The following is a 53,377-nucleotide window of genomic DNA, read 5'->3' as shown; positions in this document are numbered from 1 at the left end:
GACCGCACGCCAGCGCCGCCTTTTTCGCGGCCCGCCAGCGGCACCGCATCCCTATTCGGAGCAGGCCCGCACCGGCGCCTGAACGCTTTGCACAACGATCACGACCACCACCATCATCACGACCACCATGGCGATTGCGGCCATGACCATGGTCCCAAGCACATCTACATCTATTCGCCGTCGAGCGCGGTGCGCGACAAGGCGGCCTTCAAGCGCGGCATTGCCCGCCTGAAGGCCCTGGGCCACGAGGTCGAGGTGGATGTGGATGCCCTGGCCAGCCACACCCGCTTTGCCGGCGACGATGCCACGCGCCTGGCCGCCATCCACCGCGCGGCGGCCAGCGGCGCCGATGTGGCGCTGATCTCGCGCGGTGGCTATGGGCTGTCGCGCATCCTGCCGGGCATCCGCTACAAGGCGGTGGCCAAGGCCATCGGCCAGGGCATGAAGTTCGTCGGCCTGAGCGATTTCACGGCCTTCCAGAACGCGCTGCTGGCGCAGACCGGTGCGATCAGTTGGTCCGGCCCGGCCCTGGGCGCCGACTTTGGCGTGGCGGGCGAGCCCGACGACATCATGGAGGCCTGCTTCGATGACCTGCTCACCGGCCACGGCGAAGGCACGGGCTGGCGCATGCACCGTGAAAAGCCCGACGCCACCACGGGCAAGCCGGCCGTGCCCGACATCTACGTGAAGAGCGCCCAGCTCTGGGGCGGCAACCTGGCCGTGCTGGCGTCACTGGTGGGTACGCCCTACCTGCCCAGCGTGAAGGGTGGCATCCTGTTCCTCGAAGACGTGAACGAGCACCCCTACCGCATCGAGCGCCTGCTGACCCAGTTGCTGCACGCCGGCGTGCTGGCGCAGCAAAAGGCCGTGGTGCTGGGCCAGTTCAACCAGTACAAGCTGGTGCCGCACGACAAGGGCTACAAGCTGCAGTCGGTGGTGGACTGGCTGCGTACGCAGATCAAGGCCCCGGTGCTCACCAACCTGCCGTTCGGCCACGTGGAGACCAAGGTGCTGCTGCCCGTGGGGGCGACGGTGTCCTTGTCGGTGGAGGAGCGCGATGCCTTGATCTATTGGGGGCATCTGTAGGCCTCGCAGGGCGAGGCGCTGCGGCAGCTGCCGCACTCAGCGTCAGGAGAGTGGTGCGCGCGCGGGCGCGCCCACGGCGCGCGGCAGCAGGCCCTGGAACAGGAGTGTCACTTCGTCGATGACGTTTTTGGCAACGGGCTCACCCTGCAGCGGGGCCAGGGTGCTCTGCAGGTCGCTGCGCAGGTACCACAGGGCCTCGATGTCGCCGGCATAGCGCAGGCGGATGTTCATGCGTGCCACCTCGCAGCCGGAAAAGCCCGAGAGGCTGCGGATCATGGCGCGGCGCACCTCTTCCAGCTGCTGGTCGCGCACCCAGGCCGTCGATGCCGGCGCGTCACGGCCAATGAGGCCGTGCAGGCTGCTGCCGCGGACAGTGGGTTTGTTCCAGCGCATGGAATGGGTTGGCACCATAAAGAGGTAACAGGGCTCAAGTTAAGTGGCCGCCTTCGCAAATGCAAGGGGGCCACTCCCTTTTTTTGCAGAAAGCCAACAGGCCCTCATAGCTTTTTGCAAACAATTGCAAGTTTTCGATGCTTTTTTGAATCTAGTAGAAAAGGACTAAGCACAAGTCATGCCCGGTGCGCCAGGCTCTCCGTGCCCTGCGCCGACGAGGGCTGGAAAGGCGCTGCCGGCCTTGCGAATGGGGGAAGAGAGGGCATGCAAGGGGCTCGCATGGGACCGCCGGGGCGCACGCGCTCCAAGGGGATTTGCTCCATGCTCCAGCCCGGCCCTGAGGGTGACACGGGCGCCATGCACACTGCAGGCGCTTGAACTAAACTGGGTCACATGATGTTACCTGCGGTCCCGTGCCCATGACAGTTCTCTCGACGGTGGTCTTTGCCGATATCTCGGGCAGCACCTCTCTGTACGAGACGCTGGGAAACGAGCGCGCCACCGAAGCCGTGACGCAGCTCACCCAATGGATTGCCGACACCATCGAAGGCAATGCGGGCCGCGTCGTCAAGAAGCTGGGCGATGGCGTGCTGGGCATCTTCGGCGATGCCGCGGGCGCGGTCTCGGCCGTGGCCGAGATGCAGCGCAAGCACCTCACGCGGCTGGACCGCTGGCCCCATCCGCTGCGCATGGACATCCGCGTGGGCGTGGCCAGCGGCGAGGTGGTGGAGGTCGATGGCGACTGCTACGGCGACGCCGTGAACGTGGCCTCGCGCCTGTGCGAACGGGCCGGTCCGTCCGAGATCTGGGCCACGGAGACGGCGGTGCTGCTGGCCGGCGCTGCGGCTTCGGTCTGGTACCGCAAGCTCGGGGTGATGGAGATCCGTGGCAAGGCCGAGACCCTGATGCTCTACCAGGTGGAATGGCGCCTGGACGAGGAGCCCGAGTCGCTGACCATGCAGTCGGCGCTGGTCAGCAATTTCTCGCCGGTGGATTCCATCCTGGGGCAGATCCAGTTCTCCTGGCATGGGGTGGACCTGTCGTTCAGCTCGGCCGATGCCCCGGTGCATGTGGGCCGGGCCACCGAGATGCAGTTGCGCATCAACGACCCCCGGGTGTCGCGCCTGCATGCGCGCATCGACTGGCGCAACAGCGGCTTCGTGCTCACCGACATGAGCAGCTTCGGCACCTGGGTGCGCTTCGAGGGCAGCGACTCGCCCGTGCGCCTGCGGCGCGATGCCTGCATCCTGCACGGCACGGGGGAGATCGCTCTCGGCGTGTCGTTCAGCGAGCCCACGGCGCCCAAGATGCACTTCCAGGTCGTCGGCGCCAGCGTGCATCTGGGCTGACCCCCTGAGTCGCTTCGCGCCTTCCCCCTGAAGGGGGACGCCCCCAGCGCGGCGGGGCGGCCCTTGCGCGGGGGCACTGGCTTGGGGTGCGCCAGTTGCTGAGGGCTGGGCTGGCGCGTAGCGTTGTCGAAAACCGGTATGAGGCCAATCTGAATTGGTGCAGCGCTGACACGTTCTGACACAATGCCCGGCGACTAGACCGAGACCAAACAGGACAGAACGATATGGCGTGGATCAAGAAGACGGCTGTGGCCCTGGTGGCCGGGGCCTTGCTGGTGGGGGCGGGGGCCGCCATCTATGTGCAGCGCACCTTTGCGGTGGTCGATGGCAAGCTCCAGGTGCCGGGCCTGGGCCAGGCCGTCAAGGTGCAGCGCGATGCCGCGGATGTCACCCATGTCAGTGCGCAGAGCCCGCAGGACGCCTGGTTCGCCATGGGCTATGTGCATGCACAGGAGCGCACCTGGCAGCTGGAGTTCAACCGCCGCGTGATGCATGGCCAGCTCTCCGAGGTGTTTGGCGAGGCCACGCTGGAGACCGACAAGCTCATGCGCTCGCTCGACGTCGTGGGCACGGCGCGCAAGCAGTACGCCGGGCTGCCCCTGTACGCGCGCGAGGCGCTGCAGGCCTACAGCCGGGGCATCCACGCCTTCCACAAGAACCGGCCGCAGGCCCTGCCACCCGAGTTCCTGGTGCTGGGCGCCAAGCCCGGCGGCGACACAGGCGCGGTGTGGGAACCCGAGGACAGCGTGGGCTGGGCGCTGATGATGGCGCTGGACCTGGGCGGCAACTGGGGCAATGAGTTCGCGCGCTTGTCGGTGGCGCGCTCGCTCGATACCGAGCGCCTGTGGCAGTTGATGCCGCCGTACCCTGGCGAGCCGCCGGCTGCCACGGCCGACCTGGCGGCCCTGTACCGGCAATGGGGGGTGTACCGCAGCGATGCCGCGGCGGCAGCGCCCAGCGCCGGTCTGGCCCGTGGCGCCGCACTGCAGGCCAGAAAGCCCGAAGCCGCAGCAGAGCGGGGCGGCAGCGCCTTCTCGCGCCAGATCGGCGCCGGCATGCTGGCCTGGGCCGAGGAGTTCGCGCGCAACGCCGGCACCAACGAGGGCAAGGGCAGCAACAACTGGGTGGTCGCCGGATCGCGCACCGAAAGCGGCAAGCCGCTCTTGGCCAATGACCCGCACCTGTCGCTGAGCGCGCCCGCCATCTGGTACTTTGCCGGCTTGAAGGCGCCGGCGGGCAAGGCATCCGATGGCTCGCCCATCGCTGCCATCGACGCGGTGGGCGCCACCTTGCCGGGCCTGCCCTTCGTGGTGCTGGGCCGCACGGCCCAGGTGGCCTGGGCCTTCACCAACACCAACCCGGATGTGCAGGACCTGTTCCTGGAGCAGATCAACCCGGCAGACCCCACGCAGTACCGCACGCCCGGGGGCTGGGCGCCCTTCGAGGTGCGCAAGGAGGTGTTCCGCGTCAAGGGCAAGCCCGACGTGGAGCTGGCGCTGCGCAGCACGCGCCATGGCCCCGTGCTCAGCGATGCGCAGAAGTCGCATGCCGAGGTGCTGGACCTGCAGAAGTACGTGCTGGCCCTGCGCTGGACCGCGCTGGACGCCGACAACCAGACCGTGCTGGCCGGCCTCATGGCCAACCAGGCGACGTCGGTGGAGAGCCTGTTCGCGGGTTTTGCGAGCTACCACTCGCCCATGCAGAGCGTGCTGGCGGCCGATGTGAACGGGCGCATCCGCTTCCAGGCCATGGGCCGCGTGCCCGTGCGTGCGCCAGACAACGACATCCGCGGCGTGGCGCCTTCGCCCGGCTGGGATGCGCGCTACGACTGGAAGGGCTGGCTGCCGCTGGACCAGACCCCGCAGGATGAGGGGGCCAAGGGCTGGATCGCCACCGCCAACCAGCGCGTGACGGCACCCGGCTACCCGCACTACCTGACGCAGGACTGGGCGCTGCCCTACCGCTACGAGCGCATCGCCGGGCTGATCGAGGCCCGCCCCAAGCACACGGCGGCAAGCCTGCAGGCCATCCAGCTCGACACGGCGTCGCTGGCCGCACGCCACCTGCTGCCCTACCTGCAGCAGGCACAGTCCAGCCACCCGCTGGCGGCCAAGGCCCAGGCCCTGCTCAAGGACTTCGATGGCGTGATGGACGCGCGCCGTGCCGCGCCGCTGATCATGGCCGCCTGGACCGACGAACTGGTGCGCGGCCTGGTCGTGCCGCGCATCGGCGAGGCGCGCTTTGCCGCCACCTACGGCAAGCGCGACTACCGCGCCGGGCTGGAGGGCATGCTGGCACGCAACGATACCTGGTGGTGCCAGCCCTCCACCTGTGCCGAGCAGTCGGCTGCGGCCCTGGGCCGTGCGCTCGACCGGCTGCAGGCCGCCTACGGGGCCGAGCCCGCCGCCTGGCGCTGGGGCGATGCCCACCCTGCCGTCAGCGGCCACCGGCCCTTTGGCAGTGTGGCGGCGCTGGCGCGTTACTTCGACGTGAGCGTGCCATCCAACGGCGATTCGTACACGGTCAACGTGGGCCAGTACAACGCGGGCGACGCCAAGGCGCCTTTTGCCAACCGCCATGCGGCATCGCTGCGCGCTATCTACGACCTGGCGGACCTGGAGCAGTCGACCTTCATCTACCAGACGGGGCAGAGCGGCCTGGTGTTCTCGCCACGCTACCGCGACATGGCCACGGCCTGGGCCGGTGCGGGCAACCGTCTGCTGCAGCGCGAGCCGGCGCGCTTCGTCCACTCCCTGACGCTCGCGCCTGCGCCTTGAGACAAAGGATTCCCATGGGTTTCGTACCGTTGATCGAATCCACCCGGGGTGGCCTGGTCGAGTGCCAGCACTGGGGTGCGGTGGCCGTGGCCAACCGCGATGGCAAGCTGCTCGCCCAGGTGGGCGACCCGGGGGCGGTGGTGTTCACGCGTTCCACCATCAAGGCCTTCCAGGCGCTGCCCTTCATGCTCTCGGGCGGCGCCAAGGCCCTGGGCTGGGGCGCGGCCGACCTGGCGCTGCTGTGCGCCAGCCACAACGGTGAGCCGATGCACGTGGAGCAGGTCGAGCGCATGCTCGCCAGCGTGGGCAAGGACTACCACGCGCTGCGCTGCGGCTGCCACCGGCCGCTGTTTGCCGAGTTGGGTCTCGGTTCGCTGCCGGCGGACTTCGTGCCCGACGAGCGCCACAACAACTGCAGTGGCAAGCATGCGGGCTTCGTGGCCTTCTGCGTGCAGCAGGGGCTGCCGCTCGATGACCACCTGGACCCCGGCCATCCGCTGCAGGTGGCGATACGGGAGCGCGTGGCCCAGGCCGTGGGCCTGCAGCCGGGCGACCTGGCCGCCGGAACCGATGGCTGCTCGGCCCCCAACTACGCGCTGCCGCTGGCCAACCTGGCGCGCGGCTATGCGCGCCTGGCCGGAGGCGCGCCGGACACCGAATTCGACGAGAGCTTCACGGCGCTGGCCGATGCCATGGTGGCGCGGCCCGAGCTGGGCTCGGGCACGGGCCGCCACGACCTCGATTTCATGCGCGTGGGCGAAGGCGACTGGGTCTCCAAGACCGGTGCCGACGGCGTGCAGGTGGTGGGCAGCCGCAGCCGGGGCGAGGCCTTTGCCCTCAAGGTCATGGATGGCAACATGCTGGCGCAGGTGGCGGCATCGGTCGAGGTGATGGACCAACTGGGCTGGCTCAGCGACACGCAGCGCGCGGCACTGGCGCCCCGGCGCTCGGCGCGCATCGCCAATGCCCGGGGGCGTGAGGTGGGAACGCGGCGGCCGGCGTTCCGGCTCGGCTCAGGACGGTAGCCGGGCCAGCGGGTACGCCGCATCCGCCGCCGGGAAGAAGGCGGCAAACGGCTCCGAATCGGGCAGCACATAGACCACGCCCGCCTCGCGCCCCAGCCAGGGCGCGATATGGCGGTTGTAGAACGCCGTGGGCGCATTCACACAGCCATTGCTGATGCGCCGCTCGGCCAGCACCGGGCTGGCCAGGCGCTGCACGCGGCGCTCGGCCGGGGCGCCGCGCACGCGGTGCAGCGATACGGCGGCCTCATAGTCGATCCACACGATGTCATGGCCCTGCAGGTTGCTGCCGGGCTCGCTCACGAAGCGGCCGGCCGGCGTGGTGCGCTCGTGCGGGCGCACCTGCGACAGCGGCTTCTGGCCGATGCCGGGCGCCGAGTGGTCGCCCAGGGCCGAGCCCAGCAGCACTGGTGCGCTGCCCGCATGGTCGCCGCCGGGGCCGAACACATGGATGGTGGCCGCAGGCTTGTCGATCACGGCAAAGGGCATGCCCTGGTGGTCGGCGCTGGCCACGGCCCAGCGCACCAGGCGCTGGGCGTCCACCGTGGCGCCGGTGCGTTCCCAGGACGTGGCGGCCCGTGCTGGAGGGGTCCAGGTTGCCGCGGCACCCAGGAGCATGCCGGCACTGGCGAGCACGCTGCGCCGCCGCCAGCCTGCAGGCTGCGTCGGTTGCGCGGCCGAAACCGCCAAAATGTCACGAAGAAAGGGGGCGGGCTGGGGGAGCGAGGTCATGGTGCCTCCCAATCGTAGCGGTTTGTGCCAATAATGGCGCATCTGCGACTTCTGCGAAGCCTTGCGGCTTGTGAACACACCATGTTTGATCGCATCCGCCAGGCCTTTGCCGGGGCGCCGTCCGATGCCGCCGACGGCCTGTCCTCCAACCAGCCCGTGACCGGCCCGCAACTGGCGCGCTGGATCGCCGACCAGCAGCTGTCCAGCGTGGCGCAGGCGTCGCCCGGCCATTTCGACGTGGGCGGCGAGATCCTGGGCCACCCCTGGCGGCTGGAGTGCGGTGCCTCCACGCGCGATTACATCCTGGGCCTGGAGCTGCGCGGGCGCGCCGACGTGAAGGCCGACCCCGATGCCGCCGTGCTGGTGCTCAACCGCCCGCTGCGCGATGCGCTGGAACGCCACGCCTACAACGCCATCACCGACAACCTGCAGACCAGCGTGGATGCGCGCATGCCCGAGGAGATGCGCTGGCTGTCCATGTTCGACGAGGTGTCCTGGCCCGAGCTGCCCAGCTCGTTCCGGCGCCATTTCGCGGTGGTGGCCGAGCGCAGCGAGCATGCAGAGCACTGGGTCCATGCGCACCTGGTGTCGGCCCTGCTCAATGCGGTGGAGGGCGAACAGGGGGCGCTGAGGTCCGAAACCCCCATGGTGCTGATGCTGGCGCGCGGCCATGTCTACCTGCGCACCGAACACACCCGGCGCACCCTGGCCGAGATCGCCCATGCGCGCACCGTGCTGGTGACGGCCGCCCAGGCGGCGGCGCAGAACCTGCCGGCACCGCCGCCACAGGCCTGACCCCGGTCTCCTATGATCGCAGGCCATCGGCGCATGGGCGCCGAGCTTGCGAGAACCTGAATGAGCACACCCTCTGTCCGCGCCATCGGCGGGACCACACCGTACACCGTGACCCTGGTCGATGAGGCCGGCCACACCTGGCTGGGCGATGAGCCCGCCGACCTGGGCGGTGCCGATGCCGGCCCGTCCCCGTTCCACCTGCTGCTGTCCAGCCTGGGCGCCTGCACCGTCATCACGCTGCAGATGTTTGCTGCGCGCAAGCAATGGCCCTTGGCAGGGGTCGAGGTGGCATTGCAGCTCAACCCCGGCGGCGCGCCCGCCAGCGGCGCCGACATCACGCGCACCATCACCCTGTCGGGCGCTCTGGACGATGAGCAGCGCCAGCGCCTGCTGCAGGTGGCCAATGCCTGCCCGGTGCACAAACTGCTGACCGGCGAGGTGCGCATTGCGTCGGCGCTCGCTGCATCGCAAGGGGCACAGGCATGACGAAAATCGCTTCGGCCTCGGTGGTGTCGGGCGACACCAACTACGTCCACCAGGTCCGCGCGGGCCATTTCGACCTCGTCACGGACGAGCCGAAAGCGCTGGGCGGGCAAGGGCAGGGCCCCGCGCCGTTCGACTACTACCTGGCGGCCCTGTCGGCCTGCACGGCCATCACGCTGCGCATGTATGCCGAGCGCAAGGGCTGGAGCCTCGGCGAGTTCCGGGCCGAACTGGCATTGACCAGGGACGAGGAAGGCCGGCTGCACATCCACCGTGTGCTGCATTCGGACCAGGCGCTCAGCGATGCGCAGTGGGAGCGCCTATTGGAAGTGGTCGCGAACACGCCGGTGACCAAGGCCCTGCGCGAGGGGGCCGAGATCACCAGCGAACGGGGGCGCTGACCGGGACAACCCCCGGGGAGGGGGACTGGCTTCAGCTGCCGCGCGTCACGGGCACGCCGGCATCGCGGCCGTAGGCGCCGTACTTGCCCAGCTCCCACTTGGCGATGGCATTGCGGTGCACTTCGTCCGGGCCGTCGGCAAAGCGCAGGGTGCGCGCACCGGCGTAGGCGTAGGCCAGCGGGAAGTCGTCGCACATGCCGCCGCCGCCATGCACCTGCATGGCCCAGTCGATCACCTGGCAGGCCATGCTCGGGGCGACGACCTTGATCATCGCGATCTCGGTCTTGGCCACCTTGTTGCCGGCCACGTCCATGAGCCAGGCGGCCTTCAGGGTCAGCAGGCGGGCCATGTCGATCTTGCAGCGGGCTTCGGCAATGCGCTCCTGCGTCACGGTCTGCTGGGCCACGCTCTTGCCGAAGGCCACGCGCGAGGAGGCGCGCTTGCACATCAGCTCCAGCGCGCGCTCGGCCAGGCCGATCAGGCGCATGCAGTGGTGGATGCGGCCGGGGCCCAGGCGGCCCTGGGCGATCTCGAAGCCGCGGCCCTCGCCCAGGAGGATGTTGGAGACGGGCACGCGCACGTTCTCGAAGGTCATCTCCACGTGGCCATGGGGCGCATCGTCGTAGCCCAGCACATTGAGCGGGCGGATGATGGTGATGCCCTTGGTGTCGGCGGGCACCAGCACCATGCTCTGCTGCGAATGCTTGGGTGCGTCGGGGTCGCTCTTGCCCATGGTGATGAACACGGCGCAGCGGGGGTCGGCCGCGCCCGAGATCCACCACTTGCGGCCGTTGATCACGTACTCGTCGCCCTGGCGCTCGATGCGCGTGCTGATGTTGGTGGCGTCGCTCGAGGCCACGTCGGGCTCGGTCATGGCGAAGGCCGAGCGGATCTTGCCCTCGAGCAGCGGCTTGAGCCAGCGCGCCTTGTTGGCCTCATCGCCATAGCGGGCGATGGTCTCCATGTTGCCCGTGTCGGGGGCGGAGCAGTTGAACACCTCGCTGGCCCATGGCACGCGGCCCATGACCTCGGCCAGGGGGGCGTATTCCTGGTTGGTCAGGCCCGCGCCGTCGTAGCCCGAGGCGGCCGCGCTGTCCACCGGCAGGAACAGGTTCCACAGGCCCGCAGCCTGGGCCTTGGGCTTGAGGTTCTCGATGGTGGTGAGGGCCGACCAGCGCTTGCCCGCGGCCGTGTTGGCGGCCAGCTCGGCGGTGTAGGCGGCCTCGTTGGGGTAGATGTGCTCGTCCATGAACTGGAGCAGCTTGGCCTGCAGTTCCTTGGTCTTGGGGGAGTAGTCAAAGTCCATGGGGGGTCTCCGTTGGGTAATCTCGGTGGGTGTCGTCTCAACTGCGCTGGGCAAAGGACCAGGCCAGCTGGGCCATGGGGCGCGCGGTGTCGCCCGAGGCCTTGGCCTGGGCGCTGGAGGCCGTGCCGGCCTCCACGCGCTTGGCGATGCCCTGCAGGATGGCGGCGATGCGGAACATGTTGTAGGCCAGGTAGAAGTTCCAGTCGGCGCGCAATGCCTCGGGCGTGGCGATGCCGGTGCGCTCGCAGTACATGCGGATGTAGCGGTCCTCGTCGGGGATTCCCAGTGCCGCGATGTCCTGGCCCGCGATGCCGCGGCCCATGGCGGCGGGGATGTGCCAGCTCATGCAGTGGTAGCTGAAGTCGGCCAGCGGGTGGCCCAGGGTGGACAGCTCCCAGTCGAGCACGGCGATCACGCGCGGCTCGGTGGGGTGGAACATCAGATTGTCCAGGCGGTAGTCGCCGTGCACGATGGAGACCTGGCTCTCATCGCGCGCGCTGGCCGGCATGTGCGCGGGCAGCCACTCCATGAGCTTGTCCATCTCGGGGATGGGCTGGGTGATGGAGGCCACGTACTGCTTGCTCCAACGGCCGATCTGGCGCTCGAAGTAGTTGCCGGGCTTGCCGTAGCTGGCCAGGCCCCGCTCGGCGAACTTCACGCTGTGCAGCGCGGCGATCACGCGGTTCATCTCGTTGTAGATGTCACCGCGCTCGGCCGGCGTCATGCCGGGCAGGGACTGGTCCCACAGCACGCGGCCCTGCATGCATTCCATGACGTAGAAGGCGCGGCCGATGACCGATTCGTCCTCGCACAGCACATGCATGCGCGGCACGGGCACATCGGTGCCGGCCAGGCCGCTCATCACCGCGAATTCACGCTCCACAGCGTGGGCCGAGGGCAGCAGCTTGGCCACCGGGCCGGGCTTGGCACGCATCACGTAGCTGGCCTTGGGCGTGACCAGCTTGTAGGTGGGGTTGGACTGCCCGCCCTTGAACATCTCCACGGTCATGGGGCCCTCGAAGCCCTCCATGTGGGCCGTGAGCCATGCGGTGAGGGCGGCGACGTCAAAGGCATGCTGCTCGGACACCGCGCGGGTGCCGACGAAGTGGTCAAAATTGCTCATGGGTGCTGGGTCCTCACACTGGTGGTGGCAGCGTGCTTGTCTCGCCCCGCCGTGGTCGGCAGGTGTTGGGAAAGGGCGGCGCCGGGGCGGGCCCCGGGCCGGGATGTCGTCAGGTATCGGCTTCGGCGATGCGCATGAGTGCGTCGCGGTCGCGTATCACCAGGCCGCCCGGCTCGATGCGGATGGCGTCCTCGCGCTCCATGGACTTGAGCTCCTGGTTCACGCGCTGGCGTGATGCGCCCAGGAGCTGCGCCAGTTCTTCCTGCGCCAGCTGCAGGCCGATGCGCATCTCGCTGCCGTCCGACAGGCTGGGCACGCCATAGCTGCGCACCAGGTGCACCAGCTGCTTGGCCAGGCGCGAGCGCAGGGGCAGGGTGTTGAGGTCTTCCACCAGCCCGAACAGCTGGCGGATGCGCCGTGCATGCAGGCGCAGCATGGCTTCGTACAGCTCGGTATGGGCGGCCAGGATCTTCTTGAAATCGGCCTTGGCCACGCACAGGATGGTGGTGTCGCCATGCGCATAGGCGTCGTGCGTGCGCCGGTCCCCGTCGAAGATCGCCACGTCGCCGAACCAGATGCCCGGCTCCACGTAGGTCAGCGTGATCTGCTTGCCCGAGATGGAGGTGGAGCTCACCCGCACCGCACCGCGCGCGCAGGCAATCCACTCCTCGGGCGGGTCCCCGCGGGCGGCGATCAGGCCGCCATCCTTGAAGCGTTTGACGTAGGCACATCGGAGGATGTCGTGGCGTAGCGAAGGTGAGAGGGAAGAAAACCAGCGACCGGAGTTGATCGCTTCACGTTCTTCGATGGTAAGAATCGGGTCGTCCATGGCCTGTCTTTTGCGTGACTGGAAACAGGCCCATTGTCGCGTGAGGGACCGGCGCCCTGCGTCAGGGTTGTCACCTGAGCGTCTTGCCCATGCACGGTGCTGGCATGCAGAAACGCCAACGGCCCTGCGAGAGGGCCGTTGGCGTGTGTGTCGAGGGCTGCGAGCCGTTCTTACTCGTACTTCGGTGTCTGTTTGTCCAGGAAGGCCGAGATGCCAATGCCCCCATTGGCATGGTGCAGGTTGTTCACGAAGTGGTCGCGTTCGCTGGCCAGGTGCTGCGTGAGGTGGTTGCCGGGGGCTTCGTTCAGCAGTTCCTTGATGCTGGCCAGGGCGTTGGGTGCACGGCTGTTGAGGCGCTCGGCCAGGGCCAGGGCGGTCTCCAGCGCGCTGCCGGGGTCGGCCAGTTGGTTGACCACGCCCAGGGCGTGCAGGCGCTCGGACGGGATGCGGTCACCGCACATCAGGATCTCGGTGGCGATCTGGCGCGGCAGCGCCTGGGCCAGGCTCCAGCTGGCACCGCCATCGGGAGACAGGGCCACGTTGCTGTAGGCCATCACGAACACCGCATTGCGCGCGGCCACCACCATGTCGCAGGCCAGGGCCAGCGAGAAGCCCGCACCGGCTGCTGCACCCTCCACCGCCGCGATGATGGGCTTGGGGTAGGTGCGCACCATCTCGATCCAGTTGTGCAGGCCTTCGATGCTCTGCGCCTGCACCTCGCGCGCCTCCTGGCGGTTGGCCAGCAAGCGCTGCAGGTTGCCGCCCGCGCAGAACATGTTGTCCGAACCGGTGATCACCACGCTGCGGATGTCGGGGCTGTTCTCGGCCACGCTCAGCGCCTCCACGCCGGCGGCGTAGATGGCCGGCTCGATGGCGTTGCGCCGCTCCGGGTTGTGGATGGTCAGCACCAGGGTCTTGCCCTGGCTGGTGCTCTTGAGTTCTGCGGGCATCTTGTCTCCGGGTAAAGGTTGGATGGCTGTTCGGGCTTTTACCGCACTACGCATCGTCTGCAGTTCGTCGAGCAGGGCGCAGCCGAAGCCAGGGCAGCCGTGCAAGGGCCGCCCCGCCGCACTGGCTGCGTCCCCCTTCCCGAATTGCACAGCAATTCGAGAGAAGGGGGAAGGCGCGACAGCGACTCAGGGGGATGTACCGAATTAGGCTTCTTCCACGTGGGTCAGGCTCAGCCCGATGGCGCCGCGGCGGCGCAGCCAGGGGCTGGGGCGGTAGCGCGTGTCGCCGTACACCGTCTGCATGTTGAACAGCACCTCCAGTACATTGGTCGGGCCCCAGCGGTCGCCCATGGCCAGCGGGCCCAGGGGGTAGCCCAGGCCCAGGGTGACGGCGGTCTCCAGGTCGCGTGGGCTGCAGATGCCTTGCTGGCAGATGTCGCTGGCGATGTTGACGATGGTGGCCACCACGCGCTGCGTGACGAAGCCGCCGCTGTCGCGGATCACGCTCACTGGCTTGCCGTCGCGCGCGAACAGGGCGTGCGCGGCGTTGCGGATGTCCACGCGCGTGGCGGGGTTGGTGGCCAGCACGCGGCGCTTGGTGGCCGCTTCCTCCACCAGCATGTCGATGCCGATGGTGCGCGCCGGGTCCAGCCGCTCCACCACGGCCACGGTGGTCACGTCAAAGCCCAGCGGCGCCACCAGGGTGATGGCGTTGGGAGAAGGCGAGGTGCCGGTCTCGATGGTGGCGCCCAGGTCCTTGAGCAGCTGGTACAGCTCGGCGCGGCGCGCGGCGCGCGGCGACACCCAGACGGGCGGAATCTGGTCCACCACGGGCACCGGGGGCTCGGCGGGCACCTGGGCGGCGCCGTTCTCGTAGCGGTAGAAGCCTTCGCCCACCTTCTTGCCCACCACGCCGCCGGCCAGGCGCTGCGCCGTGATCACGCTGGGGCGGTAGCGCGGCTCGTCGTAGTACTGCTGGTAGATGGATTCCATCACCGGGTGCGAGACATCCAGCGCCGTCAAGTCCATGAGCTCGAAGGGCCCGAGCTTGAAGCCCACCTGGTCGCGCAGGATGCGGTCGATGGTGGCGAAATCGGCCACGCCCTCACCCACGATGCGCAGGGCCTCGGTGCCATAGCCGCGCCCGGCGTGGTTGACGATGAAGCCGGGGGTGTCCTGCGCCAGCACGGGCGTGTGGCCCATCTGTTTGGCGTACTCGCACAGGGCGGTGCAGACGGCCGGCTCGGTCTTGAGCCCGGCGATCACCTCCACCACCTTCATGAGTGGCACGGGGTTGAAGAAGTGGAAACCCGCCAGGCGCCCGGGCCGCTGCATGCCGGCAGCGATGGACGTGACCGACAGCGACGAGGTGTTGGTGGCCAGCACCGTGTCGGGGCCCACCACCTTCTCCAGGTCGGCGAACAGGCCGCGCTTGACGTCCAGGCGCTCGACGATGGCCTCGACCACCAGGTCGCAGTGCGCCAGGCCCGCAGAATTGTCAACGATGTGCAATTGCGCAGACCAGGCTGCAGCCTGCTCTGCAGAAATGCGATTTTTTCCTACGAGTTTTTGCCACTGGTCGTGGATACTGTCCCTGGCGGCCAGGGCTGCACCGGCCTGGGTGTCGAGCAGATGGACCTGGCTGCCCGCCTGGGCGGCGATCTGCGCGATGCCCCGGCCCATGGCGCCCGAACCCACGATGCCGACGTTGAGAAACTGAATTTTCATAGCGCCATTATGGCTGTGGACATGCCCGCGCACTTATGTGCAAGAATGGGATGCGCTCAAAACAGAAATTATTGTGAAACTCCGTAACACCATTTTGGGAGCCGGTTTGTGGGTCGTAGCCCTGGGCGCTTCGGCGCTTTCGCTGGGCAGCGGTCGGGGCGCCGCGGTGATCGGTTCGCCGGTCGATCTGAGCTTCGACATCCAGCCAGACCAGGGTTCTGACGTCGCGTCGTCATGTATCGGAGCCACCCTGGTCGCGGGCGATACGCCCGTCAGCCCCTCCCGGGTGCGTGTGACGCCCCAGCCCGCATCGGCCGGGCGCGCCGCCTCCGTGCGCGTGCAGACCACCTCGGTGATTGACGAGCCGGTGCTGACCGTCACGCTCACCGCCGGGTGCACGGGCAAGGTGACACGCAGCTATACCTTTCTGGCCGACCCCCCTGGGCGAGTCCCCCCCGTCGCCGCTGCGCAGCCCGGGGCCTTGCCGGTGGTGCCCTCTGTCCCGGTGGGCGGCACCGGTGCCGCGGCATCGGGCCTGGCCGAGCCTTCTCCCTCCCTGGAGCGCGGTGTGGCCGGGGCGCCGGCCCGTGGCACTGCCGCTGCAGCACGCCGCCAAGCGCCCGCCTCCAGTGCTGCGCCCGCTGCGGAGCGCGCACCGCGTGCGGCCGCCGCCGCGCCGGCACGCAGCAGCGCGCGTGTGATGGCCAATGCGCAGGCTCCTGCCCCCGCCGCCGGCCCGCGCCTGGTGCTGGAGCCGCTGGACCTGTGGCTGGAAAGCCCGGTGGCCCTGCGTGCCACGACGCAGCTGCTGTCCACCCCGGCGGAGGAGTCCTCGCCCCAGCGTGCCGAAGCGGCTGCCGCCTGGAAGGCCTTGAACGCCACCCCGGAGAGCCTGGCGCAGGACGCCGAGCGCCTGCGCGTGCTGGAGGCCGAGGCCAAGGCCGTGAAGGCGGGCTCGGCCCAGCAGCTCGCCACCACGCAGCAATTGCAGCAGCAACTGGACGAGGCGCAGGAGCGCTTTCCGGCCACGGTCGTCTATGTGCTGGGGGCCTTGCTGGCATTGGCGCTGGGCCTGCTGGCCTGGGTCTGGCAGCGGGCCAGCCGCCAGGCCGCCTTGTCCGAGAAGTCGTGGCGCGAGTCGGTCAAGGTCAGCGCGGTCGACTCCAGCGCACCCACGGCAGGGCAGGTCGATCCCGGGTGGGAACCGCTCGAAACCCTGCCCGTCCCTTCGGTGAAGGGCGATCTGCGGGCACCTTCCGGCAGCGCCCCCTTGTTCAAGGATGCCAAGCCGGCCTCCGGGCCGGCACCCCTGTACGCGGCGCCGACCGCGGTGGCGGCAGCCGCCGCGCGGGTGCCGGCGCCTGCCCCGGTCAAACCGGCAGCCCCCGCCATGGAGCCGGCCCGGGCGCTGAAGATCGTCAACCCCGACGATGTGTTCGACATCCAGCAGCAGGCCGAGTTCTTTGTCTCGGTGGGCGAGCACAACCAGGCCGTGGAAGTGCTGCGCAAGCACATCGTGGACCACAAGGAGACCACGCCGGTGGCCTACCTGGAACTGCTGCGCCTGTTCCACACGCTGAGCCGCGCCGAGGACTTCATGCAGCTGCGCTCGCAGTTCATGCGCTATTTCAACGCCAAGGTGCCCGAGTTTTCGGCTTTCAACCGCCAGGGCCGACCGCTGGACCGCTATCCCGATGCGCTGGCCGAGATCGAGGCCGAGTGGAGCTCGCCGAACGTGCTGCACACGCTGGACAAGTTCCTGTTCCACCGCCCGGGCAACCAGGCGGCGGAGCCTTTTGACCTGGCGGCCTATGACGACCTGCTGCTGCTGCTGGGCATTGCGCAGACCACGCCACCGAGCCAGCGCGGGGCGCCACCCCCGCGCAAGCGCACCACGCCTGTGGAGGAGTCCTTCGAGGCGGCGGTCGAGAAGGGCCTGGGCATGCAATTCCGGTCGCCGCTGGACGATACGGAGCCGGACTTCCCGCTCGACTCGCTGGCTGCCAGTCTGGAGTTCGACTTCGGCAGTACCGAGCCATTGTCCTCCGCACCAGCCCCGGTGGCCCGGCAGTCCGGCCCGGCCGAACTGAGCCTGGAACCTACCTCGGGCATGGCCCCCATCGCCGGAGTGTCCTCGGCCCCGGCGCCGCTGGGCTCGGCGCAGCCGCGCAACCCGCCTGCGACCTATACCAAGTCCTCGGTGAACCTGGACGTGGACCTGTCCGAACCCCTGCACCTCACGCTGAGCGACCTGCCACCCGTGCCCGTCACGCCCCCGCCGCCGCCCGGCCAGGCCGTGGGCTTTGGCGCCGAGAACGACCTCATGGAGCTGCGCCTGGAGCTGGAGCAGCGCCAGGACGAGCACGGACGCAAGAAGTAAAAAAGAAACAGGCCCTCCTTGGGGCCTGTTTTCTTTTTGGGGCTGCTGTGTTGCACCGCTGCTAGGCGGCTTTCATCGCCTGCATCAACGCAGCCGCGGCAGCCTCGGGGTCGGGCGCATTGACCAGCGCGCGCACCACGGCCACCGAACCCACGCCCGTGGCCAGCACTTCGGGAAACTGCTCGGCGCCGATGCCGCCGATGGCCACCTGCGGGTAATGGCGCAGCAACCGCGCATAGCCCTGCAGCCGGCCCACGCCCTGCGGGGCCGTGGCCATCTTCTTGAGCGTGGTCGGGAACACGGCGCCCATGGCGATGTAGCTCGGGCCGACGGCATCGGCACGCAGCATCTCGGCATAGCCATGCGTGCTCACCCCCAGGCGCACGCCCGAATGGCGCAGGGTCTGCAGATCCGCAGGGCTCAGTGCGTCGAGATCTTCCTGCCCCAGGTGCACGCCATAGGCGCCCGCATTGATCGCGGCGCGCCAGTGGTCGTTGATGAACAGCAGGGCCCCGGTGTCCTGCACCGCCTGCACGGCGGCATTGACCTCGCGCTCGATCGCGGTCGGGTCGTCGGACTTGAAACGCAACTGCACGGTGGGCACGCCCGCACGGGCCATGCGGCCCACCCAGGCAGCATCGGGCAGCACGGCATACAGGCCCAGGGCATCGGGGCCGGGGGCGAAGGCCTGGGCGCGCGGCACGGCCTGCAGGCCGAAATCCAGCGGCTCGTCGGGCCAGGTTTCGGGGTTCATGGCGCCGGTGCGCAGGGTGCGCGCCTGCCAGGCGCGGGCGATGCATTCGGCATCGTGCGCGATGAAGCCCAGGGTGCTGGCTGCATGCAGCGCTGCCAGGTAGGCGGGTTCACTGGAGGTGGGGGCCGGCACGGGCTCGGGCGCAAAGCCCGCAAAGGTGGCGGCGTGGTGCGCCACGATGGCCTTGGCCAGTTCGGTCGGTGCGGTATCAGGCATGGTCGTCGTGGTGCCAGAAGGGGGTGCCCAGCACGGGGGTGCTGGGTTGGGCGGCGTCTTGCGCCGTCATGGCGCCGGCCAGGCGGGCCGTGCGGCCGGCGTGCACGGCATTGGCAAAGGCGCCGGCCATGGCCACGGGGTCCTGCGCCAGGGCCACGGCGGTGTTGAGCAGCACGCCGTCGTAGCCCCATTCCATCACCTGGCAGGCGTGCGAGGGCAGGCCCAGGCCGGCATCCACCAGCATGGGCACGTCAAGGCGCTCGCGCAGCATCTGCAGCGCATAGGGGTTCACCGGCCCACGGCCGGTGCCGATGGGCGCGGCCCAGGGCATCACGGCCTGGCAGCCCACGTCCACCAGGCGCTGGCACAGCACGAAGTCCTCGGTGCAATAGGGCAGCACCTGGAAGCCTTCCTTGATCAGGTGCTCGGCCGCGCCCACCAGGTTCAGCGTGTCGGGCTGCAGGGTGTAGTCGTCGCCGATCAGCTCGAGCTTGATCCATGGGGTGTTGAACACCTCGCGCGCCATCTGCGCCGTGGTGATGGCTTCCTGCACGCTGTGGCAGCCGGCGGTGTTGGGCAGCACGGGCACATCGAGGCGGCGCAGCAGCTCCCAGAAACTGCTGCCCGACTCGGCCGGGTTGCTGCCCTGGCGGCGCAGCGAGGCCGTGACCATGGCAGGGCGTGAGGCCTGCACGGCGGCTTCGAGCACGGCAGGCGAGGGGTAGCGCGAGGTGCCCAGCAGCAGACGGCTGTGGAAGGTCTGGCCGTACAGGACCAGCGGGTCGTTGGAGGTGGTCATGGTGCAGGAGGGGAGGGTTCAGCCGCCGGTGACGGGGGAGATGACTTCGATCTTGTCGCCCGGCTGCAGCGACTGCGCCGCATAGCGGCTGTTGGGAACGAAGACGGTGTTCACGGCCACGGCATAAGGAGGGCGCGCTTCGATGGCGGCCACGGCATCGACAACGGTGGCGCCCTCGGGCAGCTCGTGTGGGATCTGGTTGATGGAAACGTTCATGGTCAAAGGACAGGGGCAGCAGGCTCGCGGAGCTGGCGCTCCAGCAGTTGCAGGTTCAGATCGAATCGGGGGGCCAGGGCGGAACGGCCCGTGCCCAGCACCTCCATGACCACGTCCAGCATGGCCGGCGCGATCATGAAGCCGTGCCGGTACAGGCCGTTGACCTCGAGCACGCCCGGGCGCTGCTGGCGGATGGCGGGCAGGTTGTCGGGCAGGGTGGGGCGGCATTGCGTGGCCACCTCGACGATGCGTGCCTCGGCAAAGCCGCTGTGCACGGCATAGGCCGCGCTCAGCAGCTCCAATGTGGAGCGCACGCTCGCGGGCGAGAGGTCGTCGGACTCGATCTCGGTCGCGCCGATCACGAAGAGGTGGTCTTCCTTGGGCGCGATGTAGATCGGGTAGCGCGGGTGCACCAGGCGCGTGGGGCGCTGCAGCGTGACCTCGGGTGCATGCACACGCACCACCTCGCCGCGCACGCCGCGCAGCGCGCGCCAGGGGTCACGCGCGCCCAGACCGCGGCAGTCCAGCACCCAGTCGGGCTGGCCGGGCTCGCCGGGCGCAAAGGCATCGGGGTGGCGCGGCGCATGCCAGTGCATGCGCACGTGGAGGCGCTGCATCTCGTGCAGCAGGGCGGCCAGCAGTTGGCGGTTGTCGAGCTGGCCCTCGCCGGGCAGGTACAGGCCCCGGGCGAAGCGGCCCGCGAGCGCCGGCTCCACGCCGTTCAGTCCCGCGCTGTCGAGTTCCTGCAAGCCAGGCAGCTCGGGGATGGCGCGCTGGTTGGCCTGCAACTGGCGTGTGAGGCGCTGGGCCTCGGCCGCGTCCTGCCGGTGCCAGACGATGAGCGTGCCTTGCTGCTGGAAGAAGACGGGCTGCGCCAGCCGCGCGAGCAGCTGCGGCCAGCGGGCGAGGGCATGCTGGCCCATGCGCACCACGCCGGGCTCGGTCACGGCCGACTCGGCCAGCGGCGCCAGCATGGCGGCGGCCACCGTGGCGGCCGACTGCTCGGCCGCCGGCCCGGCGGCGTCATAGATGTCCACGCCATGCCCCTGGCGTGCGAGTTCGACCGCCAGCAGCCGGCCCATGAGGCCGGCACCCAGGATGGCGAACGAGGAGGAAGGAGGATTCATGCGTCCAGCTGTATGCAACAGGTGGACAAAACGGGATGGTGGCTTTCTTCCGTCGCTGTGGAAACTCCCCACGCCAGCATGACCTGGATCGGGTAGCGGGGCCGCGGGTGTGCCGCCCCAGGGTATTTCTCAGTCGCGCGCCGCATGGGCGGGACACCCCTGTTTCGTCCGTAAGCTGCAATTACAGCACATTGCCTCTTTGCCCGGGGTGACCCAGGTCATGGGCGATAATTTTTGTCCATGACTTCAGCTCCCTCCAACGCGGCCGCAGGGCCCGCCACAGCCCCGCGCTACGCGCGCGTGCTCTCGATTGCCGGTTCCGACAGCGGGGGCGGCGCGGGCATCCAGGCCGACCTCAAGACCTTTGCCGCCCTGGGCTGCTATGGCATGACGGCCATTACCGCCATCACCGCGCAGAACACGCTGGGCGTGACAGGCATCCATGGCATCCCGCCCGAGATGCTCAAGGCCCAGATCGACGCCGTGGTGCAGGACATCGGCGTGGACGCCGTGAAGATCGGCATGCTGCATTCGCCCGAGGTGGTGCACGTGGTGGCCAACGCCATCCGCGAATACCGCCTGCCCCATGTGGTGCTCGACCCGGTGATGGTCGCCACCAGCGGCGACCGCCTGATCGCCCAGGAGACGGTCGGCGTGCTGGTGCAGGAGCTGTTCCCCTTGGCCGAGCTGATCACGCCCAACCTCGACGAGGCCGGCTGGCTGCTGGGGCGCACCCTGGCGGGCCCCGATGACCTGGAGCAGGCCGCGCAAGACCTGCTGGGGCTGGGCGCGCGCGCGGCCCTGCTCAAGGGCGGCCACCTGCCCGGCGACTGGGTGGTGGACGTGCTGGCCACGGCGCCCGGCCAGGCCGGGCACCGCTTGCAGTCGGCCCGCATCGCCACGCACAATGGCCATGGCACGGGCTGCACGCTGTCCTCCGCCATTGCCTCGCACCTGGCCCTGGGCTTGCCGCTGCAGCAGGCGGTGGAGGGCGCCCGGGCCTATATCCTGGGCGCCATCGCCGCTGGTGCCAAGGTGGTCACCGGTGGCGGCCATGGCCCGCTGAACCACGGTTATGCGCCGGTGGCGCAGCGGATTTTCTGACCCTTTCCAACCCCACAAGCCCAAGCACCCATGTCGTATCTGGACGCCCTCGAACAGCACAAGACCCGTTCCGAAGAAGTGATGCAGCAGGTCCATGCCAGCCAGGAAGACTGGCTGGCCGAGGACATCGAGAGTTTCTATGGCACCACCGAGCACGGGCCGGAAACGCCGGCCGCCATCGATGCCTTCGAGCAGCGCATCGGCTTTGCGCTGCCCGGTCCGCTCAAGGCGCTGTACCTGAACCACGGCGGATTCGACATCTTCGAGGAGTACCGCTACTGCAGCGTGCGCATTCCGTCGATCGAGGAGTTGATCCGCCCGCCCGGCCAGTACAGCAGCAAGCGCCCCGAATGGCCCTTCCTGTACGGCGGCCTGGCCACCTATGGATCGCCGGCCGAGTTCGACAACCACTTGTCGCCCGAGCAACTCCGCCCCCTGCGCGAGGACATGGTGCTGTTCGGCGAGGTCAGCCACAGCTACAGCAGTGCCTATGTCACCTTGCTGGCGTTCCACCGCAACGGCAGCTTCTTTCAGCTGCCCTACGGGCACGATACCGGGGAGCGCGAATGGAACGAGCTGTACCACAACGTCGGGGCCGTGACCCTGTCGCTGGATGACTTGCTGGAACCCCGCATCCGCAAGTGCACTGCGGAGCTGGGCCGCCGGCTGGAGGAAAACCACTGGTAAGCGCCGCCCCTGGCGGCGCAGCCAGCTTCAGGCGGCCCTGGGGCGCGTGGCCCAGGCCGCCCCAAAGCTGAAGGCCAGCGCCGGCAGCGCCGAGCCAGCGCCCGGCAGCACCAGCGGCGCAAGGTGGTAGACCGCAATGCCCAGCAGCCAGAGGCCCACGGGCAGCCAGTTCACCTGGGGGACGCGCGCCAGCAGCGCCGGGGCATCGCTGCCGAAGGCCAGGCGGCCCAGGATCACGCCGAACAGCGGCACGAACACCGAGCTGAGCAGCAGCAGGAAGGGCTCCAGGCTGTGCATGGGCAGTACCAGTGCGAGGGCCGTGCAGGCCACGGCCATGGCCACGCCCCAGCGGCGCACGCCCCAGCGCGGCAGCAGGCTGTGGGCCGATACGGCGCCCGAGTAGGTGTCGCCATAGGCGTTGTCCACCTCGTCGATCAGGATCAGCGACAGCGCGATCAGCCCGCCCTGGGCCAGCAGCAGGGCCTGCACCAGGTCTTTGCTGGGCAAGGTCAGCGCCACCAGCACACCGAGCGTGTAGCACCACATGTTGGCCAGCGCATAGCCCAGCCAGGTGCCGCGCAGCGCGGCGCCGCCGCTTCGGCCATGGCGCGCATAGTCGGCCACCAGTGGCAGCCACGAGATCGGCATGGCGATCACCAGGTCCAGCGCGGGCAGCACGCCCATGCCGCCGGTGCCGGGTCGATTCCACAACTGCGCAAAGCCCTGGGCGTTGGCCAGCGAGAGGAACTGCCAGCTCAGCCACAGCAGCGACAGCACCACCAGCGGCAGTGCGATGCGTGCGATCAGCTTGCGCACCAGCTGCACCATGGAGGCGCTGATCAGCAGCACCACCACGCCACCCCACAGCAGTGTGGCCAGCACCGGCCACTGGCCGCCCGCCATGCTGCCCGACTGGCGGCCGATGGCCACCGTGGCCTCGCTCATCACCACCAGCTCGAACGTGCCCCAGCCCACGAGCTGCACGATGTTCAGAAGGATGGGCAGGCCGGCAAACGTGCGGCCATAGACCGCATGCATCAGCCCCGCGCTCGCCAGCCCGCTGTCGCAACCGAGTTTGGCCACCCAGCCCAGCAGGCCCGCACCCACGATGGAGCCGGCGACGATGGCTATCAATGCCTCTTTGGTGCCCAATGCTGGCATGAGGTAGCTGCCCACCTGCATGACCAGAAGGCCCACGCCCAGGCTGAACCAGAGCGAGGCATGGTCATGCCACTGGAAGACGCGGCGGTCGGGGCTGACCGGGGCCAGCGCCTCGTTGGCGGGCGCGGCGGCAGAGGGGGAAGCATGGGCGGACATGGTGGTCGGGCTCTCCGTTCAATCAATGGACGACAGAGCAGGGTCGGCAGCGTACTGGCTGGACCCCAACGCACCAGCCGCGAGGGCAGGGCGCCAGGTATGGCGTATGCGGACTGCTTCCCTGCGCGAGGATGATCTCAATCAGGTTCAAAGGGACTCTCTCAGCCTCGGCCGGTTGTTACCCGGCTTCGGCACCCCTAGCTGGGCGCGATTCTATCGCCAGAAGCGCAACGTCCGCGTCGTGGCGGGTATGCCGAGGGCGCGCAGGTCGCCAGCACTTCATTCGGGCCCCTGCGACATATGGGGCTTTTACATTCGGTCACCGATGGTAGATTCGGTCGACTCAAAGGAGGGGATCGTCGTGCAGTTGTTGACCTTGTCTTGTGCAAACTGCTCTGCGCCGCTGGAGGTGCGTGCGGATCTGGAGCGATTCACCTGCAGCTACTGTGGGACAGCCCAGATCGTCGAGCGCTCGGGCGGGGTGGTGTGCACGCGCAAGCTGGAGGCGGCGATCAACGCAGTGCAAAGGGGCACGGATCGGACGGCCGCGGAACTGGCCATGCCGCGCTTGACCCGTGAACTCGATGAGCTCATGAGCCAAAGGGCGCAGATAGTGCATCGGGTGCAGTTGCGGGTGGAGCATGCCAAAACCGGCAGGCACACCATGGCAATCATCGCCACGTTCGTCGTTGTGATCCTCTGGGCGATCTTTGTGAGCCCGATCGAGCCGAAGTCCACACTGGGTGAGATCTTGAAGATTGTGGTTTTTTGGATCGTAGCGATCGGGACCCCCGCCTTGGTGTATAGGGAGACCAAGCTACCGAAAATCGATCTGGTGCAAGAGACGGAGCACCTGGACGAGAAGATCGACAGGGTCCGGGAGCACATCAAGGCGAACCGGCGCATTCTGGATACGCTGCCGACTTGATGGCGGTGATGGCGTTCATAGCCACAGTACACCGTCAGGCCGGCGGTGCGTCCAGAATGCTGCGGTTCATCTCCATGCGTTCCTGGATTTGCGCGATTCGTCCGTCTATCTCGGCCAGTGCGGGCTGAATATCGATGGGGAGCACCTTGATCGACTGGAAAGCGAGCGCTGGGACACCCACGCAAGCCGCAAGCCAGACAAAGATGGACAAGCCGCTGAACGATTCATCGAGCAGCAGGATGATTAGAGGGCCTATCAGGAACACAGCCGCGAATGGGATAAGGCACTGCATCAACCGTCTAGCCTGGGCCAGGTTGCGCTTTGCCTGCGCTTCACGTATCAACTTTTCCCTGCTTTCCCGGGCTGCTTCCAGCTCACGTTCCAGTCGCACCAGGGCCAGCTCCGCCGCCGTACGGTCCGTGCCCTTCTGCACGTCCCGAACCGCTGTCTCGATTTTTTTCAGCCAGACGGCCCCTCCAGCACGTTTGACGATCTGTTCGGTTCCGCAGTAGCTGCAGGAGAAACGCTCCAGATCCTCGCTGATCTCAAGGGGGGGCTGAGCAACTGGCACATGAAAGTTTCAATAGCAGCACAGTGATCCTTTTCGCTGCGCGAATTTAGCATCGCTGTCCCGTCTTGCAGGCACTGGAGGGGCTCCATCTGCCATCCCGCGGTCTCCGTTCTGTCATATCCCCTCCCTAGACTCCCCCGCTTTACTCACGAGGGGAAAACCACAATGACAGTTCTTCGCAGTCTCTGGACGCTGGGCGCCGTGTGCGCCGCCACCGCACTGCTCGCCGCCTGCGGCGGCAGCGACGACAACAACAGCGGCGAGCGCAGCGTCGGCTCCCTGCGCCTCATCGGCCAGCAGATCCTGCCGCGCCGCATGGAGTACCAGGGCACGGTGGTGGGCGGCATCTCGGGCATCGACTACGACGAGAAGAGCAACCAGTTCATCCTGCTGTCGGACGACCGCACCACGTCCGATTCGGCCAATGCGCCGCGCATGTACACCGTGCGCCTGAACTACGACACCAGCAGTTTCAGCGGTGTGCAGTTTCTCTCCACCTTCAGCATGAAGCAGCCCAATGGCGCGGTCTACCCCAAGGTGCCCGATCCGCTGGTGGCCGACCCCGAGTCGGTGCGCATCGACCGCGCCACGGGCAACTACGTCTGGGTCAGCGAGGGCGACCGCACGCTGGCCTCGGGCACCACGGCCGCGCGCATCATCGACCCCTTCATCCGCGAGATCCGCCCCGACGGCACGCATGTGCGCGAGTACCAGATCCCCGCGATGTTCCGCATGTCGGCCGACAACACCGGCCCGCGCGGCAACCTGGCCTTCGAGGGCATTGCCTTCACGCCCGACAACAGCCGCGCCGCCGTGCTGATGGAGGGTGCGCTGCTGCAGGACGGCCCCGCCTCGACCACCACGGCCGGCAGCGTCTCGCGCATCACGATGTTCGACCGCAGCACCGGTGCCGCCGTGGCGCAGTACGCCTACCCCGTGGACAAGGTGCAGGCCGTGCCCGTGCCGGCAGACCAGTTCACGGTGAGCGGTGCCACCGAGATCCTGGCCCTGAGCTCCACGCGCTTCCTGGTGCTGGAGCGCAGCTTCTCGGTCGGCGTGGTGGGCAACCAGGCACGCTTGTACGAGATCAACACGGCCAATGCCACCAATGTGCTGGCCACGTCCGCTTTGGCCGGGTCCAGCTACACGCCGGTCACCAAGCGCCTGGTGCTCGACTTCGAAGCCCTGAAGGCCCAGCTTGGCGGCATCGCCAATCTGGAAGGCATCACCTTTGGCCCCAAGCTGGCCAATGGGCGCGACTCGCTGGTGGTGGTGGCGGATGACAACTTCCCGACGGCCGACTCGGCCACTGACCGCAACCAGTACCTGGTGTTCGAAGTGCTTCCTTGATCTGGGTCATTGCCGATGGCAATGTGAATGCATGGCGGGCCTGGGGGGCCCGCCATGCTGCCTATAATTGGCCACCATGTTCCGGAGCCTTGTCGCCGTCTTCCTCCTGCACTTTTTGCTGTGCGTGGGGATTTCCGTCGTCGGCTCCAGCAAACCCCTGCCACCGTTCGAGCCGCAGCAGGACCTGGCCGTGCTGAGCCAGACCGCACCGGGGCACGAAACCCCCGGCGCCAATTCCGATGCGGACGACCACGCCCTGCTCGATGACCGGCAGGACTTTCCGGACCTGCTGCAGCCCCGGGTGCTGGCCGATGCCGGTGCCGTTGCAGCCAAAAGCCTGATCCCCCTGGCGCCGGTGCGCACGCCCTCCGTGGCGCTTGCGCCGCCGCACAAGCCACCAAAAGCCCCAGGCCTCCTCGCCTGAGCCGGGCATCCGTCCGGCCTCCGGCCGGCTCTCCCGTTCGCTTCCGAACGGAAACCGTTTCCCCTCGCTGGCTGCCTTTCTCGCAGCCTTGCGCCGCGCGCACTTGGCTGTTGCGCGACCCCTTCGCATTGATCCGTCGGATCCCCCTGCGCTGCCAGCTCTGGAGCGTGCGGGCCCGGCCCCTGAGATTCACCATGGAAATCGCCCATCCTCCCGCCCCAGGGTTTGTCCAACCCGGGAAGTCCTCATGACCGGGGCCTATTCGACCGCGCCGTGGCCGCTTGCCCTCTGGGGGCGGTGGCGTCTGGCCTTTGCAGTGACCGCCATCGCCCTGGGCGCCGCCTGCATGGATGGCTACCCGAAGCAGGATGCGCCGCTGTCGGACCCGTTCAGCATGACCCAGGCCCAGCGCCTGGCGCACATGAACACGCTGGGGGCCGAGGCCCACCCGGAGCGCCGCTGGAGCTACGGGCTGCTGCCCGGCTGCGTGCTGCGCATCGACGCCGACGGGCCGGGCGGGCCGCGGCCGCCGCTGGAGATTCCGCTGCTGGGCGCTGCCGTCCAGGTGGCGGCCGACAAGGCCGACGGCACCTTCGACGTGGACCTGGCCCGCGGGCAGGCCCCCGCGGCCTCGGTGCTGGAAGCGCTCGACTGGGGCCACGCCGGTTGGATGCAGCTGCTGCTGCGGGTGGTGCAAAAAGGCTGCGCCGATGCCTGAAAGAACACGCATGCACAAGAACAACTACAACAACCGGGCGCTCGCAAAGCGCCCCCAACCCCCTCTTTGGAGCCGCAAGCCATGCGCCTGACCACCCGCAGCAAATTTGCCGTCGTCGCCATCGTGGACCTGGCGTCCCGCTCCGTGGGCAGCCCGGTGGCGCTGTCCGCGCTGAGCGAGCGCTATGGGATATCCGTGTCCTACCTGGAAGTGCTTTTCAGCGGCCTGCGCCAGGCGGGGCTGGTGGTGAGCACCCGGGGCCCCGGTGGCGGCTACACCCTGGCCCGGGGCGCGCGTGACATCTCGGTGGCCGACATCGTGCTGGCCTCGGAGGTCGGCAAGCCGGGGGGCGCTGGCCGGTCGGCCGATGCCATGAGCACTTCGCAGGGCGCCATGACGGCGGACCTTTGGGCCGCCTTCAACCATTCGGTGATGGAATACCTCGCATCGGTGTCCGTGGCCGAGCTGGTGAGCCAGCAGGGGCCCATTGAAAGCCAGGCCCGCCCGCCAGCAGTGGTGGAAAAGGACAGCCCGGCCAAGCGCCTGAAACCGCGGCCGCAACTGCCACGGGAAGGGGTTCCCAACTCCGTTTTTGCGCTGGGCGCTGCTTCCCGGGCGCTCGAGTAAGCCATCCATGCGACGGCGGACCGGACTGGCCCGCCGCGGCAGCGGCTTGTCCGGCTTACTTGGCGGCAGCGCGTGCCGCTTCCGCCTTGGCCTTGGCTTCGTCGGCCTTGCGCTGCAACTCCTTGGCTTCCTTCTCGGCGGCCTCGGCTTCCTTGGCCTTGGCCTCCTTCTCCTTGTCGGCGCTCGAGGGGGCGGCAAGGGCGCTGCCCACCATGGCACCGGCCACGCCGCCTACGGCGGCGGCTCCCAGGGTGGAGCCGATGCCGGGGCGCGCCGCGGGTGCTGCGGCGGCTGCAGGTGCGGCCGCTGCAGCAGCGGCCGGGGTGCTGGGAGTGGCTGGGGCCTTGGGCGCGGCGGTGGCGGCCGGGGCGGCGGGTGCCGGGGCGGGCGCTGGGCGCGCTGCAGCAGGCTTGCTGCCGCCCATGCGCTTGGCGTGGGCGAGCGTCGGAGCGGTCAGGGAGGCGATGGCCAGCGCGAGGATGGCCGAGGTGGTGCGAAGCGATGCGTTCATGGGGTGGTCCAGGTCCTTTGTGAAAGGTGATGGGCCATGCTACTGAACCGGCCTTTGGCCCTGCGGCGCCAAAGGCATTGGTTGCGCATGGATACCCACCCGCCCTGGGCGCACCGTGTCAGCCCAGCTTGTGGACCATCTCCTCGATTTCCTGGCGGTCGAGTTCGCGGCGCTGCTCCAGGTGGTCGATGACCTGCGCCAGCAGCCGCGCCGTGCGCTCCGCCGTGGTCGAGTCCTGTTCGGTCAGCCGGTCGAAGACCAACTGGTAGGTGTCCTTGTAGGCGATGGCGCTCATGATCGGCTCCCGGTGTCGTGGGCCCATTCTGGGCACGGGCAGGCCAGCATGCTGTAGGCCGATGGGAGGTTTCGCTGTAGTGAGACTGCGCTGGTTCGCACATTCCCGGCGCGGCCAAAAAAAGGGGTGCCCCGGCAAGCCGGAGGCACCCAAGGGAGGGAATCAGAGAAAAGGGATGGGATCGTGGGGCTTCAGCCGCTCACGCCCACACGCAGCTTGGCCACGTAGCCACTGGTGTTGTCGCCCGTCACCGTGGCGGTCTGCAGCGACACGCCGTCGCTGAACACGTTGTCGGTGGCAAAGCTGATCTGCGAGAGGTTGCGCACGCTCGCGCTGTAGCCATCGGTGGTGTAGACCTGCTGGCACACGGCCGTGGGGAAGGCCATCTGCGAGGTGCGGATGGCATTGGCGCCGCGCGTGGCGCTGGCCAGGTTGCGGTACACCTCGAAGTGGATGTGCGGCATGCGGCCCGAGTAGCAGCCCGGGAAGATGGATTGGAAGGTGGCCACGCCCGAGGCGCTGGTCTCCTGCACGCCGCGCAGGTAGTTCTCGGCGGTGACGCCGTTCGAGTACATGGAGTACAGGCCGTCGCGCGTGCAGTGCCACAGGTAGATGGCATAGCCCGAGAGGGTGGCGCAGCTCGACGCGGTGTTGACCAGCTCCAGTTCCACGCGCAGCGGGATGCCGGCCGCGATGCCCGTGGCGCCGCCGATGCTGGCACGGATGTCGCTGCGCACGATGCCCGAGAGCGTGAGCGCATTGGCCACGCCCGACTGGTTGCTGTTGGAGCCATCGCCGGGGTAGGGGCCGGCCGTCTCCTGCGGAATGATGCTGCAGGTCTGGCTGGTGGCGCCGCCCGCGGCCATGCTGACCCAGTGGGACAGGGGGCCCAGGTTCAGGAAGGCATAGCCGGTCTCGCGGCCATAGGCATACAGGTTGGAGTCCTGCAGGCTCACGCCCAGGTAGTTGTCGGTGGTGGGGTAGAAGCGGAAGATGAAATTGGCGTTGCTCTGCGCCACGGCCGAGCTGGCCGGGAACCACTGCGGGTAGGTGGCCTGGGCCCAGTTGAGCACGGTGCTGGTATCGCTGGCCGTGTCGGCCATGCTGTTGCCCGAGAGCAGGGACAGGGGGGCCATGCTCCCCACGGCCAGCCAGCGCAGCGCGTTGCGGCGCGTGGCGGCCTGGCGGGTCAGGGTCTTGAGGTCGTGCGGGAGCCCGTGGTGGTGGGCGGTGTCGTCGTCGTGGTACAGGGCGTTGTTCATGGGCTTGCAGGTTCTGTTGAAAGAGAAAACCACTCACCCGAGTCGCGTTGCATTTGGCGGACTGGCTGGGTGACCGTGTGCACAGTGTCTCGCCAGCCTGTAAGTTTTGTATATGCAGTTTGTGTCTTGGATGAAATGATGGATTCTGCTGGGCTGTTGTTGGAATGGCTGTAGTGGTGGTTACCGTGTGCTTTTTCAGTGAGCGGGAGCCGGGATGTGCGCCCGGCGGCGCACCTACCTTCTTTTGCTTCGTCAAAAGAAGGTAGGCCAAGAAAAGACGACCCCGCTGCCCGCGTCCCCCATCGCCCTGTTGGGCGCTGGGGGCAGCCTGCGATGCTCGGTCCTGGTGTGCACCGTGGAACTCGCTGCGTTCCCCCTGCGGGTGAACTGCGCTCAAACATCCACGGTGAGTCAGAGAACGATGCGCGTGTCCTTCGGCACGCGCTCACCCCAGGCCCTGCGCTTCTCGGCACGGTCAGAAGGGGGTGGATACCGACACGGGCCATTGCTTCGCTCGGCCCGATTTGCCTCGCTGCGCTTCGGCCTGGGCAGGGCGATCGCGCCCACGCGTCGGCAGCGCGCAGCGCGTAACCGACACCCGGCGCAGCTGCGTAGCAGCAGCCGTCCCTGGCCCCGCTCCCACCCCTTCTGGCTGCGCCGAGAAGCGCAGGGCCTGGGGTGGGTGCGTGTGCCGAAGGACACACGCACTTCGTTGTCTAGCTCGTCGCGGATGTTTGAACGGAGTTTGGCCGCAGGCCAAACGAAGTGAGTTCCGCGACGCCACCCCAGGACCGAGCATCGCAGGTTGCCCGTAGCGCAGCGGAGGGACGCAGACAGCGGGGCGCTGTTTCTTTGCCTACTTTCTTTTTGCGCAAAAAGAAAGTAGGTGCGCCGCCGGGCGCACATCCCGGCCTCCGCCTTCAATCAAAGCATGCCGCTCAAAACAGCGGCAGATGCACCGCATCACCACACACAGCAGTCAACCCGCCAGCGGCATCACCAACTGCGCCCGCAATCCCCCCTCGGCCCGGTTGTGCAAACTCAGCCGGCAACCATCGCGCTCCGCCAGGTCGCGCGCAATGGCCAGGCCCAGCCCATAGCCGGCCGTGCGCGCCGGCAGCTCGCCCGCCATGGCATGGGCGGGGGGCGCCGCATCCTGCGACAGGCGCACCCAGGGCTCCAGGGCCTGCTCCAGCTGCGCCTCGGGAATGCCGGGGCCCGAGTCGTCGATGTGCAGCACCACGCCCTCGGGCAGGGCGTGCACGGTGAGGGTGGCGCCGCCGCCATGGCGCACGGCATTGCCCACCAGGTTGCCGATCACGCGGCGCAGCGCGGCCGTGCGGGCGCGCACGCGCACGGGCACATCGGTGGCCGGCGGCAGCAGCTCCACCGGCAGGCCCTGGTCGGCCAGGTCGTCCACCAGGGCCTGGAGCAGGGCCACCAGGTCGATGGAGCGGGCCTCGCTGCCCTCGTGCTGCTCGCGCAGCACGGCCAGGGTGTCACCGATCATCTCGTCCATCTCGCGGATGTCGTTGATCGCGGCCTGCTGGGCCGGCCCCTCGGGCCACTGGGCCACGCGCATGCGCAGCCGCGTGAGGGGGGTGCGCAGGTCGTGCGACACGGCGGCCATGTGCAGGCCGCGTGCGTCGAACTGCTCCTTGAGGCGCTGCGACATCTGGTTGAACACCTGGGCGGCGTTGCGCACTTCCACGGTGCCCAGGGTCTCGTCGATCACGGGCGGCTTGCCGCCCTTGTCGATGTTTTGCGACAGCGCGCTGGCCGCATGGGACAGGCGCAGCATGGGGCGCGACAGCCAGCGCGCGCCCAGGAAGGCTGCCAGGCCGATCAGCACGAAGCGGATGCCATAGTCCATCCACAGCGAATTCATGGGCATGGGGCCGCCCACGCGCGGCGGGTTGCCCGCCGTGAAGGGGTTGGGGCCCCGGCCTTCGCCGCCCGCAGCCGTACCGCCTGGGGGCTGCAGGAGCGGCGGTGGGGCCATGCGTTCACCGCCCATGGGCGGTGGCCCGCCTGGGCCCATCCCTGGCCCTGGCCTGGGCGGCCCGCCCGGCACGCCGGCTCCGGTGATGGGGTTGCCCGGCGGCAGCGTGGCCAGGGGGGGCAGGCGCGACAGCGTGGTCGAGAGGTCTTGCTGGTGGCGCAGCTTGGTGACCGTGAGGTAGGCCACCAGGTGGCTGCCCGCCAGTGCCACCCACATCAGGATGAACAGGCGCAGGAACAGCGTGTCCAGGCGGCGCCAGTTCCAGCGTCGGCCTGGGGGCGCAGGTTTCGTCACCGCTGCACCTCGACGTCGAACAGATAGCCCTCGCCGCGCATGGTGCGTATCAGCGGCCGGTCGCGCTGGCCCTCACCGAGCTTGCCGCGCAGGCGCGAGACGGCCAGATCGATGCTGCGGTCGCTGACCACCACGCCCGGCGCGCGCGAGAGATCGAGCAGCCGGTCGCGGCTGAGCACCTTGCCCGCGTGGGCGGTGAAGGCCTCGAGCAAACGGAACTCGGCACTGGACAGGGCCACCACGGTGCCGTCGGGCGAGACCAGTTCGCGCCGCAGCCGGTCGAAGGTCCAGCCCTCGAAGCGCACCTGGGGTGCGTCGGCCTGCGGCGGGGGCGCCGCGCCGCGCCGCAGCACGGCCTTGATGCGAGCCACCAGCTCGCGCGGCTCGAAGGGCTTGGCCAGGTAGTCGTCGGCCCCGAGCTCCAGGCCCAGCACGCGCGACATGGGGTCGCCCTGGGCGGTGAGCACGATCACTGGCAACTGGCCGTGGTCGCGGCGCACCCACTGGCACAGGGACAGCCCGTCCTCGTCGGGCAGCATCAAATCGAGCAGCACCACATCGAAGCCCTGGCGCGCCAGGGCGGCGCGCATGCCCCGGCCGTCGCCCACGGCCTCGGTGGAAAAGCCGAAGTTGGCCAGGTAGTCGAGCAGCAGGGTGCGGATGGCGGGATCGTCATCCACCAGCAGGCAGCGGGTCATGCAGGAATCTTGTCGCAGTGGGATTGGGCCGAAGGTAGCACAACAGCCCGGCGGTGCTAGGACGCTTGGGGCGTGGCCACGCCCAGCAGCGCATGCAGGCGCGGGCTGGTGGTCGTGTACTGCAGCGCCACCTTGTCACCGGTAAGCGCCTCGGCCGCGGCAAAGGCGGCCAGCGTGGCTTCATGGAAGCCGCACAGGATGAGCTTGCGCTTGCCCGGGTAGGTATTGATGTCGCCCACGGCGAAGATGCAGGGCACGCTGGTGCGGAAGCTGGCGGTGTCCACAACCAACTGCTTGCGCTCGATGGCGATGCCCCAGTCGGCAATCGGGCCCAGGCGCGGCGAGATGCCCAGCGCGGCGATCAGGCAGTCCACCGGCGCGTTGGCGCTCTGGCCTTCGGTGTCCACCACCTGCAGCGCGGCCAGGCGCCCGGCCTCGGCCACCAGCCCGGTGATCTGGCCCACGATGACCTGGACACGCCCGGCATCGCGCAGGGCTTGCAGCTGCTGCAGTTGTTCGGCTGGTGCCTGGAAGGCATCACGCCGGTACAGCAGGCGGATGCTGGCAGGCGCCTCGGCCGTGGGCAGCGTCGCCAGCGCGATGGCATGGGCCACGGCGGCATCGTCGCCGCCATGCACCACCACGCGCTGGCCGGCCACCGGGGTGCCGGCGGGCAGATGCTGGTAGTGCACCTGCGTGCCCACCCAGGCTTCGATGCCTTCGACCTTGAGCGTGCGTGGCACGAAGGCCCCCACGCCTGCGGCGATGAAGACCGCGCGGGCCAGCAAAGCCTGTCCCTGGTTCGTTTCTACAAGGATGCGCCCGTCGTCCTGCAGCGCCACGGAGGCAACCAGGGCAGAGAGGTGCCAGTGCGGCTTGAACGGTGCGATCTGCCGCAGCAGCAAGGCCGCCAGCTCACGCCCGCTGCACACGGGCACACCGGGGATGTCGTAGATGGGCTTGTCGCCGTACAGCTCCACGCACTGGCCGCCGGCATGGGGCAACGCGTCGATCACATGGGCGGTGATGCCCTGCAGGCCGAGCTGGAAGACCTGGAACAGGCCCACGGGGCCTGCACCGATGACCACGGCATCCGTGGCGATGGGGGAGGAGGGCTGCGTGGGCGTGGACACCGGGGGCGAACGTGCGATGTCGCTCAGCGGGCCAGCTCGTTGACCTTGCCGGGCTTGCCGTTCCACTCGTCGGCGTCGGGCAGGGCGGGCTTGCGCTTGGTGATGCTCTTCCAGCCGTCGGCAAAGGCCAGGTCGGCGTTGATCTTGATGAAGGCGATCTGGTCGGCCGGCAGGTCTTCTTCGGCAAAGATGGCGTTGGCCGGGCACTCGGGGATGCAGACGGCGCAGTCGATGCACTCATCGGGATCGATGACGAGCATGTTCGGGCCTTCGCGGAAGCAGTCGACGGGGCAGACGTCCACACAATCGGTGTACTTGCACTTGATGCAGTTTTCGGAAACGACGTGGGTCATGACGGGGCGTGTGTGGGTCGGTGAAAACCCTCGATTTTAGAAGCTTTCACCGGCCTTGGGTTGCGAGGACCAGGGGTCTTCAGGGGTGACCCATGGTTTTTGGACAGGCAAATGCGCTCTGGTTGCGAATGCGGATCAATTAACCAGCACGGCACCGGCCGTTTTGTGGCTGGCCGTGTCGACCAGGATCAGCGAACCGAGCACGCGCGCCTGGGCGAAGGAGGCGGCGGGCAGGGGCTCCTGCAGCAGCAGCTCCACATGGCCGATGGCGTTGGGGTCGAGCTGCGTGGCGGCCTCCTCGGCCAGGGTGTTGATGTCCAGGCGGTGCACCACGCGCTTGACCTTGGCCTTGACCCAGCGGTGGCCATGCAGCGCCCAGTACACGCGGCCGGCCACCAGGGGCTCGTCGTCCATCCAGGCCACGGTGGTCAACAGCTCGCGGCTGGCGGGCCAGGCGGGCACGGCGGCAGGCGTGTCGAAATCGTCTTCGGCAGCGGCTGCGGCCGTGGGGGCGGCCAGGATCCAGTCACCGCGTGAGACGTCCACCTCGCGGTCGAGGATGATGCCGGCGCTCTGGCCCGCATCCACGCCCACGGGGCGGCGCGCATGGTCCAGCACCTGGGCCACGGTGGCGATCTGCCCGCTCGGGAAGATCTGCACGGCCGTGCCGGGCGCCACGCTGCCGGCGGCCACGCGGCCCCAGAACACGCGGCGGCCCTGCGAGGTGTCGGACGAGGACGAGAATTTTTCGACCCACTGCACCGGGAAGGCCAGCGCCAGGCCCGTGTCGGCCGGCGTGTTGGGCAACTGCTCCAGCACGGCGAGCAAGGTGGGGCCGTTGTAGCCGCACCAGCCGGCGTGGGCGTCGACCACGTTCCAGCCCTTGAGGGCCGAGACGGGCACCGTGGCGCGCACGGCGATGCCCGCGGCCTGCGCAAACTTGGCCAGGGCCGCGCTGATGTGGGCGAAGGCCAGGGCCGGGTCGGCCACGGCGTCGAGCTTGTTCACGGCGAACACCAGCGAGTGCACGCGCAGCAGGTGGGCCAGCAGCGAGTGGCGGCGGGTCTGCGGCAGCAGTGCGAGGTCCGGGTTCTGCCAGTCGAGCTTGGTCGCATCGACGAGCACCACGGCGGCGTCGGCGCTGCTCGCGGCGGTGACCATGTTGCGCGTGTACTGCTCATGGCCGGGGGCGTCACCGATGATGAACTTGCGTTCTTCGGTGGCGAAATAGCGGTAGGCCACGTCGATGGTGATGCCTTGCTCGCGCTCGGCCGAGAGGCCGTCGGTCAAGAGGGCCAGGTCGGTCTCGCCCTGGCGCTGCACGCCGGCCAGGTGGTCCTGCAGCACGGCCTTGCTGTCCACCAGCAGGCGGCCGATCAGCGTGCTCTTGCCGTCATCGACGCTGCCGCAGGTGATGAACTTGAGGGCCGATGCGTGGCTGTTGCCCTGGGTGCCGGTGGCTGGTGCGGTCGTTTGTGCGGTGGTCATCAGAAATACCCGTCCTTCTTGCGCTTTTCCATCGAGGCATCGCTCGTCTTGTCGTCCATGCGGGTCGCACCGCGCTCGCTCACGTCGGCGGCCAGGGTTTCGATGACGATCTCGCCTGGCGTGGCCGCCGTGCTTTCCACCGGTGCGGTGCAGGTGATGTCGCCCACGGTGCGAAAGCGCACATCGCGCGTCTCGACCTTCTCGCCCTCGCGCGGCGGGGTCAGCTCGGTCACGGGCATCAAGAGGCCCTTGCGGTCCACCACCTCGCGCTTGTGCGTGTAGTAGATGCTGGGCAGGCCGATCTGCTCGCGGTCGATGTACTGCCATACATCGAGCTCGGTCCAGTTGCTGATGGGGAACACGCGGAAGTGCTCGCCGGGCTGCAGCCGGGTGTTGAACAGCGTCCACAGCTCGGGGCGCTGGGCTTTGGGTTGCCATTGGCCGAAGCTGTCGCGGTGCGAGAAGATGCGCTCCTTGGCGCGGGCCTTCTCTTCGTCGCGGCGGGCGCCGCCGATCAGCGCGTCGAAACGGAACTCCTCGATGGCTTCGAGCAGCGTGACCGACTGGTGCACGTTGCGGCTCTCGCCCGGGTGGGCCAGGCGCACCGTGCCGCGCGCCATGGAGTCTTCCACGCTGCGCACGATGAGCTCGGCACCCAGTTCCTTGGCGCGCTGATCGCGGAAGTCCGTGACCTCGGGGAAGTTGTGGCCCGTGTCGATCATGAGCAGCGGGTAGGGGATGCGGCCCGCGCCGAAGGCCTTCTCTGCGCACTTGAGCATCACCAGCGAATCCTTGCCGCCCGAAAACAGCAGGGTGGGGCGCTCGAAGGCAGCGGCCACCTCGCGCAGGATGAAGATGGTTTCTTCTTCCAGGGCGTCGAGGTGCGAATTGTTCAGGTGGTAGCTCATGTTCTTGTTCTGCAGCAGCGCGGCATCGGTGCGGGCGTTCATGGTCGGTTCTGCGGTGGGTTCAATGCGCGATGTGCAGTCCGCACTCGCGGTTCTCTTCGCCCTTGGTGGGGTCCACGTAGTCGAAGTTGTTGGGCAGGCCGTGCTTCTGGCAGTACTCGTACAGCTCCTTGGACGACCAGTGCAGCAGCGGCGCCACCTTGATGAGGCCGTCGGGGTTGATGCTCACCGGGTCCATCTGTGCGCGCACGGCGGTGTCGCTGGCGCGCAGTGCGGTGAACCAGACCTTGGGCGCGGTCTCGCGCAGGGCGCGGGCAAAGGGTTCGAGCTTCACTTCCTCGGTGAAGGCGGCATGGCGCGGGTCGTCCAGCCCCGGCGTGGCGCCTTCCACCGCCTCGCGGTGCGCGCGCGAGCGGCGCGGCAGGTAGATCTTGAGATTCAGGCCGAGCTGTTTCGTCACTTCGTCGGCAAAGCGGTAGGTGGCCTCGGTGTTGTAGCCGTTGTCCATCCAGACCACCGGCACATCGGGCTGCACGCGGCTCACCATGTGCAGGATCACGGCCTCGAAGGGGCGGAAGTTGGTGGTGACGATGGGGCTTTGGCCCAGGCCCAGGGCCCAGGCGACGAGGCCTTCGGCATTGCGGCCGAGTTCGGCGTTGACGGATGCGAGATCGAATTGGCTCATGGTGTGTGGGGTGTGGCAGGGCCCGGGCCTGGCTTACGCTGCGGCCTTGTCGGCAAAGATCGGCTGGGGGTGGACCGCGTCACCCTGGTAGAAGCCGGAGAACCTCTCGAACTGGCGCTGGGCGTCGGCCGGGTCCACGCCATCGCGCAGCACGGCCGACGAGAAGCCCGTGCGCTGCATCTGCACCAACTGGTCGATCAGCACGTCGCCCGTGGCGCGGATGTCGCCCGCAAAGCCGCGGCGGCGGCGCAGCAGAAACGCCTGGCTGAAGGCGCGGCCATCGGTGAAGCTGGGGAAATGCAGGTCCACGCGCTCCACGCCGTCGAGGCTGAGCTTGAGCGCATCGGCATCGTTGGCCAGCGTGACGGTGCGCGTGTCGCCTTCGGCCGGGGCCTGGTGGTCTTGGGATGCAAGTATCTTCATGGGGAGTCTGTCTCTTTGTCGGGGGCTCAGGCCGCAGCCACGGTTTCTTCCTTGTGGCGGGCGGTCTTGGCGGCTTCCTTGAACGGGTCCAGGCCGGTGCGGCGCACGGTGCTCTGGAAGGTCTCGCCGCTTTCGCGCAGGTCGCGGTAGGTGCCGAGCACGGCCTCGATCACATCGGGCACTTCGGCTGCCGAGAACGAGGGGCCGATCACCTTGCCGGCGACGGCAGGGCCCGACAGCTCGGAGCCGTCCGAGCCGCCCAGCGTGACCTGGTACCACTCCTTGCCGTCCTTGTCCACGCCCAGGATGCCGATGTGGCCGCTGTGGTGGTGGCCGCAGCTGTTGATGCAGCCGCTGATGTGCAGGTCGATCTCGCCCAGGTCGTCGAGTTCGTCGAGGTCCTGGTAGCGCTGCGTGATGGCCTCGGCGATGGGCAGCGAGCGGGCGTTGGCCAGCGCGCAGAAGTCGCCACCGGGGCAGGCGATCATGTCGGTGAGCAGCTGTACGTTGGCGCTGGCCAGGCCCAGGGCCTTGGCTTCCTGCCACAGGTCGAACAGGCGGCTGGCGTGCACCCAGGGCAGCAGCACGTTCTGGTCGTGCGTCACGCGGGCTTCGCCGGCGGAGTACTTGTCCACCAGATCGGCCAGGGCCACGAGCTGTTCGCTGGTGGCGTCGCCGGGCGACTGGCCGGGGCGCTTGAACGACAGGGTCACGGCGCGCAGCTGTGCATTCTTGTGCGCATGCACATTGCGCTGCAACCAGCGGCCGAAGGCCACATGCTCGGTGGCCTGGGCCTTGAGCGCGGCGTCGAGTGCGGCCGGGTCGGCATCGGCGATGTCGGCCAGCACAGGGGGCACGAAGCAGGCGGCCACGCGGTCGAACTCGGCCTGGGGCACGGTGTGGGGGCCACCGTCGATCTCCATGATCTGGCGGTACTCTTCTTCCACATCGTCGATGTACTGCTGGCCTTCGGACTTGACCAGGATCTTGATGCGTGCCTTGTACTTGTTGTCGCGGCGGCCATGCTCGTTGTACACGCGCACGATGGCCTCGATGTAGTTCATGATCTGGTTCCAGGGCAGGAACTCGCGGATCACGGTGCCCACCACCGGGGTGCGGCCCATGCCGCCGCCCACGAAGACCTTGAAACCGATCTCGCCGGCCGCGTTCCTGGCCATGTGCAGGCCCACGTCGTGCCAGCCGGTGGCGGCGCGGTCATCGGCGGCGCCGCTGATGGCGATCTTGAACTTGCGCGGCAGGAAGGCGAACTCGGGGTGCAGCGTGGTCCACTGGCGCAGGATCTCGGCGTAGGGGCGTGGGTCGATCAGTTCGTCCACGGCGATGCCGGCCAGGGCATCGGTGGTGGTGTTGCGGATGCAGTTGCCGCTGGTCTGGATGCCGTGCATGTCCACGCTGGCCAAGAGGTCCATCACGTCGGCGCTTTTCGACAGCGGGATCCAGTTGAACTGCACATTGGTGCGCGTGGTGAAGTGCGCGCAGTTCTTGGGCAGGAAGGTGGTGCCCAGCAGGCCCTGGCCCTCCATGGCGGCCTTGAACACCGCCGCCTCGGGCTCGTCGTAGTCGCGTGCGATGGTGGCCAGCACGCGCAACTGGCGGCTGGCGATCTCGCCATAGGGCACGGCCACGCGCAGCATGGGTGCATAGCGCTGCACGTACCAGCCGTTCTGCAGGCGCAGCGGGCGGAAATCGTCCTCGGTCAGCTTGCCGGCCTGCCAGCGCTCGAGCTGGTCGCGGAACTGGTGCGAGCGCTGGTGGACGAACTGCTTGTCGAATTCTGTGTATTGGTACATCGTCGTGGGCTTAGATCAATATGAGTTTGGCGCCCGCCCAGGCCAGCAGGATGGACAGGGCGGAGCGGATCAGGCGCTCGGGCGTGCGGGTGACCAGGCGGGAGCCCAGCCAGATGCCCGGCAGCGAGCCAGCCAGCAATTGTGCAAGCAAACCCCAATCCACAGAGCCAAGAGAGGCATGGCCCAGGCCCGCCACCAGGGTGAGCGGCACGGCGTAGGCGATGTCGGCGCCGATGATGCGGGGCAGCGGCAGCAGGGGGTAGACCAGCAGCAGCACGGTGACGCCAATCGCGCCCGCGCCGACCGAGGTGAAGGTGACCAGGGTGCCGATCACGGCCCCCAGCAGCACGGGCAGGCTCCAGTGGCGCGGGCGCGTGGCCTGCTCGGCATTGGCCTGGCGCAGGGCCTGCTCGGCGGCCTGGCGCTGGCGCGAGAAAGCCACCACCTTGTACAGCGTGGCAGCCGCCGTGAGCAGCAGGGCAAAACCCAGCGTGGTGGTCATGATGCGCTGGGCCTGGCCGCTGGCCGGCCCCAGTTCCTTGAGTGCCCACAGCGCCAGGATGGCCGCGGGGATGCTGCCCGCGCACAGCTGGCCCACCACGCGCCAGGGCACCAGGCGCTGGCGTGCCATGCTCACGGTGCCGCCCATCTTGGTGAAGGCCGCGAACAGCAGGTCGGTGCCGATGGCCAGGTGCGGCTTGATGCCGAAGAAGAAGATCAGCACCGGCGTCATCAGCGAGCCGCCACCCACACCGGTCAGGCCGACGATGAGGCCGACCGCAAACCCCGCAAAGACAAACGCCAGATCGTGCATGGCAGCGACTGTAGGCGCGGGGCTTATGGAAACAAACTATTGTTTTGTCCTGCCCTTATGCGGATAAGCTTATGCGCCAGTGCTGGAGCGGGTTTGCGGCGGGTCTGGGCAGGGGGTGCCGGCTGTGGTGTGCCGGTTACAAAGAGGCCAGGCGTTCCGCTCCCAGGGCCTTGGCCAGCTTCGCATCGAGCGGAAGGGGCTCACCCTGCATGCGCGCGGCCAGCAACTCGCCGCACAGTACGGACAGGGTCAGCCCGCGCGCACCCATGGCCGTGCAGGCCCACAGTCCCGGTAGGGCCGCGGCATCGACCGGGCCCACCACGGGTAGCCGGTCGTGCAGGGTGCAGCGCACGGCGGCCCAGGTGCGCATGCGGCCGGCCGGGGCGGCAAAGTCCGCCTGCAGGCGTTCGGCGGCGGGCGGCAGCAGGCCCTGCATCTTGGTGAAGTTGGCGGTGTGGGCCTCCTGCTGCTCGGCTGGTGTCGGGGGCAGGGCGGTCAGGCCGCGCTCGAAGGTCGACCCCATGATCCAGGCGCGTGGGCCGTCGCCGTCGCCGGACAGAGGGAAGTCGGGCACCAGGTTGCCATTGCCATTGAGTGGGAAGGGGGCCAGCGGGGCTTCGCCCGGCCCATAGGTACCCACCGAGACCTGCCCGCGCAAGGCCTGCAGCGGCCAGTGGTTGTTCAGCAGCGTGCGGCTGTCGGCCCCTGCGGCGATCACCACCACCGGGGCCTCGGCAAGTACCCGGCCCGTGGCATCCAGCGCCTGCCAGGCGCCGTCGGCTCCCTCCTTGCGCTGCAGGCGGGACACGTGGCTGCCTCCGTGCCAGGTGATGCCGGGCTGGGCCAGCAATTGGCCCACCAGGCGCGCAGGGCGCAGCCAGCCCGCATGGGGGTGCCAGTTGGCAGGGGTGCCCGCCGGCAGTTGCGCCTGGGCCAGCCTGGCGTCGCTGGCCGGCTGGCTCCAGTCGGCGCCGGGGCCATCGGCCCAGCTTGCCGGCAGGGCCTTGTTGCGCACCTTGTCGGCTGCATGCCGCTCGAGCACACCGGTCTGGCCGAAATCCAGCCCCTCGCGCAGCAGCGCACGGGCCTGGGTGAGGGTGGCGCGCACGCCGCTGCGCGAGAGGCGAGAGAGCAGGCTGTCGTCGGGCGAGACATGGGGCGCGAACACGCCGGCGGGCAGGCCCGAGGCGCCTGCGGCCGGCGCATCGCCCTGGTCCAGCAACTGCACGCGCCAGCCGCGCCGCGCCAGGCTGGCGGCCGTGGCCGCGCCGGCCACACCGCCGCCGATCACGAAGCACTCGCCTGGTGGCCGAGGCGCCGGCTGGGCCTGCGCCGCGGTGCGCGGCTCCCAGTGCGGGTTGTAGGTGGCGTGCAGGTTGTCGCGCTTGGGCGGGACGCCGGGCGCACGCGTCACCTCGAAGCCGCACTGGGCCAGTGCATCGCGCACGGCGCGCGCAATGGTCCAGGTGGCCAGGCGCGTGCCGCGCCGGCAGCAGCGCGCCACGGCTTTCAGGGTGTGGCTGTCCCAGATCTCGGGGTTGCGCTGGGGACTGAAACCGTCGAGGTAGACGGCATCCACCGCGGGCATCTGCTGGCGCAGCATGGCCTGGGTGTCGCCCACGTACAGGGTGAGCAGCACACGCCCGCCCTCGAAGCTGAGCCGATGCACGCCGGGCAGCAGGCCCCACCACTGGGCGTGGAGCTCGCGCGCCAGCGGCGCCAGCTCGGGGTGGACCGAGGTGGCGCGCAGCAGGTCCTCGGCCCCCACGGGCCAGGCCTCGGTGGAGACGAAATGCAGCAGCGTGCAGCGCGCGGGATCGGCACGCCAGGCGGCCCAGGTCACCAGGAAGTTCAGGCCGAAGCCGAACCCTGTTTCCAGGATGCGCCATTGCGTTTGCCCGGCCCATGCCGCAGGCAGACCGCAGCCGTGCAGGAAGACCTGGCGGGCCTGCGTGAGGCCGCCGTTTTCACTGTGGTAGCGGTCGCCGAAGCGGGGGCTGTAGGGGGTGCCGTCCGGCAGCCATTCGACAGGCTCGGACATGAAAGACAGGAAGCGAGGGCTTACGGGCTGGGGGGCACGTAGCCCGCAGCCGCGTCGGCGCCGCCGCCGAAGAAATGGTTTTCCATCTGGCGTGCCAGGTACTGGCGCGCGCGGGCGTCGGCCAGGTTCAGGCGGTTTTCATTGACCAGCATGGTCTGGTGCTTGAGCCAGCCGGCCCAGGCCTCCTTGCTCACGCTTTCCCAGATGCGCTTGCCCAGCTCGCCAGGGTAGGGGGGGAAATCCAGGCCTTCGGCTTCCTTGCCGAGCTTGATGCATTGAACGGTACGTGCCATGGGGGATTTCCTTGTGCTCAGATAGTTTCGGTATAAAGAACTGAAATCTTAGTTGTTTCAGTTTTGATGGAGGCCTTCCAGAATGCGGTCCATCGGTGCTTGGCACCCATCCGCATTCCATCAAAGAGGCTCTCCATGAATTTTCGCCGCGACTTTATCAAGTTTCCTGCCGCCGCCGCTCTGGTGGGCAGCTTGGCCCTGACGGCATTGCCGTCGTTTGCCCAGTCCGTGACCCTGCTGAACGTCTCGTACGACCCCACCCGCGAGCTGTATGTGGACTTCAACCAGGCCTTTGCCAAGTACTGGAAGGGCAAGACCGGCCAGGACGTGACGATCAAGCAGTCGCACGGCGGCTCGGGCAAGCAGGCGCGCTCCATCATCGACGGGCTGGATGCCGACGTGGCCACCCTGGCCCTGGCCGGCGACACCGACGCGCTGAACGCCAACGGCGGCTGGATCCCCAAGGACTGGCAAAAGCGCCTGCCGCACAACAGCTCGCCCTATACCTCGACCATCGTGCTGGTGGTGCGCCAGGGCAACCCCAAGGGCATCAAGGACTGGGACGACCTGATCAAGCCCGGCATCAGCGTGATCACGCCCAACCCCAAGACCTCGGGCGGCGCGCGCTGGAACTACCTGGCCGCCTGGGAGTTCGCCAAGCGCAAGCTGGGCGGCGATGCCAAGGCCAAGGACTTCGTGGCCAAGCTGTACGGCAATGTGCCCGTGCTGGACACCGGTGCGCGTGGCTCCACCATCACCTTTGCCCAGCGCAACCAGGGTGACGTGCTGATCGCCTGGGAAAACGAGGCCTACCTACTGGAAAAGGAGTTCGGCACCAAGTTCGACGTGATTGCGCCGTCGCTCTCCATCCTGGCCGAGCCCGCCGTGACCGTGGTGGACAAGAACGTGGACAAGAAGGGCACGCGCGCCATCGCCGAGGAATACCTCAAGTACCTGTACACCGAAGAGGGCCAGGACATTGCCGGCAAGCATTTCTACCGCCCCGCCGTGTCCGAGAAGGCCAAGGCCAAGTACGCCAAGCAGTTCCCCAAGCTGAACCTGTTCACCATCAACGACGCTTTCGGCGGTTGGGACAAGGCGGCCAAGGACCACTTCGCCGACAACGCGAGCTTCGACCAGATCTACACCAGGAAGTAGGCTCACCCCGAAGCAGCCTGCGGCTGCCTCCCCTCAAGGGGCGCCACCCGTGGCCCGGCAAAGCCGGATCCACGGTGGCGCTTGCCATGACACGCCCCCAAGAATCACCGTATCCCATGTCCGCCCTTCTTATCGCCGGTAGCCCCTCGGAACGCTCCCGTTCTGCCGCCCTGCTGGATGCCGTGGCCCAGCGCCTGTCGGGCCGTGGCGCGCTGGTGGACCGCATCCACATCCGCGACCTGTCGCCCCAGGCCCTGCTGCTGGCCGACTTTGCCCACCCCACGGTGGTGGGCGCCGTCGACCAGGTGGCCCAGGCCCGGGTGCTGGTGGTGGCCACCCCGGTCTACAAGGCCGCTTACAGCGGCGTGCTCAAGGTCTTTCTGGACCTGCTGCCGCAGACCGCGCTCAAGGGCAAGACCGTGCTGCCCCTGGCCACCGGCGGCAGCCCGCACCACATGCTGGCGCTGGACTACGCGCTGCGCCCCGTGCTGCAGTCGCTGGGTGCCAAGAGCATCCTGCCCGGCATCTATGCCACCGATGCCCAGGTGGCCCTCACGCCCGAAGGGGCCTACGACCTCCATGCCGACATCGCCGCCCGCCTGGACGATGCGGTGAACGTGCTCATCACCGAGAACCTGCGCCCCCCTGCGGCCCAGGCCGGCCGCTTTGCGCCGGTGCACTTCTCGCAGGTGCGATGTAGCGTCTGACGCAGTGGGGCTGCCAGCGCCTTGCCGGCGCCTGGCGGCCCACACCACCTTCCTCCTTCACTCCCTTTTTTGTATCGGGCCGCTGACCGCCATGGCGGGCAGGCCGGGCCGCTGCATGCCCCGACATTGCTGAAAGACACATCGCCATGACACCAGCTTCCATCCTTTCTTCGCGCCGCCGCCAGGTGGTCCTCTCCAGCCTGGCGGCCGCCGCCTTCGCCGCCACGGGTGGCCAGGCCCTGGCCCAGGCCTCGGGCCGCGTGCTGCGCGTTGGCCACCAGAAGGGCTGGCTCTCCATCCTCAAGGGCCGGGGCACGCTCGAAAAGCGCCTGGCGCCGCTGGGCGTGAAGGTCAGTTGGACCGAGTTCAACGCCGGTCCGGTGCAGCTCGAAGCACTGAACGTCGGCTCCATCGACTTCGGCGATGTGGGCGAGGCACCGCCCATCTTTGCCCAGGCTGCCGGCGCCCCGCTGGTGTATGCCGGTGCCACGGTGCCGCGCCCCGCGTTGGAGGCGGTGATCGTGCCCAAGGATTCGCCCATCCGCAGCGTGGCCGACCTCAAGGGCAAGCGCGTGGCCTACAACAAGGGCTCGAACGTGCAGTACTTCCTGGTCAAGCTGCTGGAAAAGAACGGCCTGAAGTACGGCGACGTGCAGTCCATCTTCCTGGCGCCTGCCGACGCACGCGCTGCCTTCGAGAAGGGGGCCGTGGATGCCTGGATCATCTGGGACCCCTTCCTCGCCGCCGCGCAGAAGACGCTGGATGCGCGCCTGCTGGTCGATGCCACGGGCATCGTCAACAACCGCGCCTACTACTTCACCTCGCGCGACTATGCCACGCGCAATGCCGACGTGCTGCGCATCGCCATCGAAGAGGTCAACGCCATCGACACCTGGGCCTCGAAGAACCAGTCGGCGGCAGCGGCCGAGCTGACCACGGTGCTGGGTCTGGACCGCAGCATCACCGAGCTGTACCTGAGCCGGGCCAAGTTCGGAACGGCCCCGGTGACGCGCGAGATCATCGCCGAGCAGCAGTCGATTGCCGACACCTTCTTCGAGCTCAAGCTCATCCCCAGGAAGCTCAACCTGCTGCACGCCGCCCCGGTGGATCTCAGCGCATCCTGATCCCGGAAGCTTCATGCACACCCCCATGCCTTTCCCCTTGCACGCGCAACTGCGCCGCGTGCTGTGCGTGACGGCCGGCGCCTGGGGCCTGCCCACCCGGCCGCGCTGCGCGGGTGTGGGGGCTCCCCGGTTCGGTTTCGCCATCTCCTACTGAAGCAAAAACAAAGAGGTTTCCATGCAGATCTTCTGGTTCATCCCGACCCACGGCGACAGCCGTTACCTGGGCACCTCCAAGGGCGCGCGCCAGCTCAGCCACGACTACCTGCAGCAGGTGGCGGTGGCGGCGGACAGCCTGGGCTATGAAGGCGTGCTCATCCCCACGGGCCGCTCCTGCGAGGACCCCTGGATCATCGCGTCGAGCCTGATCCCTGTGACCAAGAAGCTCAAGTTCCTGGTGGCCGTGCGGCCCGGCCTGCACCAACCCGCGCTGGCGGCGCGCATGGCCGCCACCTTCGACCGGCTCTCGGGCGGGCGCCTGCTCATCAACCTGGTGACCGGCGGCGACCAGAGCGAGCTGGAGGGCGATGGCGTGTTTCTGGACCACGCCACGCGCTACGAGCAGTCGGCCGAGTTCATCCGCATCTGGCGCGAGATCATGGCGCGCAGCCACACCGGCGAGACCTATGACTTCGAGGGCCGGCACCTCACGGTGAAGGGCGCCAAGCTGCTCTTCCCGCCCGTGCAGCAGCCGCACCCGCCGGTGTACTTCGGCGGTTCGTCCGAGGCGGCGCACGACCTGGCGGCTGAGCAGGTCGAGACCTACCTCACATGGGGCGAGCCCCCGGCCGAGGTGGCCAAGAAGGTGGCCGATGTGCGTGCCAGGGCGGCCAAGCACGGCCGCTCCGTGAAGTTCGGCATCCGCCTGCATGTCATCGTGCGCGAAACCGATGCGCAGGCCTGGGCCGCGGCCGAGGAACTCATCAGCCATGTGGATGATGCCACCGTGGTGCGGGCCCAGGCCGTCTTTGCGCGCATGGATTCCGAAGGCCAGCGGCGCATGGCGCGGCTGCACGCCGGCGGCGCCAAGCGTTCGCGTGCCGACCTGGAGATCAGCCCCAACCTGTGGGCCGGCGTGGGCCTGGTGCGCGGTGGCGCGGGCACGGCGCTGGTGGGCGACCCCGAGACCGTGGCCGCGCGCATCACCGAGTACGCGGCCCTGGGGCTCGACACCTTCGTGCTCTCGGGCTACCCGCACCTCGAAGAGGCCTACCGCTTTGCCGAGCTCGTCTTCCCGCTGTTGCCGCTCGGTGTGCGCGAAAAGCTCTCGGGCGGCAACCCGCTCGGCCCCTTCGGCGAGGCCGTGGCCAACGAGCTGCCCCCGCGCGCCTCGCAGAGCTGAACACCAAGGACACGCCATGGCCATCCATTCCATCAACCACGTGCAACTGGCCTTTCCGGCCGGGGCCGAGGAACCCATCCGCAATTTCTACAGCAGTCTGCTGGGCCTGCCCGAGGTGCGCGTGGCTGCCGGCAATGCACTGCACTTCGCCGCAGGCGCGCAGCGCATCGACCTGGTTCCCACCGACCGCTGGCAGGGTGCACCCTCGGTGTCGCACCTGGCGCTTTCGGTGCAGGACCTGCCCGCGCTGCGCGGGCGCCTGCTGCAGGCGCAGCTGCCGCTGGTGGAGAACCGCGCGCTGCCCGGCTACCTGCGCTTTTACGTGAAGGACCCGGCGGGCAACCAGCTGGAATTCCTCGAACCCGATACCGAACGACAGGAGTTCGCATGAACACCACCACCCGTGAGCTGCAGGCATCGCCCGTGGCCGATTCCATCGACGCGGCCAGCCTGGCGCCGCTGGCTTCCTCGCCTGCGCTGCGCTTCGCCAAGGGCGTATTGCTGCGCCTCATTCCCTGGGCCGTGCCGGTCACGCTGATCGTGGTGTGGCAGATCGCCTCCTCGCTGGGCTGGCTGTCCACCCGCGTGCTGCCCGCGCCGCTGGAGGTCATCAAGGCCGCCTGGACGCTGACGGCCTCGGGCGAACTCTGGACCCATGTCAAGGTCAGCGCCGGCCGGGCCCTGGCGGGCCTGGCCATCGGTGGTGGCCTGGGGCTGGTGCTGGGGCTGCTCACCGGCTCGGTGCGCGTGTTCGAGACCCTGCTCGACTCCACCATCCAGATGGTGCGCAACATCCCGGCGCTGGCGCTGATCCCGCTGGTGATCCTGTGGTTCGGCATCGACGAGTCGGCCAAGCTGTTCCTGATCAGCGTGTCGGTGTTCTTCCCGATCTACCTGAACACCTTCCATGGCATCCGCAACGTGGACCCGGGGCTGATCGAGATGGGGCGCACCTACGGCCTGTCGCGCTGGCAGCTGTACCGCCAGATCATCCTGCCGGGCGCGCTGTCCAGCATCCTCGTGGGCCTGCGCTTCTCGCTGGGCCTGATGTGGGTGATCCTGATCGTGGCCGAGACCATCTCCGCCCAGGCGGGTATCGGCTACCTGACCATGAATGCGCGCGAATTCCTGCAGACCGACATCGTGCTCGTGGGCATCCTGCTGTACGCGCTGCTGGGTAAGCTGGCCGACGTGTTCGCCAAGACGCTGGAGCGCTACTGGCTGCGCTGGCACCCCGGCTACCAGAGCGCCTGAGCCCCTCGACCGAATTACAAGACTCCAAGGACCCGCATGTCTGCCTCTTCTTCCATCCTCTCCCGGCGCACCGCGCTGGCGCTGCTGGCCGCCACGGCCAGCGGCCTGGCCGGCGCGCAAAGCGGCGGCAAGCCCGATACCGTGCGCATCGGCTACCAGAAGTCGTCCACCCTCATCGTGGTGCTCAAGACCCAGGGCACGCTCGAAAAGCTGCTCGCCCCGCTGGGCACCAAGGTCACCTGGCACGAATTCACCAGCGGCCTGCCGCTGCTCGAAGCCCTGAACCTGGGCAATGTGGACGTGAGCGCCGACGTGGCCGACACCGTGCCCGTGTTCGCCCAGGCGGCTGGTGCCAATCTGACCTTCGTGGCACAGGAGGCGCCGTCCCCCTCGGCCCAGGCCATCGTGGTGCGTGCCGACTCGCCACTCAAGACCGTGGCCGACCTCAAGGGCAAGAAGATCGGCTTTGCCAAGGCAGCCGGCGCCCACTACCTCTTGATCGCCGCGCTGGAGAAGGCCGGCCTGTCGTTCAAGGACATCGAGCCCGCCTACCTGAGCCCGGCCGATGGCCGCGCCGCCTTCGAGCGCGGCGCCATCGACGCCTGGGTGGTGTGGGACCCGTTCCTCGCCGCCGTGCAGCGCCAGTCCAGCGTGCGCGTGCTGGCCGATGGCCGCGATGTGGCTTCGTACCAGCGCTACTACCTGGCCGCCACGCCGTATGCGCAGGCCCGTGCCGACGTGCTGCGCGTGCTCTTCGCCGAGCTGCAGAAGGCCGGCGCCTGGGTCAAGGCCCAGCCCAAGGAGGCGGCAGCGCTGCTGGCGCCTGTATGGGGGCTCGATGCCGCCACCGTGGAGCAGGCCAACAGCCGCCGCAGCTACGAGGTGCGCGCCGTGGTGCCTGGCTCGCTGGCCGAGCAGCAGCGCATTGCCGATGCCTTCCTGTCCGAGAAACTGCTGCCCCGGCGCGTGAACACGCTGGACGTGGCCCTGTTCAAGCCCGGAGCCTGACGCCATGGCCCAGACATCTGCCAACCCCACCCCGGGCGCCAGCGGCGTGCGCCTGGAAGTGCGCAGCGTAGACAAGCGCTACGGCGCGCGCGAGGTGCTCAAGAAGACCGAACTCGTGATCGAGCCCGGCCAGTTCGTGGCCATCGTGGGCCGCAGCGGCTGCGGCAAGAGCACCTTGCTGCGCCTGGTGGCGGGGCTCGAATCCGTCTCGGGCGGGGCCATCCGCATCGACGGCCAGGCCGTGGACGGCCTGAGCCAGGACACGCGCATCATGTTCCAGGACTCGCGCCTACTGCCCTGGAAGCGCGTGGCCGAGAACGTGGCCCTGGGCCTGCCGGCCGAGCGGCGCGGCGCCGCGGCCGACGTGCTGGCCCGCGTGGGCCTGGGCGACCGGTTGGGCGAGTGGCCGGCGCGCCTGTCCGGCGGCCAGCGCCAGCGCGTGGCCCTGGCGCGCGCCCTGGTGCACAACCCGCGCCTCCTGCTGCTCGATGAACCCCTGGGCGCGCTCGATGCGCTCACCCGCATCGAGATGCACCGCCTCATCGAAGGCCTGTGGCGTGCCAGCGGCTTCACCGCACTGCTGGTGACCCACGATGTGCAGGAGGCCGTGGCCCTGGCCGACCGCGTGATCCTGATCGAGGACGGGCAGATCGCGCTCGATCAGTTGATCGACCTGCCGCGCCCGCGCTCGCATGGCGACGCAGCCTTTGCCGCCATCGAGAAGCGCATCCTCGACCGGGTCTTGCAAAAGCCCGATGCCGAGCCCAGCGCCAACGATGCGCAATGGCCCGGTGTGCCGGCGCATGGCCTGCGCTGGGCCGTCTGACGGCCATCCATTCCTTTCAACCAATCCATTCACCTGTTTCCGGACTTTTCAAGGAGAAAACCATGTCCATCCAAGCCATCAACGTGCGTAACCAGTTCAAGGGCAAGGTGCGCGAGATCATCCGCGGCGACGTCGTCTCCGAGGTCGATGTCGAAACCCCCTGGGGCATCGTCACTTCCGTCATCACCACGCGCTCGGTGGACGACCTCGGGCTGGTCGTGGGCTCCGACGTGGTCGCGCTGGTCAAGTCGACCGAGGTGTCCATCGCCAAGCTGTGAGCGCCCCCGCAGTCTGAGCGCAAGGCCCTGCAATGCAGGGCCTTGCCGTTGGTCAGCTGGCGCCCATCACCGCCACCGCGTGGCAGCCCGTGCCGGCCGCCACGAAGCCATGCCACACGGCGTGTGCGTAGCGCAGACGTGCATCGCATACGAAGAACACCACGCCCACCGTGTAGGCGATGCCACCCGCGATGAGCCAGTGCGCGCTCCATGGCGTGAGGCGGCTCAGCAGGGGCAGGGCGGCCACCACGGCCAGCCAGCCCAGCAGCAGGTACATCCCCGTGGAAAGCCAGGCCGTGCGCAGGCGGTTCAAGGCCTTGAGCACCAGGCCTGTGCCCGCCACCAGCCAGACCAGGGCGAGCAGCGCCAGGTTCCAGCTGCCGCTCGGCCGCAGCAGGGCAAACGGGGTGTAGCTGCCTGCGATGAAGAGGTAGATGGCGCCGTGGTCGAGCTTGAGCGCCAGTTGCTTGCAGCGCCCATCGGGCAGCGCGTGGTACAGGGTGGATGCCAGGTACAGCAGCACCATGGTGGCCGCGAAGACGATGGCGCCTGCCACCCCCGCTTCGCCTTGCGGCCGGGCCGACGCCACGATGAACGGCGCGGCCACCACGGACGCCACGAGGGCCAGGCCATGGCTGGCACTGTTGGCGAGCTCTTCGCCGGCACTTTGCTCGCGGCGGGGCATGGCGGTAGGCGCGGCGCAGGTTCCGTCAGCGGGGCAGGGCGGAGTGGTGGCTGTGGCGCCCGCGCCAGGCCTGGTAGCGCGAGCGCTGCAGCGCAAACAGCTCCACGAGACCGAAGGCCACGGCGCAGCCCATGAGCCCGAACAGCGCGACGGTGCGCAGCGGCTCAATCCTGCGCCGGGAGCGGAAGCAGTTCTTCATGGAAGAAATGGTCGTTGTCGGGAAGGTCGAACGAGAACCAGCTTTCGTCCAGCAGCTCGTCGATCAGCCGTTGCAGGCCGAGTAGTTTCCAGAGCATGGGCCCCCCTTTGGTGGTTGTGGTGCCCCGCCAAGATAGCCGGGCCATGTGACGGTTTTGCGTCAGATGCGCAAATTGCAACGCTCCTGAAACAAGGGCTTTCGTGCGCACCGGGTGGGGCGCTATGCTGGCATTGCATCTGTTTTGCCTTGCCACCATCGCCTGAAGCCACCACCGTGCCCGACACCGTCCTGCCCGAGCTCGCGGCACTGGAAAAGATCATCGACCAGGGTGGCCAGCGCCTGGATGCGCGCGTGGTGCACACGGTGGAGATGCTGTCGGGCGAGCGTTTTCCCATCCATGCCATCAGCCTGGGCAACCCCGACCCGGGCGTGCCCGCCATGGGGTTCTTCGGCGGCATCCACGGGCTCGAAGGCATTGGCGCCGAGGTGGTGATCGCCTACCTGCAGAACGTGGTGATGCGCCTGCCCTGGGACCTGGCGCTGAACCAGCAGCTTGAACAGGTGCGCCTGGTGTTCATGCCCATCGTGAACCCGGGCGGCATGTGGGCCGCCACGCGTGCCAACCCGAACGGAGTGGACCTGATGCGCAATGCCCCGGTGGATGCGCTGGACCGCGTGCCCTTTCTCATCGGCGGCCAGCGCCTCAGCGCGGGCCTGCCCTGGTACCGTGGCAAGCCCGGCGCGCCCATGGAGGCCGAGAGCCGGGCCCTGTGCGAGGTGGTGCACCAGGAGCTGCTGTCGCGCCCCTTCAGCATTGCGCTGGACTGCCATTCGGGCTTTGGCATCAGCGACCGGCTATGGTTTCCGTTCGCACACACGCGCAAACCCATCGCCCACCTGCCCGAGCTGCACGCGCTGCACGAGATCTTTCTGCAGGCCCATGCCTACCACCCCTACATCATCGAGCCGCAGAGCGCGCAGTACCTCACGCACGGCGACCTGTGGGACCACTTGTACATGCAGGCCTGCAACGAGCCCACGCGCACCTTCTTGCCGCTGACGCTGGAGATGGGCTCCTGGCGCTGGATCAAGAAGAACCCGCGCCAGCTGTTCTCGCGCAAGGGCATCTTCAACCCGCTGATCAACCACCGCCTGCAGCGGGTGCTGCGCCGGCACATGCCGCTGCTCGATTTCCTGTCGCGCGCTGCCGAAAGCCACGAGCGCTGGGTGCCCGTACCCGAGGCGCGCGTGCAGCGCCGGGCCGATGCGCTCTCCTTCTGGTACTGAAATGAAACACCCCCTGAGTCGCTTCGCGCCTTCCCCCTCTCTCGACTCGCTGCGCAAGTCGGGAGGGGGACGCTCCCAGTGCGGCGGGGCGGCCCTTGCACGGGAGCACTGGCTTGGGGTCTGCCGGTACCAGCCGCTGGGGGCGGTGCCTGCGTCCACTGGGGGGCCAGTACGATGACGAAGGTACCTGCCCGCTGGATCTTCCTGCGCGGCCTGACGCGCGAAGCCGTGCACTGGGGCGGGTTTCCGGGGGCCTTCCAGGCTGCCATGCCGGGCGCCCAGGTGCTGATGCTGGACCTGCCGGGCAAT

Annotated in this window: 59 protein-coding genes and 1 riboswitch (2 of these 60 only partly in view); of the genes, 28 read left to right on the top strand and 31 right to left on the bottom strand. The window is 68.5% G+C overall.

All coding sequences use genetic code 11. The features are described 5' to 3' along the window. Together tadA and HNP48_RS21455 are read left to right on the top strand one after the other, a co-directional pair. Window positions 1-2 carry a 2-nt sliver of a tRNA adenosine(34) deaminase TadA gene (tadA, locus tag HNP48_RS21460; RefSeq protein WP_184860872.1) on the top strand. The gene continues 1,393 nt to the left of window position 1, outside the view, so just 2 of its 1,395 coding nucleotides fall inside the window; its start codon lies off the left edge, out of view; its stop codon straddles the left edge of the window (only 2 of its three bases are visible, at window positions 1-2). Between the two features lie 85 nt (window positions 3-87). Next, window positions 88-1,086 carry an LD-carboxypeptidase gene (locus HNP48_RS21455; RefSeq protein ID WP_184860870.1) on the top strand — a complete coding sequence of 333 codons (999 nt, stop codon included), beginning with the start codon at window positions 88-90 and terminating at the stop codon, window positions 1,084-1,086. A gap of 42 nt (window positions 1,087-1,128) precedes the next feature. On the opposite strand, the gene HNP48_RS21450 is transcribed toward HNP48_RS21455, so the two are convergent. Next, window positions 1,129-1,479, bottom strand: a complete 351-nt coding sequence (locus HNP48_RS21450; protein ID WP_184860862.1) for a hypothetical protein — start codon at window positions 1,477-1,479, stop codon at window positions 1,129-1,131. A 419-nt stretch (window positions 1,480-1,898) separates the two neighbouring features. Between HNP48_RS21450 and HNP48_RS21445 the strand changes: the two genes are divergently transcribed. From HNP48_RS21445 to HNP48_RS21435, 3 genes are all read left to right on the top strand, one after another. Then, window positions 1,899-2,828, top strand: a complete 930-nt coding sequence (locus HNP48_RS21445) for an adenylate/guanylate cyclase domain-containing protein (protein ID WP_184860859.1) — start codon at window positions 1,899-1,901, stop codon at window positions 2,826-2,828. A gap of 224 nt (window positions 2,829-3,052) precedes the next feature. Continuing rightward, window positions 3,053-5,605 (top strand): penicillin acylase family protein, encoded by a 2,553-nt coding sequence (locus tag HNP48_RS21440; RefSeq protein ID WP_184860857.1) that lies wholly within the window; start codon window positions 3,053-3,055, stop codon window positions 5,603-5,605. A gap of 14 nt (window positions 5,606-5,619) precedes the next feature. Next, window positions 5,620-6,630 (top strand): asparaginase, encoded by a 1,011-nt coding sequence (locus HNP48_RS21435; RefSeq protein WP_184860855.1) that lies wholly within the window; start codon window positions 5,620-5,622, stop codon window positions 6,628-6,630. Here the strand turns inward: HNP48_RS21435 and HNP48_RS21430 are convergent. Further along, the gene (locus HNP48_RS21430) at window positions 6,619-7,359 is read right to left on the bottom strand and encodes a hypothetical protein (protein WP_184860853.1); all 741 of its coding nucleotides are present in this window, start codon (window positions 7,357-7,359) and stop codon (window positions 6,619-6,621) included. The two genes, HNP48_RS21435 and HNP48_RS21430, sit on opposite strands and share 12 nt — an antisense overlap. Before the next feature lie 81 nt (window positions 7,360-7,440). On the opposite strand from HNP48_RS21430, the gene HNP48_RS21425 reads away from it, so the two are divergent. From HNP48_RS21425 to HNP48_RS21415, 3 genes are read left to right on the top strand one after another with little or no spacing between them, the layout of a single operon-like run. After that, window positions 7,441-8,154, top strand: a complete 714-nt coding sequence (locus HNP48_RS21425; RefSeq protein ID WP_184860851.1) for a hypothetical protein — start codon at window positions 7,441-7,443, stop codon at window positions 8,152-8,154. A 60-nt stretch (window positions 8,155-8,214) separates the two neighbouring features. Next, on the top strand, window positions 8,215-8,640 hold the full coding sequence (locus HNP48_RS21420) for an OsmC family protein (RefSeq protein WP_184860849.1): 426 nt from the start codon (window positions 8,215-8,217) through the stop codon (window positions 8,638-8,640). Then, window positions 8,637-9,038, top strand: coding sequence for an OsmC family protein (locus tag HNP48_RS21415; RefSeq protein ID WP_221480300.1), 402 nt, complete (start codon window positions 8,637-8,639; stop codon window positions 9,036-9,038). The genes HNP48_RS21420 and HNP48_RS21415 overlap by 4 nt, the downstream gene beginning before the upstream one ends. Window positions 9,039-9,069: 31 nt before the next feature. Here HNP48_RS21415 and HNP48_RS21410 read toward each other — a convergent pair whose 3' ends face one another. The 5 genes from HNP48_RS21410 to HNP48_RS21390 all read right to left on the bottom strand — a co-directional run bounded on the left by HNP48_RS21410 (window position 9,070) and on the right by HNP48_RS21390 (window position 14,974). Further along, window positions 9,070-10,344, bottom strand: coding sequence for an acyl-CoA dehydrogenase family protein (locus tag HNP48_RS21410; protein ID WP_184860847.1), 1,275 nt, complete (start codon window positions 10,342-10,344; stop codon window positions 9,070-9,072). Between the two features lie 37 nt (window positions 10,345-10,381). Further along, the gene (locus HNP48_RS21405) at window positions 10,382-11,467 is read right to left on the bottom strand and encodes a phosphotransferase (protein WP_184860845.1); all 1,086 of its coding nucleotides are present in this window, start codon (window positions 11,465-11,467) and stop codon (window positions 10,382-10,384) included. 109 nt (window positions 11,468-11,576) lie between these two features. Further along, entirely contained in the window at window positions 11,577-12,296 is a 720-nt protein-coding gene (locus tag HNP48_RS21400; protein WP_184860843.1) for a Crp/Fnr family transcriptional regulator, read from the bottom strand. A 170-nt stretch (window positions 12,297-12,466) separates the two neighbouring features. Continuing rightward, a complete protein-coding gene (locus HNP48_RS21395) occupies window positions 12,467-13,246 on the bottom strand; it encodes an oxepin-CoA hydrolase, alternative type (RefSeq protein ID WP_184860841.1) in 780 nt (259 codons plus the stop codon). A gap of 204 nt (window positions 13,247-13,450) precedes the next feature. Next, window positions 13,451-14,974, bottom strand: a complete 1,524-nt coding sequence (locus HNP48_RS21390; protein ID WP_184860839.1) for a 3-hydroxyacyl-CoA dehydrogenase — start codon at window positions 14,972-14,974, stop codon at window positions 13,451-13,453. 106 nt (window positions 14,975-15,080) lie between these two features. On the opposite strand from HNP48_RS21390, the gene HNP48_RS21385 reads away from it, so the two are divergent. Next, window positions 15,081-17,354: a hypothetical protein gene (locus tag HNP48_RS21385; protein ID WP_260420322.1), complete on the top strand. Its 2,274-nt coding sequence runs from the start codon at window positions 15,081-15,083 to the stop codon at window positions 17,352-17,354. Between the two features lie 61 nt (window positions 17,355-17,415). On the opposite strand, the gene HNP48_RS21380 is transcribed toward HNP48_RS21385, so the two are convergent. From HNP48_RS21380 to HNP48_RS21365, 4 genes are read right to left on the bottom strand one after another with little or no spacing between them, the layout of a single operon-like run. Then, window positions 17,416-18,324, bottom strand: a complete 909-nt coding sequence (locus tag HNP48_RS21380) for a thiamine phosphate synthase (protein WP_184860837.1) — start codon at window positions 18,322-18,324, stop codon at window positions 17,416-17,418. Next, window positions 18,317-19,123 carry a thiazole synthase gene (locus HNP48_RS21375; RefSeq protein ID WP_184860835.1) on the bottom strand — a complete coding sequence of 269 codons (807 nt, stop codon included), beginning with the start codon at window positions 19,121-19,123 and terminating at the stop codon, window positions 18,317-18,319. Before HNP48_RS21375 ends, HNP48_RS21380 begins: the two co-directional genes overlap by 8 nt. An 18-nt stretch (window positions 19,124-19,141) precedes the next feature. Next, a complete protein-coding gene (gene thiS / locus HNP48_RS21370) occupies window positions 19,142-19,339 on the bottom strand; it encodes a sulfur carrier protein ThiS (RefSeq protein WP_184860832.1) in 198 nt (65 codons plus the stop codon). A gap of 2 nt (window positions 19,340-19,341) precedes the next feature. After that, the gene (locus HNP48_RS21365; RefSeq protein ID WP_184860830.1) at window positions 19,342-20,466 is read right to left on the bottom strand and encodes an FAD-dependent oxidoreductase; all 1,125 of its coding nucleotides are present in this window, start codon (window positions 20,464-20,466) and stop codon (window positions 19,342-19,344) included. Window positions 20,467-20,706: 240 nt separating this feature from the next. On the opposite strand from HNP48_RS21365, the gene thiD reads away from it, so the two are divergent. After that, on the top strand, window positions 20,707-21,570 hold the full coding sequence (thiD, locus tag HNP48_RS21360) for a bifunctional hydroxymethylpyrimidine kinase/phosphomethylpyrimidine kinase (protein WP_184860828.1): 864 nt from the start codon (window positions 20,707-20,709) through the stop codon (window positions 21,568-21,570). A 30-nt stretch (window positions 21,571-21,600) separates the two neighbouring features. Further along, the gene (locus HNP48_RS21355) at window positions 21,601-22,257 is read left to right on the top strand and encodes an SMI1/KNR4 family protein (protein WP_184860826.1); all 657 of its coding nucleotides are present in this window, start codon (window positions 21,601-21,603) and stop codon (window positions 22,255-22,257) included. 27 nt (window positions 22,258-22,284) lie between these two features. Here HNP48_RS21355 and HNP48_RS21350 read toward each other — a convergent pair whose 3' ends face one another. Continuing rightward, window positions 22,285-23,574 (bottom strand): cytosine permease, encoded by a 1,290-nt coding sequence (locus tag HNP48_RS21350; RefSeq protein ID WP_184860824.1) that lies wholly within the window; start codon window positions 23,572-23,574, stop codon window positions 22,285-22,287. A gap of 101 nt (window positions 23,575-23,675) precedes the next feature. After that, a riboswitch (TPP riboswitch) is annotated at window positions 23,676-23,783 on the bottom strand. 152 nt (window positions 23,784-23,935) lie between these two features. Here HNP48_RS21350 and HNP48_RS21345 point away from each other — a divergent pair. After that, window positions 23,936-24,502: a hypothetical protein gene (locus HNP48_RS21345; RefSeq protein ID WP_184860822.1), complete on the top strand. Its 567-nt coding sequence runs from the start codon at window positions 23,936-23,938 to the stop codon at window positions 24,500-24,502. 34 nt (window positions 24,503-24,536) lie between these two features. Here HNP48_RS21345 and HNP48_RS21340 read toward each other — a convergent pair whose 3' ends face one another. Further along, window positions 24,537-25,073 (bottom strand): hypothetical protein, encoded by a 537-nt coding sequence (locus tag HNP48_RS21340; protein WP_184860820.1) that lies wholly within the window; start codon window positions 25,071-25,073, stop codon window positions 24,537-24,539. Window positions 25,074-25,238: 165 nt separating this feature from the next. On the opposite strand from HNP48_RS21340, the gene HNP48_RS21335 reads away from it, so the two are divergent. From HNP48_RS21335 to HNP48_RS21320, 4 genes are all read left to right on the top strand, one after another. Then, window positions 25,239-26,423: an esterase-like activity of phytase family protein gene (locus HNP48_RS21335; protein ID WP_184860818.1), complete on the top strand. Its 1,185-nt coding sequence runs from the start codon at window positions 25,239-25,241 to the stop codon at window positions 26,421-26,423. Between the two features lie 76 nt (window positions 26,424-26,499). Next, window positions 26,500-26,847 (top strand): hypothetical protein, encoded by a 348-nt coding sequence (locus HNP48_RS21330; RefSeq protein WP_184860816.1) that lies wholly within the window; start codon window positions 26,500-26,502, stop codon window positions 26,845-26,847. A 316-nt stretch (window positions 26,848-27,163) separates the two neighbouring features. Continuing rightward, window positions 27,164-27,565, top strand: a complete 402-nt coding sequence (locus HNP48_RS21325; protein WP_184860814.1) for a hypothetical protein — start codon at window positions 27,164-27,166, stop codon at window positions 27,563-27,565. A gap of 81 nt (window positions 27,566-27,646) precedes the next feature. After that, window positions 27,647-28,192 (top strand): Rrf2 family transcriptional regulator, encoded by a 546-nt coding sequence (locus tag HNP48_RS21320; protein WP_184860812.1) that lies wholly within the window; start codon window positions 27,647-27,649, stop codon window positions 28,190-28,192. A 55-nt stretch (window positions 28,193-28,247) separates the two neighbouring features. Here the strand turns inward: HNP48_RS21320 and HNP48_RS21315 are convergent, their stop codons facing one another. From HNP48_RS21315 to HNP48_RS21245, 15 genes are all read right to left on the bottom strand, one after another. Next, window positions 28,248-28,703 carry an ABC transporter substrate-binding protein gene (locus HNP48_RS21315; protein WP_184860810.1) on the bottom strand — a complete coding sequence of 152 codons (456 nt, stop codon included), beginning with the start codon at window positions 28,701-28,703 and terminating at the stop codon, window positions 28,248-28,250. Between the two features lie 118 nt (window positions 28,704-28,821). After that, on the bottom strand, window positions 28,822-28,998 hold the full coding sequence (locus HNP48_RS21310) for a hypothetical protein (protein WP_184860808.1): 177 nt from the start codon (window positions 28,996-28,998) through the stop codon (window positions 28,822-28,824). A gap of 191 nt (window positions 28,999-29,189) precedes the next feature. Beyond that, complete coding sequence (locus tag HNP48_RS35205; protein WP_221480299.1) at window positions 29,190-30,260, bottom strand: intradiol ring-cleavage dioxygenase; 1,071 nt, start codon at window positions 30,258-30,260, stop codon at window positions 29,190-29,192. A gap of 979 nt (window positions 30,261-31,239) precedes the next feature. Then, a complete protein-coding gene (locus HNP48_RS21300) occupies window positions 31,240-32,556 on the bottom strand; it encodes an ATP-binding protein (protein ID WP_184860806.1) in 1,317 nt (438 codons plus the stop codon). Continuing rightward, window positions 32,553-33,254 carry a response regulator gene (locus HNP48_RS21295; RefSeq protein WP_184860804.1) on the bottom strand — a complete coding sequence of 234 codons (702 nt, stop codon included), beginning with the start codon at window positions 33,252-33,254 and terminating at the stop codon, window positions 32,553-32,555. The genes HNP48_RS21300 and HNP48_RS21295 overlap by 4 nt, the downstream gene beginning before the upstream one ends. A gap of 56 nt (window positions 33,255-33,310) precedes the next feature. Then, window positions 33,311-34,387: an NAD(P)/FAD-dependent oxidoreductase gene (locus tag HNP48_RS21290; RefSeq protein ID WP_184860802.1), complete on the bottom strand. Its 1,077-nt coding sequence runs from the start codon at window positions 34,385-34,387 to the stop codon at window positions 33,311-33,313. A gap of 23 nt (window positions 34,388-34,410) precedes the next feature. Beyond that, window positions 34,411-34,740 carry a ferredoxin FdxA gene (gene fdxA, locus HNP48_RS21285; protein WP_184860800.1) on the bottom strand — a complete coding sequence of 110 codons (330 nt, stop codon included), beginning with the start codon at window positions 34,738-34,740 and terminating at the stop codon, window positions 34,411-34,413. A 135-nt stretch (window positions 34,741-34,875) separates the two neighbouring features. Next, window positions 34,876-36,228, bottom strand: coding sequence for a sulfate adenylyltransferase subunit 1 (locus tag HNP48_RS21280; RefSeq protein WP_184860798.1), 1,353 nt, complete (start codon window positions 36,226-36,228; stop codon window positions 34,876-34,878). Then, a complete protein-coding gene (gene cysD, locus HNP48_RS21275; protein ID WP_184860796.1) occupies window positions 36,228-37,178 on the bottom strand; it encodes a sulfate adenylyltransferase subunit CysD in 951 nt (316 codons plus the stop codon). The genes HNP48_RS21280 and cysD overlap by 1 nt, the downstream gene beginning before the upstream one ends. A gap of 19 nt (window positions 37,179-37,197) precedes the next feature. Then, on the bottom strand, window positions 37,198-37,821 hold the full coding sequence (locus HNP48_RS21270) for a phosphoadenosine phosphosulfate reductase family protein (RefSeq protein ID WP_184860794.1): 624 nt from the start codon (window positions 37,819-37,821) through the stop codon (window positions 37,198-37,200). A 33-nt stretch (window positions 37,822-37,854) separates the two neighbouring features. After that, on the bottom strand, window positions 37,855-38,244 hold the full coding sequence (locus HNP48_RS21265) for a DUF934 domain-containing protein (protein ID WP_184860792.1): 390 nt from the start codon (window positions 38,242-38,244) through the stop codon (window positions 37,855-37,857). Between the two features lie 26 nt (window positions 38,245-38,270). After that, entirely contained in the window at window positions 38,271-40,055 is a 1,785-nt protein-coding gene (locus HNP48_RS21260) for a nitrite/sulfite reductase (RefSeq protein WP_184860790.1), read from the bottom strand. Window positions 40,056-40,065: 10 nt separating this feature from the next. After that, on the bottom strand, window positions 40,066-40,869 hold the full coding sequence (locus HNP48_RS21255; RefSeq protein WP_184860788.1) for a sulfite exporter TauE/SafE family protein: 804 nt from the start codon (window positions 40,867-40,869) through the stop codon (window positions 40,066-40,068). Window positions 40,870-41,005: 136 nt separating this feature from the next. Continuing rightward, the gene (gene mnmC / locus HNP48_RS21250; protein ID WP_184860785.1) at window positions 41,006-42,910 is read right to left on the bottom strand and encodes an FAD-dependent 5-carboxymethylaminomethyl-2-thiouridine(34) oxidoreductase MnmC; all 1,905 of its coding nucleotides are present in this window, start codon (window positions 42,908-42,910) and stop codon (window positions 41,006-41,008) included. Window positions 42,911-42,930: 20 nt separating this feature from the next. Then, entirely contained in the window at window positions 42,931-43,203 is a 273-nt protein-coding gene (locus tag HNP48_RS21245; RefSeq protein WP_007857110.1) for an oxidative damage protection protein, read from the bottom strand. A gap of 135 nt (window positions 43,204-43,338) precedes the next feature. Here HNP48_RS21245 and HNP48_RS21240 point away from each other — a divergent pair, with 135 nt between their 5' ends. From HNP48_RS21240 to HNP48_RS21200, 10 genes are all read left to right on the top strand, one after another. Beyond that, entirely contained in the window at window positions 43,339-44,361 is a 1,023-nt protein-coding gene (locus tag HNP48_RS21240) for a sulfate ABC transporter substrate-binding protein (protein WP_184860783.1), read from the top strand. Between the two features lie 116 nt (window positions 44,362-44,477). After that, window positions 44,478-45,068 (top strand): NADPH-dependent FMN reductase, encoded by a 591-nt coding sequence (ssuE, locus tag HNP48_RS21235; RefSeq protein ID WP_184860781.1) that lies wholly within the window; start codon window positions 44,478-44,480, stop codon window positions 45,066-45,068. A gap of 146 nt (window positions 45,069-45,214) precedes the next feature. Beyond that, window positions 45,215-46,192, top strand: a complete 978-nt coding sequence (locus HNP48_RS21230; RefSeq protein WP_184860779.1) for a sulfonate ABC transporter substrate-binding protein — start codon at window positions 45,215-45,217, stop codon at window positions 46,190-46,192. Between the two features lie 25 nt (window positions 46,193-46,217). Continuing rightward, window positions 46,218-46,346 carry a hypothetical protein gene (locus tag HNP48_RS35420; protein ID WP_260420321.1) on the top strand — a complete coding sequence of 43 codons (129 nt, stop codon included), beginning with the start codon at window positions 46,218-46,220 and terminating at the stop codon, window positions 46,344-46,346. Between the two features lie 21 nt (window positions 46,347-46,367). Next, entirely contained in the window at window positions 46,368-47,531 is a 1,164-nt protein-coding gene (gene ssuD, locus HNP48_RS21225) for an FMNH2-dependent alkanesulfonate monooxygenase (RefSeq protein WP_184860777.1), read from the top strand. A gap of 16 nt (window positions 47,532-47,547) precedes the next feature. After that, window positions 47,548-47,922, top strand: a complete 375-nt coding sequence (locus HNP48_RS21220; protein WP_184860774.1) for a VOC family protein — start codon at window positions 47,548-47,550, stop codon at window positions 47,920-47,922. Continuing rightward, on the top strand, window positions 47,919-48,785 hold the full coding sequence (gene ssuC, locus HNP48_RS21215) for an aliphatic sulfonate ABC transporter permease SsuC (RefSeq protein WP_184860772.1): 867 nt from the start codon (window positions 47,919-47,921) through the stop codon (window positions 48,783-48,785). The genes HNP48_RS21220 and ssuC overlap by 4 nt, the downstream gene beginning before the upstream one ends. 36 nt (window positions 48,786-48,821) lie before the next feature. Further along, window positions 48,822-49,793: an aliphatic sulfonate ABC transporter substrate-binding protein gene (locus HNP48_RS21210; RefSeq protein WP_184860770.1), complete on the top strand. Its 972-nt coding sequence runs from the start codon at window positions 48,822-48,824 to the stop codon at window positions 49,791-49,793. Window positions 49,794-49,797: 4 nt separating this feature from the next. After that, window positions 49,798-50,619: an ATP-binding cassette domain-containing protein gene (locus HNP48_RS21205; RefSeq protein WP_184860768.1), complete on the top strand. Its 822-nt coding sequence runs from the start codon at window positions 49,798-49,800 to the stop codon at window positions 50,617-50,619. Between the two features lie 62 nt (window positions 50,620-50,681). After that, a complete protein-coding gene (locus tag HNP48_RS21200; protein WP_015013774.1) occupies window positions 50,682-50,897 on the top strand; it encodes a molybdopterin-binding protein in 216 nt (71 codons plus the stop codon). A gap of 52 nt (window positions 50,898-50,949) precedes the next feature. Here the strand turns inward: HNP48_RS21200 and trhA are convergent, their stop codons facing one another. From trhA to HNP48_RS35415, 3 genes are read right to left on the bottom strand one after another with little or no spacing between them, the layout of a single operon-like run. Further along, window positions 50,950-51,582 (bottom strand): PAQR family membrane homeostasis protein TrhA, encoded by a 633-nt coding sequence (gene trhA / locus HNP48_RS21195; protein WP_184860766.1) that lies wholly within the window; start codon window positions 51,580-51,582, stop codon window positions 50,950-50,952. 25 nt (window positions 51,583-51,607) lie between these two features. After that, window positions 51,608-51,781: a hypothetical protein gene (locus tag HNP48_RS21190; RefSeq protein ID WP_184860764.1), complete on the bottom strand. Its 174-nt coding sequence runs from the start codon at window positions 51,779-51,781 to the stop codon at window positions 51,608-51,610. Continuing rightward, window positions 51,747-51,878: a hypothetical protein gene (locus tag HNP48_RS35415; protein ID WP_260420320.1), complete on the bottom strand. Its 132-nt coding sequence runs from the start codon at window positions 51,876-51,878 to the stop codon at window positions 51,747-51,749. Before HNP48_RS35415 ends, HNP48_RS21190 begins: the two co-directional genes overlap by 35 nt. A 176-nt stretch (window positions 51,879-52,054) precedes the next feature. Between HNP48_RS35415 and HNP48_RS21185 the strand changes: the two genes are divergently transcribed. Further along, on the top strand, window positions 52,055-53,068 hold the full coding sequence (locus HNP48_RS21185; RefSeq protein WP_184860762.1) for a M14 family zinc carboxypeptidase: 1,014 nt from the start codon (window positions 52,055-52,057) through the stop codon (window positions 53,066-53,068). 174 nt (window positions 53,069-53,242) lie between these two features. Beyond that, on the top strand, window positions 53,243-53,377 hold the beginning of the coding sequence (locus HNP48_RS21180) for an alpha/beta fold hydrolase (protein ID WP_184860760.1). 624 nt of this gene lie beyond the right edge of the window; the window shows 135 of its 759 coding nt (coding positions 1-135); the start codon lies at window positions 53,243-53,245; the stop codon falls past the right edge of the window.

It is taken from the genome of Acidovorax soli (assembly GCF_014207955.1).
GTDB lineage: Bacteria > Pseudomonadota > Gammaproteobacteria > Burkholderiales > Burkholderiaceae_C > Acidovorax > Acidovorax soli_A.
The sequence above is the reverse complement of the archived record's forward strand: the minus strand, read 5'-3'. Positions and strand labels throughout refer to the sequence as shown.

What these genes read in the sequence shown, in the direction of transcription:
- HNP48_RS21450 (WP_184860862.1), bottom strand. Translation starts at nt 1,479, where the DNA reads ATGCGCTGGAACAAACCCACTGTCCGCGGCAGCAGCCTGCACGGCCTC.
- HNP48_RS21445 (WP_184860859.1), top strand. Translation starts at nt 1,899, where the DNA reads ATGACAGTTCTCTCGACGGTGGTCTTTGCCGATATCTCGGGCAGCACC.
- HNP48_RS21440 (WP_184860857.1), top strand. Translation starts at nt 3,053, where the DNA reads ATGGCGTGGATCAAGAAGACGGCTGTGGCCCTGGTGGCCGGGGCCTTG.
- HNP48_RS21435 (WP_184860855.1), top strand. Translation starts at nt 5,620, where the DNA reads ATGGGTTTCGTACCGTTGATCGAATCCACCCGGGGTGGCCTGGTCGAG.
- HNP48_RS21430 (WP_184860853.1), bottom strand. Translation starts at nt 7,359, where the DNA reads ATGACCTCGCTCCCCCAGCCCGCCCCCTTTCTTCGTGACATTTTGGCG.
- HNP48_RS21425 (WP_184860851.1), top strand. Translation starts at nt 7,441, where the DNA reads ATGTTTGATCGCATCCGCCAGGCCTTTGCCGGGGCGCCGTCCGATGCC.
- HNP48_RS21420 (WP_184860849.1), top strand. Translation starts at nt 8,215, where the DNA reads ATGAGCACACCCTCTGTCCGCGCCATCGGCGGGACCACACCGTACACC.
- HNP48_RS21415 (WP_221480300.1), top strand. Translation starts at nt 8,637, where the DNA reads ATGACGAAAATCGCTTCGGCCTCGGTGGTGTCGGGCGACACCAACTAC.
- HNP48_RS21410 (WP_184860847.1), bottom strand. Translation starts at nt 10,344, where the DNA reads ATGGACTTTGACTACTCCCCCAAGACCAAGGAACTGCAGGCCAAGCTG.
- HNP48_RS21405 (WP_184860845.1), bottom strand. Translation starts at nt 11,467, where the DNA reads ATGAGCAATTTTGACCACTTCGTCGGCACCCGCGCGGTGTCCGAGCAG.
- HNP48_RS21400 (WP_184860843.1), bottom strand. Translation starts at nt 12,296, where the DNA reads ATGGACGACCCGATTCTTACCATCGAAGAACGTGAAGCGATCAACTCC.
- HNP48_RS21395 (WP_184860841.1), bottom strand. Translation starts at nt 13,246, where the DNA reads ATGCCCGCAGAACTCAAGAGCACCAGCCAGGGCAAGACCCTGGTGCTG.
- HNP48_RS21390 (WP_184860839.1), bottom strand. Translation starts at nt 14,974, where the DNA reads ATGAAAATTCAGTTTCTCAACGTCGGCATCGTGGGTTCGGGCGCCATG.
- HNP48_RS21380 (WP_184860837.1), bottom strand. Translation starts at nt 18,324, where the DNA reads ATGCCTGATACCGCACCGACCGAACTGGCCAAGGCCATCGTGGCGCAC.
- HNP48_RS21375 (WP_184860835.1), bottom strand. Translation starts at nt 19,123, where the DNA reads ATGACCACCTCCAACGACCCGCTGGTCCTGTACGGCCAGACCTTCCAC.
- thiS (WP_184860832.1), bottom strand. Translation starts at nt 19,339, where the DNA reads ATGAACGTTTCCATCAACCAGATCCCACACGAGCTGCCCGAGGGCGCC.
- HNP48_RS21365 (WP_184860830.1), bottom strand. Translation starts at nt 20,466, where the DNA reads ATGAATCCTCCTTCCTCCTCGTTCGCCATCCTGGGTGCCGGCCTCATG.
- thiD (WP_184860828.1), top strand. Translation starts at nt 20,707, where the DNA reads ATGACTTCAGCTCCCTCCAACGCGGCCGCAGGGCCCGCCACAGCCCCG.
- HNP48_RS21355 (WP_184860826.1), top strand. Translation starts at nt 21,601, where the DNA reads ATGTCGTATCTGGACGCCCTCGAACAGCACAAGACCCGTTCCGAAGAA.
- HNP48_RS21350 (WP_184860824.1), bottom strand. Translation starts at nt 23,574, where the DNA reads ATGTCCGCCCATGCTTCCCCCTCTGCCGCCGCGCCCGCCAACGAGGCG.
- HNP48_RS21335 (WP_184860818.1), top strand. Translation starts at nt 25,239, where the DNA reads ATGACAGTTCTTCGCAGTCTCTGGACGCTGGGCGCCGTGTGCGCCGCC.
- HNP48_RS21330 (WP_184860816.1), top strand. Translation starts at nt 26,500, where the DNA reads ATGTTCCGGAGCCTTGTCGCCGTCTTCCTCCTGCACTTTTTGCTGTGC.
- HNP48_RS21320 (WP_184860812.1), top strand. Translation starts at nt 27,647, where the DNA reads ATGCGCCTGACCACCCGCAGCAAATTTGCCGTCGTCGCCATCGTGGAC.
- HNP48_RS21315 (WP_184860810.1), bottom strand. Translation starts at nt 28,703, where the DNA reads ATGAACGCATCGCTTCGCACCACCTCGGCCATCCTCGCGCTGGCCATC.
- HNP48_RS21310 (WP_184860808.1), bottom strand. Translation starts at nt 28,998, where the DNA reads ATGAGCGCCATCGCCTACAAGGACACCTACCAGTTGGTCTTCGACCGG.
- HNP48_RS35205 (WP_221480299.1), bottom strand. Translation starts at nt 30,260, where the DNA reads ATGAACAACGCCCTGTACCACGACGACGACACCGCCCACCACCACGGG.
- HNP48_RS21295 (WP_184860804.1), bottom strand. Translation starts at nt 33,254, where the DNA reads ATGACCCGCTGCCTGCTGGTGGATGACGATCCCGCCATCCGCACCCTG.
- fdxA (WP_184860800.1), bottom strand. Translation starts at nt 34,740, where the DNA reads ATGACCCACGTCGTTTCCGAAAACTGCATCAAGTGCAAGTACACCGAT.
- HNP48_RS21280 (WP_184860798.1), bottom strand. Translation starts at nt 36,228, where the DNA reads ATGACCACCGCACAAACGACCGCACCAGCCACCGGCACCCAGGGCAAC.
- cysD (WP_184860796.1), bottom strand. Translation starts at nt 37,178, where the DNA reads ATGAACGCCCGCACCGATGCCGCGCTGCTGCAGAACAAGAACATGAGC.
- HNP48_RS21270 (WP_184860794.1), bottom strand. Translation starts at nt 37,821, where the DNA reads ATGAGCCAATTCGATCTCGCATCCGTCAACGCCGAACTCGGCCGCAAT.
- HNP48_RS21265 (WP_184860792.1), bottom strand. Translation starts at nt 38,244, where the DNA reads ATGAAGATACTTGCATCCCAAGACCACCAGGCCCCGGCCGAAGGCGAC.
- HNP48_RS21260 (WP_184860790.1), bottom strand. Translation starts at nt 40,055, where the DNA reads ATGTACCAATACACAGAATTCGACAAGCAGTTCGTCCACCAGCGCTCG.
- HNP48_RS21255 (WP_184860788.1), bottom strand. Translation starts at nt 40,869, where the DNA reads ATGCACGATCTGGCGTTTGTCTTTGCGGGGTTTGCGGTCGGCCTCATC.
- mnmC (WP_184860785.1), bottom strand. Translation starts at nt 42,910, where the DNA reads ATGTCCGAGCCTGTCGAATGGCTGCCGGACGGCACCCCCTACAGCCCC.
- HNP48_RS21245 (WP_007857110.1), bottom strand. Translation starts at nt 43,203, where the DNA reads ATGGCACGTACCGTTCAATGCATCAAGCTCGGCAAGGAAGCCGAAGGC.
- HNP48_RS21240 (WP_184860783.1), top strand. Translation starts at nt 43,339, where the DNA reads ATGAATTTTCGCCGCGACTTTATCAAGTTTCCTGCCGCCGCCGCTCTG.
- ssuE (WP_184860781.1), top strand. Translation starts at nt 44,478, where the DNA reads ATGTCCGCCCTTCTTATCGCCGGTAGCCCCTCGGAACGCTCCCGTTCT.
- HNP48_RS21230 (WP_184860779.1), top strand. Translation starts at nt 45,215, where the DNA reads ATGACACCAGCTTCCATCCTTTCTTCGCGCCGCCGCCAGGTGGTCCTC.
- HNP48_RS35420 (WP_260420321.1), top strand. Translation starts at nt 46,218, where the DNA reads ATGCCTTTCCCCTTGCACGCGCAACTGCGCCGCGTGCTGTGCGTGACG.
- ssuD (WP_184860777.1), top strand. Translation starts at nt 46,368, where the DNA reads ATGCAGATCTTCTGGTTCATCCCGACCCACGGCGACAGCCGTTACCTG.
- HNP48_RS21220 (WP_184860774.1), top strand. Translation starts at nt 47,548, where the DNA reads ATGGCCATCCATTCCATCAACCACGTGCAACTGGCCTTTCCGGCCGGG.
- ssuC (WP_184860772.1), top strand. Translation starts at nt 47,919, where the DNA reads ATGAACACCACCACCCGTGAGCTGCAGGCATCGCCCGTGGCCGATTCC.
- HNP48_RS21210 (WP_184860770.1), top strand. Translation starts at nt 48,822, where the DNA reads ATGTCTGCCTCTTCTTCCATCCTCTCCCGGCGCACCGCGCTGGCGCTG.
- HNP48_RS21205 (WP_184860768.1), top strand. Translation starts at nt 49,798, where the DNA reads ATGGCCCAGACATCTGCCAACCCCACCCCGGGCGCCAGCGGCGTGCGC.
- HNP48_RS21200 (WP_015013774.1), top strand. Translation starts at nt 50,682, where the DNA reads ATGTCCATCCAAGCCATCAACGTGCGTAACCAGTTCAAGGGCAAGGTG.
- trhA (WP_184860766.1), bottom strand. Translation starts at nt 51,582, where the DNA reads ATGCCCCGCCGCGAGCAAAGTGCCGGCGAAGAGCTCGCCAACAGTGCC.
- HNP48_RS21190 (WP_184860764.1), bottom strand. Translation starts at nt 51,781, where the DNA reads ATGAAGAACTGCTTCCGCTCCCGGCGCAGGATTGAGCCGCTGCGCACC.
- HNP48_RS35415 (WP_260420320.1), bottom strand. Translation starts at nt 51,878, where the DNA reads ATGCTCTGGAAACTACTCGGCCTGCAACGGCTGATCGACGAGCTGCTG.